58 protein-coding genes, 5 tRNA genes and 1 pseudogene (1 of these 64 only partly in view) are annotated in these 54,741 nt (G+C 63.4%); 22 read left to right on the top strand and 42 right to left on the bottom strand.

All coding sequences use genetic code 11. The annotated features are described in order from the left end of the window. Window positions 1-464 carry the 5' portion of a hydrolase gene (locus HU218_RS10955; protein ID WP_174874975.1) on the bottom strand. It extends 88 nt beyond the left edge of the window, so only the first 464 of its 552 coding nucleotides appear in the window; the start codon lies at window positions 462-464; the stop codon falls past the left edge of the window. Window positions 465-640: 176 nt separating this feature from the next. Here HU218_RS10955 and ptsP point away from each other — a divergent pair, with 176 nt between their 5' ends. The 6 genes from ptsP to HU218_RS10925 all read left to right on the top strand — a co-directional run bounded on the left by ptsP (window position 641) and on the right by HU218_RS10925 (window position 8,471). Further along, window positions 641-2,908 carry a phosphoenolpyruvate--protein phosphotransferase gene (ptsP, locus tag HU218_RS10950; RefSeq protein WP_174874974.1) on the top strand — a complete coding sequence of 756 codons (2,268 nt, stop codon included), beginning with the start codon at window positions 641-643 and terminating at the stop codon, window positions 2,906-2,908. After that, window positions 2,905-3,855, top strand: a complete 951-nt coding sequence (gene pfkB, locus HU218_RS10945; protein ID WP_174874973.1) for a 1-phosphofructokinase — start codon at window positions 2,905-2,907, stop codon at window positions 3,853-3,855. The genes ptsP and pfkB overlap by 4 nt, the downstream gene beginning before the upstream one ends. Window positions 3,856-3,948: 93 nt before the next feature. Then, window positions 3,949-5,688 (top strand): fructose-specific PTS transporter subunit EIIC, encoded by a 1,740-nt coding sequence (locus tag HU218_RS10940; RefSeq protein WP_174874972.1) that lies wholly within the window; start codon window positions 3,949-3,951, stop codon window positions 5,686-5,688. A gap of 158 nt (window positions 5,689-5,846) precedes the next feature. Then, window positions 5,847-6,152, top strand: a complete 306-nt coding sequence (locus HU218_RS10935) for an STAS domain-containing protein (protein ID WP_174874971.1) — start codon at window positions 5,847-5,849, stop codon at window positions 6,150-6,152. A 10-nt stretch (window positions 6,153-6,162) separates the two neighbouring features. Further along, window positions 6,163-7,821, top strand: coding sequence for a SpoIIE family protein phosphatase (locus tag HU218_RS10930; RefSeq protein WP_174874970.1), 1,659 nt, complete (start codon window positions 6,163-6,165; stop codon window positions 7,819-7,821). Between the two features lie 50 nt (window positions 7,822-7,871). Next, entirely contained in the window at window positions 7,872-8,471 is a 600-nt protein-coding gene (locus HU218_RS10925; RefSeq protein ID WP_174874969.1) for an IMPACT family protein, read from the top strand. 124 nt (window positions 8,472-8,595) lie between these two features. Here the strand turns inward: HU218_RS10925 and HU218_RS10920 are convergent, their stop codons facing one another. Together HU218_RS10920 and HU218_RS10915 are read right to left on the bottom strand one after the other, a co-directional pair. Next, window positions 8,596-9,228: a response regulator transcription factor gene (locus HU218_RS10920; protein ID WP_174874968.1), complete on the bottom strand. Its 633-nt coding sequence runs from the start codon at window positions 9,226-9,228 to the stop codon at window positions 8,596-8,598. Further along, window positions 9,225-11,864 (bottom strand): PAS domain-containing sensor histidine kinase, encoded by a 2,640-nt coding sequence (locus HU218_RS10915; RefSeq protein ID WP_174874967.1) that lies wholly within the window; start codon window positions 11,862-11,864, stop codon window positions 9,225-9,227. Before HU218_RS10915 ends, HU218_RS10920 begins: the two co-directional genes overlap by 4 nt. A 217-nt stretch (window positions 11,865-12,081) precedes the next feature. On the opposite strand from HU218_RS10915, the gene HU218_RS10910 reads away from it, so the two are divergent. Next, the gene (locus HU218_RS10910; RefSeq protein ID WP_174874966.1) at window positions 12,082-13,248 is read left to right on the top strand and encodes an ABC transporter substrate-binding protein; all 1,167 of its coding nucleotides are present in this window, start codon (window positions 12,082-12,084) and stop codon (window positions 13,246-13,248) included. Between the two features lie 68 nt (window positions 13,249-13,316). Here the strand turns inward: HU218_RS10910 and HU218_RS10905 are convergent, their stop codons facing one another. The 5 genes from HU218_RS10905 to HU218_RS10885 all read right to left on the bottom strand — a co-directional run bounded on the left by HU218_RS10905 (window position 13,317) and on the right by HU218_RS10885 (window position 14,501). Next, on the bottom strand, window positions 13,317-13,991 hold the full coding sequence (locus HU218_RS10905) for a GntR family transcriptional regulator (RefSeq protein ID WP_174874965.1): 675 nt from the start codon (window positions 13,989-13,991) through the stop codon (window positions 13,317-13,319). 119 nt (window positions 13,992-14,110) lie between these two features. Then, window positions 14,111-14,186 (bottom strand) — tRNA-His (locus HU218_RS10900). Window positions 14,187-14,230: 44 nt separating this feature from the next. Beyond that, a tRNA-His gene (locus HU218_RS10895) sits at window positions 14,231-14,306 on the bottom strand. Window positions 14,307-14,319: 13 nt separating this feature from the next. Further along, window positions 14,320-14,396: transfer RNA gene (locus HU218_RS10890), tRNA-Arg, on the bottom strand. A gap of 28 nt (window positions 14,397-14,424) precedes the next feature. Beyond that, window positions 14,425-14,501, bottom strand: a tRNA-Pro gene (locus tag HU218_RS10885). A gap of 232 nt (window positions 14,502-14,733) precedes the next feature. On the opposite strand from HU218_RS10885, the gene folD reads away from it, so the two are divergent. The 3 genes from folD (at window position 14,734) to HU218_RS10870 (ending at window position 17,101) form a co-directional block, all read left to right on the top strand. Next, window positions 14,734-15,585, top strand: a complete 852-nt coding sequence (folD, locus tag HU218_RS10880; protein ID WP_174874964.1) for a bifunctional methylenetetrahydrofolate dehydrogenase/methenyltetrahydrofolate cyclohydrolase FolD — start codon at window positions 14,734-14,736, stop codon at window positions 15,583-15,585. 98 nt (window positions 15,586-15,683) lie between these two features. Next, window positions 15,684-16,544: a formyltetrahydrofolate deformylase gene (gene purU / locus HU218_RS10875; RefSeq protein WP_174874963.1), complete on the top strand. Its 861-nt coding sequence runs from the start codon at window positions 15,684-15,686 to the stop codon at window positions 16,542-16,544. Beyond that, window positions 16,544-17,101, top strand: coding sequence for a hypothetical protein (locus tag HU218_RS10870; protein WP_174874962.1), 558 nt, complete (start codon window positions 16,544-16,546; stop codon window positions 17,099-17,101). Before purU ends, HU218_RS10870 begins: the two co-directional genes overlap by 1 nt. A gap of 62 nt (window positions 17,102-17,163) precedes the next feature. On the opposite strand, the gene HU218_RS10865 is transcribed toward HU218_RS10870, so the two are convergent. Together HU218_RS10865 and HU218_RS10860 are read right to left on the bottom strand one after the other, a co-directional pair. Continuing rightward, window positions 17,164-17,505, bottom strand: a complete 342-nt coding sequence (locus HU218_RS10865; protein WP_174874961.1) for a thioredoxin family protein — start codon at window positions 17,503-17,505, stop codon at window positions 17,164-17,166. 14 nt (window positions 17,506-17,519) lie between these two features. Continuing rightward, the gene (locus HU218_RS10860; protein ID WP_217450795.1) at window positions 17,520-17,996 is read right to left on the bottom strand and encodes an NUDIX hydrolase; all 477 of its coding nucleotides are present in this window, start codon (window positions 17,994-17,996) and stop codon (window positions 17,520-17,522) included. 305 nt (window positions 17,997-18,301) lie between these two features. Here HU218_RS10860 and HU218_RS10855 point away from each other — a divergent pair, with 305 nt between their 5' ends. Next, window positions 18,302-19,555, top strand: a complete 1,254-nt coding sequence (locus HU218_RS10855) for a TIGR03862 family flavoprotein (RefSeq protein ID WP_174874960.1) — start codon at window positions 18,302-18,304, stop codon at window positions 19,553-19,555. A 7-nt stretch (window positions 19,556-19,562) separates the two neighbouring features. Here the strand turns inward: HU218_RS10855 and HU218_RS10850 are convergent, their stop codons facing one another. The 3 genes from HU218_RS10850 to HU218_RS10840 form a co-directional block, all read right to left on the bottom strand. After that, window positions 19,563-20,315: a substrate-binding periplasmic protein gene (locus HU218_RS10850; protein ID WP_174874959.1), complete on the bottom strand. Its 753-nt coding sequence runs from the start codon at window positions 20,313-20,315 to the stop codon at window positions 19,563-19,565. A 100-nt stretch (window positions 20,316-20,415) separates the two neighbouring features. Beyond that, window positions 20,416-21,108: an aspartate/glutamate racemase family protein gene (locus HU218_RS10845; protein WP_174874958.1), complete on the bottom strand. Its 693-nt coding sequence runs from the start codon at window positions 21,106-21,108 to the stop codon at window positions 20,416-20,418. Beyond that, window positions 21,108-21,716 carry a LysE family translocator gene (locus tag HU218_RS10840; protein ID WP_174874957.1) on the bottom strand — a complete coding sequence of 203 codons (609 nt, stop codon included), beginning with the start codon at window positions 21,714-21,716 and terminating at the stop codon, window positions 21,108-21,110. Before HU218_RS10840 ends, HU218_RS10845 begins: the two co-directional genes overlap by 1 nt. A gap of 151 nt (window positions 21,717-21,867) precedes the next feature. Here HU218_RS10840 and HU218_RS10835 point away from each other — a divergent pair, with 151 nt between their 5' ends. From HU218_RS10835 to HU218_RS10825, 3 genes are all read left to right on the top strand, one after another. Next, window positions 21,868-23,295: an aminotransferase-like domain-containing protein gene (locus HU218_RS10835; RefSeq protein WP_174874956.1), complete on the top strand. Its 1,428-nt coding sequence runs from the start codon at window positions 21,868-21,870 to the stop codon at window positions 23,293-23,295. A 166-nt stretch (window positions 23,296-23,461) separates the two neighbouring features. Further along, window positions 23,462-23,665, top strand: coding sequence for a hypothetical protein (locus HU218_RS10830; RefSeq protein WP_174874955.1), 204 nt, complete (start codon window positions 23,462-23,464; stop codon window positions 23,663-23,665). Window positions 23,666-23,855: 190 nt separating this feature from the next. Then, entirely contained in the window at window positions 23,856-24,398 is a 543-nt protein-coding gene (locus HU218_RS10825; RefSeq protein ID WP_174874954.1) for a cold shock domain-containing protein, read from the top strand. Between the two features lie 113 nt (window positions 24,399-24,511). On the opposite strand, the gene HU218_RS10820 is transcribed toward HU218_RS10825, so the two are convergent. The 14 genes from HU218_RS10820 to cmk all read right to left on the bottom strand — a co-directional run bounded on the left by HU218_RS10820 (window position 24,512) and on the right by cmk (window position 37,055). Beyond that, window positions 24,512-25,996: a carboxypeptidase M32 gene (locus HU218_RS10820; protein ID WP_174874953.1), complete on the bottom strand. Its 1,485-nt coding sequence runs from the start codon at window positions 25,994-25,996 to the stop codon at window positions 24,512-24,514. 86 nt (window positions 25,997-26,082) lie between these two features. After that, complete coding sequence (locus HU218_RS10815) at window positions 26,083-26,769, bottom strand: hypothetical protein (RefSeq protein ID WP_174874952.1); 687 nt, start codon at window positions 26,767-26,769, stop codon at window positions 26,083-26,085. A gap of 58 nt (window positions 26,770-26,827) precedes the next feature. Further along, window positions 26,828-27,958: a bifunctional diaminohydroxyphosphoribosylaminopyrimidine deaminase/5-amino-6-(5-phosphoribosylamino)uracil reductase RibD gene (gene ribD, locus HU218_RS10810; protein WP_174874951.1), complete on the bottom strand. Its 1,131-nt coding sequence runs from the start codon at window positions 27,956-27,958 to the stop codon at window positions 26,828-26,830. Beyond that, window positions 27,955-28,491 carry a GNAT family N-acetyltransferase gene (locus tag HU218_RS10805; RefSeq protein ID WP_174874950.1) on the bottom strand — a complete coding sequence of 179 codons (537 nt, stop codon included), beginning with the start codon at window positions 28,489-28,491 and terminating at the stop codon, window positions 27,955-27,957. The genes ribD and HU218_RS10805 overlap by 4 nt, the downstream gene beginning before the upstream one ends. A 77-nt stretch (window positions 28,492-28,568) precedes the next feature. After that, window positions 28,569-29,024 carry a transcriptional regulator NrdR gene (gene nrdR / locus HU218_RS10800; RefSeq protein WP_174874949.1) on the bottom strand — a complete coding sequence of 152 codons (456 nt, stop codon included), beginning with the start codon at window positions 29,022-29,024 and terminating at the stop codon, window positions 28,569-28,571. 167 nt (window positions 29,025-29,191) lie between these two features. Then, on the bottom strand, window positions 29,192-30,187 hold the full coding sequence (gene rfaD, locus HU218_RS10795) for an ADP-glyceromanno-heptose 6-epimerase (RefSeq protein WP_174874948.1): 996 nt from the start codon (window positions 30,185-30,187) through the stop codon (window positions 29,192-29,194). A 52-nt stretch (window positions 30,188-30,239) separates the two neighbouring features. Beyond that, window positions 30,240-30,818 (bottom strand): DUF924 family protein, encoded by a 579-nt coding sequence (locus HU218_RS10790; RefSeq protein WP_174874947.1) that lies wholly within the window; start codon window positions 30,816-30,818, stop codon window positions 30,240-30,242. 35 nt (window positions 30,819-30,853) lie between these two features. After that, window positions 30,854-31,816, bottom strand: a complete 963-nt coding sequence (gene rfaE1 / locus HU218_RS10785; RefSeq protein WP_174874946.1) for a D-glycero-beta-D-manno-heptose-7-phosphate kinase — start codon at window positions 31,814-31,816, stop codon at window positions 30,854-30,856. A 14-nt stretch (window positions 31,817-31,830) separates the two neighbouring features. Beyond that, window positions 31,831-32,577, bottom strand: a complete 747-nt coding sequence (pyrF, locus tag HU218_RS10780; RefSeq protein WP_174874945.1) for an orotidine-5'-phosphate decarboxylase — start codon at window positions 32,575-32,577, stop codon at window positions 31,831-31,833. A gap of 20 nt (window positions 32,578-32,597) precedes the next feature. Then, window positions 32,598-33,764: a lipopolysaccharide assembly protein LapB gene (gene lapB / locus HU218_RS10775; protein ID WP_174874944.1), complete on the bottom strand. Its 1,167-nt coding sequence runs from the start codon at window positions 33,762-33,764 to the stop codon at window positions 32,598-32,600. A 28-nt stretch (window positions 33,765-33,792) separates the two neighbouring features. After that, window positions 33,793-34,086 (bottom strand): LapA family protein, encoded by a 294-nt coding sequence (locus tag HU218_RS10770; protein WP_174874943.1) that lies wholly within the window; start codon window positions 34,084-34,086, stop codon window positions 33,793-33,795. Between the two features lie 170 nt (window positions 34,087-34,256). Further along, entirely contained in the window at window positions 34,257-34,553 is a 297-nt protein-coding gene (locus HU218_RS10765) for an integration host factor subunit beta (protein ID WP_174874999.1), read from the bottom strand. Between the two features lie 9 nt (window positions 34,554-34,562). Next, entirely contained in the window at window positions 34,563-36,242 is a 1,680-nt protein-coding gene (gene rpsA / locus HU218_RS10760; protein WP_174874998.1) for a 30S ribosomal protein S1, read from the bottom strand. 153 nt (window positions 36,243-36,395) lie between these two features. Beyond that, the gene (gene cmk, locus HU218_RS10755; protein WP_174874942.1) at window positions 36,396-37,055 is read right to left on the bottom strand and encodes a (d)CMP kinase; all 660 of its coding nucleotides are present in this window, start codon (window positions 37,053-37,055) and stop codon (window positions 36,396-36,398) included. A gap of 145 nt (window positions 37,056-37,200) precedes the next feature. On the opposite strand from cmk, the gene aroA reads away from it, so the two are divergent. Both aroA and HU218_RS10745 read left to right on the top strand, forming a co-directional pair. Further along, a complete protein-coding gene (gene aroA / locus HU218_RS10750) occupies window positions 37,201-38,493 on the top strand; it encodes a 3-phosphoshikimate 1-carboxyvinyltransferase (protein WP_174874941.1) in 1,293 nt (430 codons plus the stop codon). 117 nt (window positions 38,494-38,610) lie between these two features. After that, the gene (locus HU218_RS10745; RefSeq protein ID WP_174874940.1) at window positions 38,611-39,030 is read left to right on the top strand and encodes a pyrophosphohydrolase domain-containing protein; all 420 of its coding nucleotides are present in this window, start codon (window positions 38,611-38,613) and stop codon (window positions 39,028-39,030) included. Here HU218_RS10745 and HU218_RS10740 read toward each other — a convergent pair. Beyond that, window positions 39,027-39,482: a YaiI/YqxD family protein gene (locus HU218_RS10740; RefSeq protein WP_088966823.1), complete on the bottom strand. Its 456-nt coding sequence runs from the start codon at window positions 39,480-39,482 to the stop codon at window positions 39,027-39,029. The two genes, HU218_RS10745 and HU218_RS10740, sit on opposite strands and share 4 nt — an antisense overlap. Further along, complete coding sequence (locus tag HU218_RS10735; RefSeq protein WP_174874939.1) at window positions 39,479-40,372, bottom strand: prephenate dehydrogenase; 894 nt, start codon at window positions 40,370-40,372, stop codon at window positions 39,479-39,481. Before HU218_RS10735 ends, HU218_RS10740 begins: the two co-directional genes overlap by 4 nt. 70 nt (window positions 40,373-40,442) lie before the next feature. Between HU218_RS10735 and HU218_RS10730 the strand changes: the two genes are divergently transcribed. Continuing rightward, window positions 40,443-40,715: a DUF4936 family protein gene (locus tag HU218_RS10730; RefSeq protein WP_174874938.1), complete on the top strand. Its 273-nt coding sequence runs from the start codon at window positions 40,443-40,445 to the stop codon at window positions 40,713-40,715. Window positions 40,716-40,725: 10 nt separating this feature from the next. On the opposite strand, the gene pabC is transcribed toward HU218_RS10730, so the two are convergent. The 10 genes from pabC to HU218_RS10680 all read right to left on the bottom strand — a co-directional run bounded on the left by pabC (window position 40,726) and on the right by HU218_RS10680 (window position 49,383). Beyond that, window positions 40,726-41,532 (bottom strand): aminodeoxychorismate lyase, encoded by an 807-nt coding sequence (gene pabC / locus HU218_RS10725; protein WP_174874937.1) that lies wholly within the window; start codon window positions 41,530-41,532, stop codon window positions 40,726-40,728. Then, complete coding sequence (locus HU218_RS10720) at window positions 41,532-42,830, bottom strand: aminodeoxychorismate synthase component I (RefSeq protein ID WP_174874936.1); 1,299 nt, start codon at window positions 42,828-42,830, stop codon at window positions 41,532-41,534. Before HU218_RS10720 ends, pabC begins: the two co-directional genes overlap by 1 nt. Window positions 42,831-42,935: 105 nt before the next feature. Continuing rightward, window positions 42,936-44,177: a beta-ketoacyl-ACP synthase II gene (gene fabF / locus HU218_RS10715; RefSeq protein ID WP_174874935.1), complete on the bottom strand. Its 1,242-nt coding sequence runs from the start codon at window positions 44,175-44,177 to the stop codon at window positions 42,936-42,938. A gap of 166 nt (window positions 44,178-44,343) precedes the next feature. Further along, complete coding sequence (gene acpP, locus HU218_RS10710; RefSeq protein WP_047965576.1) at window positions 44,344-44,583, bottom strand: acyl carrier protein; 240 nt, start codon at window positions 44,581-44,583, stop codon at window positions 44,344-44,346. 151 nt (window positions 44,584-44,734) lie between these two features. Further along, a complete protein-coding gene (gene fabG / locus HU218_RS10705; protein WP_174874934.1) occupies window positions 44,735-45,472 on the bottom strand; it encodes a 3-oxoacyl-ACP reductase FabG in 738 nt (245 codons plus the stop codon). Between the two features lie 42 nt (window positions 45,473-45,514). Further along, entirely contained in the window at window positions 45,515-46,444 is a 930-nt protein-coding gene (fabD, locus tag HU218_RS10700) for an ACP S-malonyltransferase (protein WP_174874933.1), read from the bottom strand. Window positions 46,445-46,605: 161 nt separating this feature from the next. Continuing rightward, a complete protein-coding gene (locus tag HU218_RS10695) occupies window positions 46,606-47,565 on the bottom strand; it encodes a beta-ketoacyl-ACP synthase III (protein WP_174874932.1) in 960 nt (319 codons plus the stop codon). 9 nt (window positions 47,566-47,574) lie between these two features. Beyond that, complete coding sequence (gene plsX, locus HU218_RS10690) at window positions 47,575-48,609, bottom strand: phosphate acyltransferase PlsX (RefSeq protein ID WP_174874931.1); 1,035 nt, start codon at window positions 48,607-48,609, stop codon at window positions 47,575-47,577. A gap of 63 nt (window positions 48,610-48,672) precedes the next feature. Further along, the gene (gene rpmF, locus HU218_RS10685) at window positions 48,673-48,852 is read right to left on the bottom strand and encodes a 50S ribosomal protein L32 (RefSeq protein ID WP_017509929.1); all 180 of its coding nucleotides are present in this window, start codon (window positions 48,850-48,852) and stop codon (window positions 48,673-48,675) included. Window positions 48,853-48,882: 30 nt separating this feature from the next. Further along, window positions 48,883-49,383, bottom strand: coding sequence for a YceD family protein (locus HU218_RS10680; RefSeq protein WP_174874930.1), 501 nt, complete (start codon window positions 49,381-49,383; stop codon window positions 48,883-48,885). Window positions 49,384-49,520: 137 nt separating this feature from the next. Between HU218_RS10680 and HU218_RS10675 the strand changes: the two genes are divergently transcribed. From HU218_RS10675 to HU218_RS10665, 3 genes are read left to right on the top strand one after another with little or no spacing between them, the layout of a single operon-like run. Next, a complete protein-coding gene (locus tag HU218_RS10675; protein WP_174874929.1) occupies window positions 49,521-50,099 on the top strand; it encodes a Maf family protein in 579 nt (192 codons plus the stop codon). Next, window positions 50,099-50,803, top strand: coding sequence for an SAM-dependent methyltransferase (locus tag HU218_RS10670; RefSeq protein ID WP_174874928.1), 705 nt, complete (start codon window positions 50,099-50,101; stop codon window positions 50,801-50,803). Before HU218_RS10675 ends, HU218_RS10670 begins: the two co-directional genes overlap by 1 nt. A gap of 10 nt (window positions 50,804-50,813) precedes the next feature. After that, window positions 50,814-51,140, top strand: a complete 327-nt coding sequence (locus HU218_RS10665) for a hypothetical protein (RefSeq protein WP_174874927.1) — start codon at window positions 50,814-50,816, stop codon at window positions 51,138-51,140. Here HU218_RS10665 and HU218_RS10660 read toward each other — a convergent pair. Next, window positions 51,130-51,996, bottom strand: a complete 867-nt coding sequence (locus tag HU218_RS10660) for a Rossmann-like and DUF2520 domain-containing protein (protein ID WP_174874926.1) — start codon at window positions 51,994-51,996, stop codon at window positions 51,130-51,132. The two genes, HU218_RS10665 and HU218_RS10660, sit on opposite strands and share 11 nt — an antisense overlap. Before the next feature lie 81 nt (window positions 51,997-52,077). Between HU218_RS10660 and HU218_RS10655 the strand changes: the two genes are divergently transcribed. Further along, window positions 52,078-52,647, top strand: coding sequence for a LemA family protein (locus HU218_RS10655; RefSeq protein ID WP_174874925.1), 570 nt, complete (start codon window positions 52,078-52,080; stop codon window positions 52,645-52,647). A 155-nt stretch (window positions 52,648-52,802) separates the two neighbouring features. Here HU218_RS10655 and HU218_RS10650 read toward each other — a convergent pair whose 3' ends face one another. Then, on the bottom strand, window positions 52,803-53,954 hold the full coding sequence (locus HU218_RS10650) for a pyridoxal phosphate-dependent aminotransferase (protein WP_174874924.1): 1,152 nt from the start codon (window positions 53,952-53,954) through the stop codon (window positions 52,803-52,805). Window positions 53,955-54,045: 91 nt separating this feature from the next. On the opposite strand from HU218_RS10650, the gene HU218_RS10645 reads away from it, so the two are divergent. Further along, window positions 54,046-54,135, top strand: a tRNA-Ser gene (locus HU218_RS10645). Window positions 54,136-54,484: 349 nt separating this feature from the next. On the opposite strand, the pseudogene HU218_RS10640 reads toward HU218_RS10645, so the two are convergent. Next, a pseudogene (locus HU218_RS10640) lies at window positions 54,485-54,697 on the bottom strand (IS3 family transposase); the annotation flags it as partial. Window positions 54,698-54,741: the final 44 nt, after the last annotated feature.

Here is a 54,741-nt window from a genome sequence, read left to right as displayed (position 1 = left end):
TCGCGCGTCACCAGCACCGCCCCGGCATCGCGCATGCGTTGCAGCCCGTAATCGCGGTTGGCCGCACCACGGCTGGAGACCGCGTCGGCAACCACGAATACCTGCTTGCCCAGCGCCAGCAGTTCCAGCACCGTCTGCAACACACAGACGTGGGTTTCCATGCCGCACACCACCACCTGGCTGCGTGCCAGCAGCGACTCCGGCAGGCATTCCGCCGCCACGCAGGAAAAGTGCAGCTTTTCCACCACCAGCGCGGCCGGCGCCGCCGCCAGCAGCGCCGGCGCGGTATGCCCAAGGCCATGCGGGTACTGCTCGGAAAACACTACCGGTAGGCCCACATCGTGTGCGGCGGACACCAGCCAGCGGCAGCGCGCCAGCATGCCATCCGCGTCCAGCACTGCCGGCAGCAGCTTCTGTTGCACATCCACCACCAGCAAGGTGGCATCATTTCTGTCGATTAGCATCGCCATCTCCTTTGCACCGCCGGCTTTCGCCGCGGCAAACCTACTCCTGCTATGACCAGCAGCAGCTTACGCAGTTGCCATAAGCAAGGGCAAACCCCAGATGGGCTCGGCAACGGCTTGTGGCACCATGCCCGTTACAGAGAGAACAGGCCCGCCGTGGCCGCCGGAGAGACAACATGCTGCAAGGTGCCTACCGCGAATTCCATCAACGCATTCTGGAAACCATCCCGTCACGCCGGGTATTTAACGACCCGCTGTCGACGCTGGCCTACGGCACCGATGCCTCCTGTTACCGGCTGACACCCAAGATCGTCATCAAGACCGAAAGCGAGGACGAGGTACGCACCATCCTCGCCGAAGCCGCCAGCCTGCAGCTGCCGGTGACCTTCCGCGCCGCCGGCACCTCGCTGTCCGGCCAGGCGGTGAGCGATTCGATTCTGGTGGTGGCCAGCCACGGCTGGAAGAAACTACAGGTGCTGGACGATGGCCGCGCCATCCGCCTGCAACCGGGGGTGATCGGCGCCGAGGCCAACGCCGCGCTGCTGCCGTTCGGCCGCAAGATCGGCCCCGATCCGGCCACCATCAACTGCCCAGATGCCGAGGCGCTGTTGGCCGCATTGCAAGCGGTGATGAGCAACCTGTCCGCTATCGAACAGGAGCAGGCCGACAAGGCCGCCAAACAGCAACAGGCACAGGCTGGCCGTGCACTGTGGCAGCCGGCCGGCAAGCCGCTGGCGCTGGACGGCATCGCCGCCAGCCCGGGGCTGGCCATCGGCCGCCTGCGCGTGATCAAGCCGGCGGTGCTGGAAGTGCCGGATCACCCGGTATTGCTGGGCACCGGCGGTGACCAGCTGGATGCGGCACTGGCCGCTACCCGCCAGCAGTTGCAGGAACTGGCCGCCGCCACCGGCAAGCGCATGGGCGCTACCGAGGCCGGCATTTTCCGTGCCCAGGCCGAACTGCTGAACGACACCGATCTGATTACCCTTACCTGCCAGCTGATGGTGGAAGGCCACGGTGTGGCCTGGGCCTGGCATCAGGCGGTCAGCCGTCTGGCCGAACGCCTGGCCGCGCTGGGCAACCCGCTGCTGGCCGCCCGCGCCGCCGACCTGCGCGATGTGGGCCTGCGCGTGCTGGATCAACTGGCACCGGAACTGGGCGCGCGCCGCAAGCCGCTGGACGAAGGCGACAACCTGATCATCGCCGCGGCCGACCTGACCCCGTCCGACACCGCCGCGCTGGATCCGCAGCGCATCATCGGCCTGTGTACCGCGCAGGGCGGCCCGTCGTCGCACACCGCCATCATCGCCCGCACCCTGGGCATGCCGGCGCTGGTGGCACTGGGCGCCTCGCTGCTGGACCTGCCGGATGACAGCACCGCCATCATCGACGGCGACAGCGGCCGCCTGTACCTGAACGCGGACGACGCAGACCTCGCCAGCGCCCGCCAGTGGATTGCCCGCCAGCAGGAAGCCGCCAAGAAAGCTGCTGCCGCGGCGATGGCACCGGCCACCACTCAGGACGGCAAACGCATCGAGGTGGCGGCCAACGCCAACCATCCGGAGCAGGCCGCCGCCGCCGTCAAGGCCGGCGCCGAGGGCGTGGGCCTGATGCGCACCGAGTTCCTGTTCCTGGAGCGCGACAGCGCACCGAGCGAGGAAGAGCAATACCAGACTTATCGCGGCATGCTGGACGCGCTGCAGGGCAAACCGCTGATCATCCGCACCCTGGACATCGGCGGCGACAAGCAGGTGCCGTACCTGAACCTGCCGCACGAGGAAAACCCGTTCCTCGGCGTGCGCGGTGTACGCCTGCTGCTGCGCCGTCCGGACCTGCTGGAGCCGCAGCTGCGCGCCATTTACCGCGCCGCCAGCCACGGTCCGCTGTCGATCATGTTCCCGATGATCACCAGCCTGGAAGAAGTCAAGGCACTGCGCGCGGTATGCGAGCGCATCCGCCTGGAGTTGGCCGCACCGGCAGTGCCGCTGGGCATCATGGTGGAAGTGCCGGCCGCAGTGGCGATGGCCGACCAGCTGGCCGAGCACGTCGACTTCTTCTCCATCGGCACCAATGACCTGACGCAGTACGTGCTGGCCATCGACCGCCAGCACCCGGAGCTGGCGCGCGAAGCCGATGCACTGCATCCGGCGGTACTACGCATGATCCGCCAGACAGTGGAAGGCGCCAGCCGCCACAACCGCTGGGTGGGCGTGTGCGGCGGCATCGCCGGCGACCCGCTAGGCGCCGCCATCCTGGCCGGCCTCGGCGTGCAGGAGCTGTCGATGAGCCAGCGCGATATCGCCAACGTGAAAGCCATGCTGCGCCGCTGCAGCAGCGGCCACCTGGCCCGCCTGGCCGCCGATGCACTGCGTTGCCCGGACGTGGGCGCGGTGCGTGCGCTGGCCGCTCGCCTGGAGCAGGTAGCGGAAGAGGTGGAGGCATGAGCCGCCAGGTGCTGACCATTACGCTGAACCCGGCGCTGGATCACACCATCAGCCTGCCCAGCCTCAACGTTGGCCGCGTCAACGTGGCACTGGAGGCGGCACAGACCCCGGGCGGCAAGGGCGTCAATGTCGCCAGCTGCCTGGCCGACTGGGGCGTGCCGGTGATGGCCAGCGGCCTCTTGGGCCGCGACAACGCCGGCCCGTTTGTCAGCCTGTTCGAGCACAAGGGCATCGCCGACCGCTTTCTGCGCCTGCCCGGCAACACCCGCACCAATATCAAGCTGGTGGCGCAGGACACGCTGGACACCACCGACATCAACCTGCCGGGCGTGGAGATGGCGGACAGCGCACTGCCGCAGCTGATCGAGCAGCTGCAGCATCTGGTGGAAGACGGCCAGATCGTGGTGCTGGCCGGCAGCCTGCCGCCGGCACTGCAGCAAGACGGCTACCTGCCGCTGCTGCGCGAGCTGGCAACGCTCGGCGCCGAGGTAGTGCTGGACACCAGCGGCGAGGCACTGGCGCAGGTACTGGCCCAGCACGAAGTGCTGCCGGTGATGATCAAGCCCAACCGCCACGAACTGGAAGACTGGGTTGGCCGCGCGCTGCCGACGCTGGCCGATGTCGCCACCGAGGCGCGCGCGCTCAACCAGCGCGGCATCGCCACCGTGGTGGTATCGCTGGGCGGCGATGGCGCGCTGCTGTCCACCCGCCAGGATGGCTGCTGGCTGGCCAGCCCGCTCGCCATCACCCCGGTCAGCACCGTCGGTGCCGGCGATGCGCTGGTGGCCGGCCTGGTAGCGGCACGCCACGCCGGACAGAGTTGGCCGCAGGCACTGAAGCTGGGCACCGCCTTTGCCGCCGCCAAGCTGCAGCGGCTGGGACCGCACCTGCCGCCGCGGGCGGAAGTGAAGGCCTTGCTGGAACAGGTCCAGCTGCAAGCCCTGTAAGCCATTGCATCAAGAGATTCATCCGGCCCGCACCGCCCCCTACAACAGCAGGACGGGCCGGATACTTCAGCAGCACAACGAGAGGAGACATACATGTCAACACTGCTGGCCGTACTCACCTGCCCCGATCGCAGCACCCAGAGCCTGCTGGCCGCGGAAGCCCTGCGCAAGGCTGCCAAACAGCTCGGGCAGGCCATCCGCATTGAAACCCATACCGCGCAAGGCGTGCAGGACCCGCTAAGCGAGGCGGAAGTCTCCGCCGCGCAGCAGGTAATCCGCGTCGGCGCCAACGGCGATGACAATCGCTTTAGCGGCAAGCGCGAACATCGCGCCGCACTGGATGCGGTGCTGGCCGATCCGGCCGCAGTACTGACTGCGGCGTTGAGCACCGCTACCGGTGCCGCCCCGGTGGCTGCCGCCGCCAGCCAGACGCTGTCCATCGTCGCCATTACCTCCTGCCCGACCGGCATCGCCCACACCTTCATGGCCGCCGAAGGCCTGACCGGCGCCGCCGAGGCGCTGGGCCACCGCATCAAGGTGGAAACCCAGGGGTCGGTCGGTTCGCAAAACACCTTGTCCGCGGCCGACATCGCGGCCGCCGATCTGGTAATCATCGCCGCCGACACCCAGGTGGACACCGGCCGTTTTGCCGGCAAGCGCGTGTTCATGAGCGGCACCAAGGCGGCGATCAACGACGGCAAGGCGCTGATCAATAACGCCAGCGCCAATGCCAAACTGCAGGCCGCCGCGGCTGGTGGTCAGGCCGGCGGCACGGCTGCCGCGGCCACCGCCAGCAGCAGCAAGGAACGCAGCAGCGCCTACAAACACCTGATGACCGGCGTCTCGTTCATGCTGCCGTTCGTGGTGACCGGCGGCCTGCTGATTGCGCTGGGCTTCGCGCTGGGCGGCATCTATGTGTTCGACGATGCGCACAAGGGCACGCTGGGCTGGACGCTGTTCAATATCGGCGCCAAGGCTTCATTCGCGCTGATGGTGCCGATCCTGGCCGGCTATATCGCCTACTCCATCGCCGACCGTCCGGGTATCGCCCCAGGTATGGCCGGTGGCATGATCGCCGGCGCCATCGGCTCCGGCTTCCTTGGCGGCATCGTCGCCGGTTTCATTGCCGGTTACTCGGTGAAGTACCTCAACGAGAAGATCCAGCTGGGCCGCAATTTCGACGGTCTCAAGCCGGTGCTGATCCTGCCGCTGCTGGGTACCACCATCGTCGGCCTGCTGATGTACTACGTGCTGGGGCAGCCGGTGGCCGCGGCGCTGGGCGCGGTAACCGAATGGCTGAAAGGCCTGCAGGGCAGCAGCGCACTGGCCATGGGCATGATTCTGGGCGCGATGATGGCCTTCGACATGGGCGGCCCGATCAACAAGGCGGCCTACACCTTCGCCACCGGCCTGATCGCCAGCCAGGTGTACGCCCCGATGGCGGCAGTGATGGCTGCCGGCATGACCCCGCCGCTGGGCATCGCGCTGGCCGCAGTGCTGTTCAAGAACCGCTTTACTGCCGACGAGCGCGAAGGCGCCAAGGCTGCCGGCGTGCTGGGCATCTCCTTCATTACCGAAGGCGCCATCCCGTTTGCCGCCAAGGACCCGCTGCGCGTGATCCCGTCGCTGATGGCCGGCTCGGCCCTGGCCGGTGCCATCTCGATGGCTTCCGGTTGCGAGCTGCGCGTGCCGCACGGTGGCGTATTCGTGCTGCCGATTCCGAATGCGGTAAGCAATCTCGGCATGTACATCGTGGCCTTGCTGGCCGGCACCGCGCTGACCGCCGTGCTGCTGGGCGTGCTGAAGAAAACCCCGGATGCGGCCAACGCTTAAGTTTCTCTCCCTCCTGCACTCGCAGGTCCGGCCCGAGCACCTTATGGTGCCGGGCCATTTTTTTGTCCGGTAATTCCGCGTATGCGGATGACCATAGAACCTCAATTTCATACAATGTACTGGTCTAACACCAATAACTCGCCCCGAAGGAGCAATTTATGCCACTGAGCTACCAGATCCGCGACAAGGAAGCCAGTATCAACATCAGTGGCCATTTCAATTTCTCGCTGCACAGCGACTTCCGTGCCGCCTGCCAGGCCGTCATCGCCGACCCGGAAGTGAAATCCGTAGACATCAATCTGCAAGACACCGAATATCTGGACAGCTCGGCGCTGGGCATGCTGCTGGTATTGCGCGAACAGCTCGCCCCGCGCGACATCAAGCTGATGATTACCAACAGCAGAGCCAGCATCCGCCAGATCCTGACCATTGCCCGCTTCGAAAAATTCTTCCAGATTGACTGAGAGCCTGCCCATGCGTCAGCTGAACGTGCTGGTTGTCGATGACAGCAAAGTCAACCGCCTGGTCATCTCCCGTGTGATCAGCCAGCACGGCCATCACGTCACCGAGGCGGCCAACGGCGTTGAAGCGCTGCAGTGCTGCAACCAGCTGCTACCGGACCTGATCCTGATGGACGTGATCATGCCGGAGATGGATGGTCTCACCACGACCAAGCTGCTGCGCGAACGCTACGACAAGCAGTGGATTCCGATCATCTTCCTGACCGGCAAATCCGAGCAGGAAGACGTGCTGGCCGGTCTTGCCGCCGGCGGCGACGACTACCTGACCAAGCCGGTGGACACCAAGCTGCTGACCGCCAAGATCCGCGTGATGGTGCGCATTGCCGAAATGCAGCAGCGCATCACCCAGGATGCCAAGCGGCTGGAAGCCTATTACCACGCCAACCAGGTGGAACAGCAGCTGGCCGAACACGTGCTGAACAACCTGTACGGCGACCAGCAAGACACCGGCATCGAGCAGTGGATCAAACCGACGGTACAGTTCAGCGGCGACATCATCACCGCCGCCAAATCGCCCACCGACACCCTGCACATCATGCTGGCCGACAGTACCGGCCACGGGCTGGCCGCCGCCATTGCCTGCCTGCCGGCGGCAACGGTGTTCTATGCCATGACGCAGAAGGGTTTCGGCATTCCTGCCATCGCGCGGGAAATCAACAAGAAACTCAAGCAGCAGCTGCCGGTTGGCCGCTTCGTCGCCGCCACCCTGGTCGCCATCTCGCCACAGGAACGCACCGTCACGGTGTGGAATGGCGGCATTCCGTTTGCTGCCTTCATCAGTGAACAGGGCGAGCTGGACAAACGCTTTGTCTCCGCCCATCCGCCACTGGGCATCATGCCGAATGCGGACTTCGATCCCTCGGTTGAAGTCTATCGCTGGCACCAGCCTGGCCGGCTGCTAATCTGCTCCGATGGCCTGACCGAAGCACGCAGCGCCGATGGCCGCCTGCTGGAGCCGGAGCAGCTCATCGCCCAGCTGGCCACGCCGCTGCCGGCGCCGGTCATGCCGCAGCTGTCGCAAACCATCAACCAGCACCTGGGCGCCGACGAAAATGTCGACGACATTTCGCTGGTGGTGGCCGCCTGCAGCAACGATTACGTCAGCCCGCCGCAACCGAAACAGCAGCACGGCTTTACCCAGCTGGACAACTGGGAGATCCGCCTGGGCTTTGGCCCCAAGGAGCTGCGCGAGGATCTGGGCATGCCCACCCTGCTGGGCTGGCTCAACCAGATCGGCCTCAACGAGAACCAGTTCAGCGACATGCTGCTGATCGTCACCGAGCTGTTCAGCAACGCGCTGGAGCACGGCGTGCTGATGCTGGACTCCAACGACAAGAATTCCAGCGACGGCTTTGTCCACTACCTGTCCCAGCGGCAACAGCGGCTGGCGGCACTGGAAGCGGGCCGCATCGATATCGGCATGCGCCGTGACCACAACCAGCTGCACCTGACGGTACAGGATAGCGGCATCGGCTTCGATGCCGACCGGTTGCCGGCAGACTGCGACGACCAGGCCACTCACGGCCGCGGCATCGCGCTGGTACGCCGCCTGTGCCAGCAGGTGACGTTTAGCAACGGCGGCCGCAGCGTGGAAGTGATCTACCCGCTGTAACTGCCGCCTTTCGCCACCGTTTCCGCCGGGCATGCCCGGCAGGCGCCATCATGTCATTTACCCTGCAACATGCCGGCCACGCCGAGCTGGATATCAAGAAAAGCCGCTTTCTCGCCTGTGTCGAACCGGTGGCCGACCGCAGCGCGGCACTGCAGCGGGTAGCGGAACTGAAAGCCGCCCACCCCGCCGCCGCCCACGTGTGCTGGGCGCTGCTGGCCGGCGGCCACAGTGCGGCCAACGATGATGGCGAGCCATCCGGTACCGCCGGCCGGCCGATGCTGGAAGTGTTGCGCCATCAGGCGCTGGAAGGGGTGCTGGCCACCGTGGTGCGCTACTACGGCGGCGTCAAGCTGGGCGCCGGCGGCCTGGTACGCGCCTATACCGACAGCGTGGCGCGCGCGCTGGATGGCATACCGCGCACCGAGCTGCAACGCCTGCAGACCCTGCGCTGCCAGTTGCCGTATGCGCTGGAAGGCCACGCCCGCCGGCTGCTGCAGAAACATGCGGCCAACCTGGAACAGGTGGCGCACGATGCGCAGGTGACCCTGCTATTCAGCCTTCCCGAGCGCGAAGCCGCGGCGCTATGCCTGGCACTGGAAGAAAGCAGCCACGGCCAGTTGCAGTGGCTGGCAGTGCCAACGGAGGATTGAGTGCAGTAACACGTTGGCCGCCGGCGGTGCGCCCGTCACGGCGCCGGCGAAGCTTGGCCAGCCGGCCGGCCAGGGGTTGCGGCCAACCCTGCCACGGGTAAGCCGTCCGCACCCGCCAGCGCGGTTACGCCAGCCGCCCTTTCTGCTGGCGGTAGGCCACCACGGTCTGCACCAGATCGGCAATCGAGCGGGCGCCCATCTTGTCCATCATCTTGCCGCGGTGCGCTTCTACCGTCTTGATGCTGATGCCGAGGTCGTCGGCAATCACCTTGTTCATCTTGCCTTCGATCACCCGTTCCAGCACCTCGCGTTCGCGTGCGGTCAGCGTCGCCAGCCGTGCCTCGCAGGCCTGCACCCCGCTCTCGCTCTGGCGCACGCTTTCCACTGCCGCCAGCGCGCTGTCCACCGCGGCCAGCAGCGCTTCCTGATTGAACGGTTTTTCCAGGAAATCATGCGCGCCGCGCTTCACCGCCTGCACCGCCATCGGCACATCGCCATGCCCGGTAATGAAGATTACCGGCCACTGGTTGCCGCGCGCCTGCAGCTCCTCGTACAGCTGCAAACCGCTCATGCCGGGCATGCGGATGTCGAGAATCAGGCAGCCGCTGCCCTGCCCCGGCCGGTACGCCGCCAGAAAGCCCTCGGCACTATCGTGGCAGACCACCTGGTAGTCGTGGCTTTCCAGCAGCCACTGCAGCGAGTCGCGGAACGCTTCGTCATCGTCGACGATATGAATGCGGATGGTTGTGCTTGTCATGATTCGTACACCGGCAGGGTGAAGCGGAAAATGGTACCACCCAGCGGATGATCTTCCACTGAGAGTTGACCCTGATGGAACTCCACGATCGAGCGGCAGATATTCAACCCCATGCCCATGCCGTCGCTCTTGGTAGTGAAGAAGGCATCGAACAGCTGCGCCTTGATGTCATCCGGCACGCCGTGGCCACGGTCGACGATCGCCAGTTCGATACGCTTGCTGTTGTGGCGCTGTACCGATAGTTCCAGCTGGCGTTCGGCCGGCGGCAGCTGCTGCATCGCCTCCATGCCGTTCTTGATCAGATTGAGCAGCACCTGCTCGATCAGGATCGGATCGACATGCACCAGCGGCAAGTCACTGGCCATATGCACGTTGATGCTGCTGGCCAGCCGCCGCGCCTCGATCTCGGCAATCGCCAGCGCCGCCTCGATGATGTCGCCAATGGCCACCGGCTTGCGCACCGGCTCGCTCTGTTTCACGAACTCGCGCACCCGGCGCACGATCTTGCCGGCGCGCTCGGCCTGGGCAGTGATCTTTTCCATCACCGGAATCAGCGTCTCGGCGGTGGCCTTGCCCTGGCGCAGCCGCTCCACGCAGCCGGCCTGGTAGTTGGCGATGGCCGATAGCGGCTGGTTGAGTTCGTGCGCCAGCGTGGAAGCCATCTCGCCCATGGTGATCAGCCGCGAAGTGGCCTGCAACTTGAGCATCTGTTCCTCGTAGCGCTGCTCGGCGGCGCGCTGCTCGGTGATGTCGGTGAGAATCAGCATCTGTGCCGGCTCGCCATCCACCCAGCGCAGCGGCCGGGTGCGCAACAGGCACCAGCGCGCCGGCTCGTCCAGCCAGATCTCCTGCTCGCTGCTGGCATGGCGCAGCAGATGGTATAGCCGCAGGTCGCAGTACTCGGTATCGCTGTCGTCACCGGCGGCGGCCAACCATTCGCGGTAGCGGTGATTGCAGAACAGCAGCTGCTGGCTACTTGGGCGCACCACCGCCACCGCCGCATCCAGCCCCTCGATCACCGCGATGAAGCGCTCGTTGGCCGCCTCCAGCTGCTGCTGGGCCTCGCGTTTTTCCGTCATGTCGGTCAGCGCCGCCATCCAGCCGGTCTGCTGTCCCTCGGCATCGATCAGCGGCGACACCAGCAACTGGCCGTAGAAGCGTTCGCCATTCTTGCGCTGCATCACCGATTCGAACAGCTGCTGGGTATGCTCGCCGGACAGTGTCTGTCGCAGTACCTCGTCGTTGTAGGGCGCGATATCCGGCGCCCAGTACGGATACGGCGGCCGCAACCCGATCAGCTCGGCCTCGCTAAAGCCGGTGATGCGGCAGAATGCCGGGTTCACATAGCTGATGGTGCCTTCCAGGTCGATGGCGCGGATACCCACCACCAGCGAATCCTCCATTGCCTTGCGGAACATGTATTCGTGGCGCAAGGCCAGCTCGGCCTGCTTCTGCGCGGTGATGTCGCGGCCGGAAAGATAGATCACCCCGCTGTCCGGCAACGGGCTCAGTGCCCAGGCCAGCAGCAGGGAGTCGCCGCCACGGTTGATGACACGGGTTTCCAGATAGTGATCGACACTGCCGGCCTCCAGCAGCCGGCGCAGCATCTCGCGGACCGGCTCGCGCTGGGCCGGCTGCAAGTAGCTGAGCAACGAGGTGCCGATCAGCTGCTCCGCCGGGTACCCCAGGCCGGCGACGAAGGCCGGGTTGACCTGCAGCAGGGTGCTGTCCTCGCGCATCACCCCTAGCCACTCGCGCGACAGGGTGTAGACGCGGTCGCGCTCGCGCTCGGCCGCCACCCGGCGGCGGATGTGCCGCGACAGGCTCAGCAGACTCAGCAGCGTCAGCACCGACAGGCCGGCAATCAGCCCCAGCTGGATCAAGCGGTTCTTGTCTACGCTGCTGCGCACCGGCCGCGCCAGCAGTTGCAGCGGTGTGCCGCCGAGGCGGATGCTCTGCACCACGCGGCTGGTGGTGGTATTGTGGGCATTGCTGGCCAGGATGTCCTGCCCGCTGCCCAGCTGCAGGAAATATTTCTCGGCGAACCAGGATGGCGGCACCCGCCGCACGAAGGCATTGGCCTGATAGATGCCGATCACCATGCCGCGGAACTGGGTATCGCGGAACACCGGCACCATCAGGTCGAAACGCCATTCGCCGTTTTCCAGCTGGTACGGGCGGCTGAACAGCGGATGGCCCTCCTGCTGCGCCTGCAGGTAGGCCGAGGCGCTGGCGCCGGACAGCCCGGAGCCGGCGGCCAGGTCGGACTCTTCGTACGGGGCGATCCAGCGCAGGGTGTAGCTGGCATCGGCCCACACCACCGCCACCATTTCCGGGGTGTTGGCCAGAAACTGCGATGCCTGCACCAGAAAGCTGTCCTCATCCAGCTCTTCGCGGCCGATGTCACGCGCCATCTGCGCCAGTTCGCTCTGCTCGCCATCCAGCCGCAGACGCATGGTCTGCTCCGCCCACAGCGTGTCCTTGGCCAGATCGGTGCGCTGCTGCTCGTTCTCGCGCGCGTCCAGCGTCCACAGCATCACCGCCATGGTGAGAAAGAACAGCAGGATGGTGCTGTTGGGCATCAGCCGGTAGAACGGGCTGCGTTTAAGCGAGGTATAAAAACGGGGGCTGCGCATGCGCTTTGGAAACCTATTGTCGATCTGCTACTCGTCATCGCTGCCGCGGTAAAAACGGCGGCGGCATGCCCGCTTACTGCGCTTCGGGTCACCGTCGCCGTGTCCGTTGTGAACCGGGGGGGCGCGCGATCACGCAAACACAAGCAGGGTTGGCCGCAGGGGAAGCCGGAATGCGATAATAGGCACACCTTGCCCACTCCGCCATCAGGAACAGCCCGTGCCACGCCTTGCCTGTCTTGCCCTGTTGCTTTGTTCCGCGCTTGCCGCGGCCGCCACGCCGATCCGCATCGGCGTCTCCGGTCCGTTCAGCGGCGGCTCTTCGCCGATGGGGTTGAGCATGCGCGATGGCATCCGGCTGGCGGCAGAGGATATCAACAGCCAGGGCGGCGTGCTGGGACGGCCGATCCAGCTGGTGGAGCGCGATGATCGCGGCCGCCCGGATTACGCCGTGCGCGTGGCGGCGGAGCTGATCGACAAGCAGCAGGTGGTGGCAACCGTCGGTTTTGTGAACAGCGGCGTGGCGCTGGCCTCGCAGTACCGCTACCAGCAGGCGCAGATTCCGGCCATCACCGCCGTTGCCACCGCGCATGTGATCACCCAGCAGTTCCTGCCGCCCAAGTATGCGGCCAACTATGTATTCCGCGTGGCGGCATCCGATGCGCTGCAGGCGCCACTGATCGTGCGCGAGGCGGTGCGGCGCGGCTTTCGCCGTGTGGCGGTGCTGAGCGACAACAGCAACTACGGCCGACTGGGGCAGCAGGATCTGTTGAAGGCGCTGGCTGACAGCAATATCAAGGCAGTCAGCGTGCAGCAGTTCCGCAATGGCGAGCTGGACATGAGCGGCGTGCTGCAACAGGCGCGGGCAGAAGGCGCGCAGTGCATTCTTACCTACACCATCGGCCCGGAGCTTGCGCAGATCGCCAACACGCTGGCACAGATGGAATGGCGCATCCCGCTGATCGGCAGCTGGACGCTGTCGATGTCGAACTTCATCGACAACGCCGGCCCCAATGCCGAAGGCGCGCGCATGGTGCAAACCTTCATCGAGGACGGCAACACGCCGCTGCGCAGCCACTTCATCCAGCGCTACCGCCAGCGCTATCCGGGAGAACGCATTCCCTCGCCGCCGTCGGCGGCTCAGGGTTACGACAGCCTGCTGCTGCTGGCGGCCGCCATGCGCCAGGCCGGCAGTAGCGATGGCCCCAAAGTGCGCGTCGCACTGGAAAACCTGCGCACACCGGTACACGGCCTGATCACCACCTACCGGCAACCGTTCTCGGCCAGCAATCACGAAGCCATCGGGCTGGATATTCCGGTTATCGGCGAAGTACGCCGGCGCATGGTGGTGTACGCCTATCCGCAAGATCGCCAGCGCCATCCGTAAACGGCGCCGGCAGCATGCAAAAAAGCACCGCGCGGCGGTGCTTTTTTAGTGCGGCCAACCCTTGCGGTTTAGCGGCGCTGCTCTTTTTCCTTCAGGTGCGCTTCCAGCGCATGGCCGGCTGACAGGATATGGAAGCGCAGGAAATCGGCAGCCTCGTCCGCCTCGCCCCGGCGACACATATCCAGCAATTTGGTGTGCTCTTGGTGCGCCCGCTCCATGGTCTGGGTCAGCAGAATCTGCATGCGGGTATAGCGGTCGGTCTTGTTGTGCAGTTGTTCCAGCAACGCCAGGGTATTCGGGCGCTTGGCCGCGCGATACAGCGCCAGGTGGAAACGCGAGTTCAACTCGCCCCAGTGGCGGATATCGTTGGTCGTCAGCGCCTGCTCGAATTCTTGCAGGGTTTCTTCCGCCGCCAGGTGATCCGCAGCTTCCTGACGGGGAATGGCCGCGCGCAGCAGTTCGCTTTCCAGCATGGCGCGGATTTCCAGCAGCTCCAGCACATCGTCCAGCGACAGCTTGGATACCAGCGCGCCCTTGTGATCGATGATCTGGATCAGCCCTTCCGCTTCCAGCTGGCGCAGCGCCTCGCGTACCGGCACGCGGCTGACGCCGTACTCGTTGGACAAGGCTTCCTGGCGCAATTGCTGCCCATCGGCAAACTCACCCGACAAAATGCGTTGGCGCAGGGATTCGGTTACGGCACTGGTCAGGGTCTGGCGCTTGATGGGCTGCAGGGTGGTCATGACGTCGCTCTGGCTATCGGATACATGCAAATGTATTCGATTATACGGTGAAATTCACTACCAGTGACGCAGAAAACAGGAAATACAACGAAAAAACCCGGCCGAGGCCGGGTTTAATCTGGGGTGAATGATGGGGATCGAACCCACGACAACCGGAATCACAATCCGGGGCTCTACCAACTGAGCTACATCCACCGCTGAGCGGTATGTCTGCCAGCTGACGCTGACAAACCAAATTGTGGGGTGAATGATGGGGATCGAACCCACGACAACCGGAATCACAATCCGGGGCTCTACCAACTGAGCTACATCCACCACCGGTAAAACTTGGCGCGCCCGACAGGAATCGAACCTGTAACCCCCGACTTAGAAGGTCGGTGCTCTATCCAGTTGAGCTACGGGCACTCACATCGGGCAAACTAATTAGGGCTGTTGGTCGGGGCGGTGGGATTCGAACTCACGACCCTCTGCTCCCAAAGCAGATGCGCTACCAGGCTGCGCTACGCCCCGACAACAGGCTGCGAACTATACCCATCGACCTTTTGGCTGTCAACACTTGGTGCAGAATATTTGCAATTACCGTGCGATCCAACTGCCATAGCGCGGGCAAAGCGCGACACCCGTCAATAATTATTTCTGCGCCGATGGCACGGCAAGCCCTTGAAGCGATTGAGTAGAACGACCAAAAAATGCGAAAATCCGGCCTTTCCTTCCAACCAGACTGAATTAGGTGGATAGCAGCATGGCAGCACAACTTATCGACGGCAAGGCCGTCGCCGAAACCCTGATCAACCGCGTACGCGAAGGCGTGGAGGCCCGTGTGGCCGCCGGCAAGCGCGCTCCGGCGCTGGCAGTGATTCTGGTGGGCGACGATCCGGCCTCCGGTATCTACGTCAAGAACAAGAAACGTTCCTGCGAGAAAGCCGGCATCCGTTCGGTAGCCTACGACCTGCCGGGTAGCACCAGCCAGGAAGAGCTGCTGGCCATCATCGACAAGCTGAACGCCGACGACGGCGTGGACGGCATCCTGGTGCAGCTGCCGCTGCCCAAGCAGATCGATCCGCAGCAGGTGATCGAGCGCATCAACCCGAAGAAAGACGTCGACGGCTTCCACCCGTACAACGTTGGCCGCCTGGCCACCAAGATGCCGCTGCTGCGCCCATGCACCCCGCGCGGCGTGATGACGCTGCTGGAAGAATACGGCATCGACCCGAAAGGCAAGAATGTGGTGATCGTCGGCGCCTCCAACATCGTTGGCCGCCCGCAGGCACTGGAAATGCTGCTGGCCCGCGCCACTGTCACCGTGTGCCATAGCGCCACCGCCGATCTGGCCGCCGAAGTTGGCCGCGCCGACATCGTGGTAGCCGGCGTCGGCATCCCGAAATTCGTGAAAGGCGAATGGCTGAAGCCGGGCGCGGTGGTGATCGACGTGGGCATCAACCGCCTGGCCGATGGCAGCATCTGCGGCGACGTGGACTTTGCCGTGGCACGCGAAGTGGCCGGCTTCATCACCCCGGTACCGGGCGGCGTCGGCCCGATGACCGTGGCCACCCTGTTGCAAAACACGCTGGATGCGGCCAACCTCAACGCCTGATCGCAGACGTCATGCATTTCCGACGCCACCGTCTGCCCCGTGCCGGCGGTGGCGTTTGCATTTCCCCCAAGCCCGAATAAAAGACAAAGAGCCATACCATGAGCAACAAACACTCGGCCACGTTGCTGATCAGCTGCCCGGACAGCCAGGGGCTGGTCGCCGCCATTGCAAACTTCCTGCTGACCTACAACGCCAACATCCTGCATGCCGACCAGCACCAGGACCCGGTAGAAGGCCTGTTCCTGATGCGCGTGCAGTGGGATCTGCAGGGCTTTTCCCTGCCGATGGAGAACTTCGCCGCCGCCTTCGCCCCGATCGCCGAAAAGTACCAGATGCAGTGGGAAGTCTCGCTGTCGGTACGCAAGCCGCGCATGGCGATCTTCGTCTCCAAGTACGAACACTGCCTGGTAGACCTGCTGCACCGCTGGCGCATCGGCGAGCTGGACTGCGATATCCCGCTGATCATCTCCAACCATGACGATTGCCGCCGCCTGGCCGAATACCACGGCATTCCCTACCACGTGATCAACGTCACCAAGGACAACAAGGAACAGGCGGAAGCCGAACAGTGGGCGCTGCTGGAGGCCGCGGAAGTCGATCTGATCGTGCTGGCGCGCTATATGCAGGTGCTGTCGCACAAGTTTGTGGAACGTTATCCGCACCGCGTGATCAACATCCACCACAGCTTCCTGCCGGCGTTCGACGGTGCCAAGCCCTACCACCGCGCCTTTGCCCGCGGCGTAAAGCTGATCGGCGCCACCAGCCACTACGTGACCGAAATCCTCGACGATGGCCCGATCATCGAGCAGGAAGTCACCCGCATCTCGCACCGCGACGACGTGGAAGACCTGATCCAGAAAGGCCGCGACCTGGAACGCGTGGTACTGTCGCGCGCCGTGCGCTGGCACCTGGAAAACCGTATCCTCGCCTACAACAACAAAACCGTGATTTTTGACTGATGAGCCTGCCACTGCTGCATGACGCCGTTGACCTGATTCGCCTGCGCGTCGCCCCGCTGGAACACTACCGCTATCCGCCGCTACATCTGGTACTGGCCCTGTTGCTGCTGGGCACGTTGGCCGCAGCCGGTGCCATCAGTGCCGGCGCCGGCGGTGATCCGGCGGCATTGATCGCCCTGTTTACCGCGTATGTGACGCTGGAAACACTGGGCTTCAGCCTGTTCATGCGCTGGTGGCTGAACCGTGGCGGCGCGCAGATCCAGCAATCGCTGTTCGGGCTGATTATTGCCGCCAGCGGTTTGCAGGTGCTGGATCCGCTCAGCTACTGGTTGCCGGACGATGTGGCACAGGGCATTTCACTGGTGCTGGGGGTGGGCAATATCCTGATTCTGGTGACCGCACTGTCGCGTTGCAGCGGTGCCAGCCGTGCGCGCGTGCTGCTGGGCACGCTGCTGTTTGCCCCGATGGCGCTGGCGCTGTTGCTGGGGCTGCTGGGTATCGGCAGCGATCTTGGTCTGGCCAATATTCCGGAACTGGCCGTCACCGGCGGACAGTAAACCGCCACCGGCAAGCAAAAAGCCCGCAACTGCGGGCTTTTTTGATATCAAGACATCGGCTGTCAGGGTTCCTCTTGCGCCGGCGCCGCCAGCGCGATCGCCAACGTGCGGCCAACCTCACCGCGACTGAAGGCACTGCGCCACAGGCAGTGGAAAACACCGTCGCGGTACAGCGCAAAGGCCGGCAGATGAAACAGCTCGAAGCGGCGCGCCAGCGCGGTAGCCACCGCCACATCGACATAAAACAGCGTGAAGTCCGCTGCCAGCCAGTGCGGCAACTGCGCGTGCCAGCCGCGACAGGCGCCGCAATGCGGCTGCCCGAACATCACCAGACTCACGCCCGCTTGCCGCGCCAGCGCGGAATCGAAGCCGAACTCGTCGAGCGGCTGCCAGCGGTCCGACACAGCCGTTACCCCGCTCATTCCACCTTGGCGATATAGCGCGCCAACTGCAGCATGGCGCGCACTGCCTCGCTCTTCGGCCCCTGCTCGCCACGCACCTTGGCATAACGGCGCAGGATGGCGCGCGACTCGACATGCACATCGGTATCAGTATCCGGCGAGGTAATCAGCGTCATGCGGCTACCGGCTTCCTGCAGCCGCGGCGCGCCCTGGGCAATCGCCAGATACACCTTGTGCGCATTGTGCTGGGTGATGTGATCGAACAGATACAGCATGGTATTGATGCGCAGCCCGGTCTGCTCGCGGATATGGCGCAGCAGCGCCTGCGAACGCAGCTCGCCACGTTGCGACGGCCCGCCCGGCAGGCCAAAACGGCCGCTATGACTGGCCGTCATCAGCACCCCGTCCGGCAATTCGATAATGGCGGTGGCAAGCCGCGGCAGGGTGGGACACAGCCTGGATTCGTAACCATTTTTTTCCGAAACAAATGACATATTTCTCTTTTCAATTCGCTACAAAACACAACAATTCAATTAAAAATCAACTATTTCGCCAACAATTCGACAACCCGCAATTTTAAACAGTCATTTGCGGCCACCGCAAACTCAGTACGCATGAAATCGCTTCGCACAGGAAAATACATCGCCCCAAAAGCGCTGCGGCACAGCCCCTCCCCCAGGGCCTATCACGCCGGCTCAATACCGTACCTTCATCAGTACCCCCTGATGGCTTCAAGCTGCCGCCGATCCGGTACAATCGCCCCCTCGCCCGTTGCGGCCAACCTTGCCAGGCTTTTTGCATGACTCACGCTACTTCCACCCCCAACCGCGCCATCGTCATCGGTGGCGGTCCTGCCGGCCTGATGGCTGCCGAGGTGCTGCTGCAGCACGGCATGGCGGTGGAGCTGTTTGATGCCATGCCTTCGGTTGGCCGCAAGTTCCTGCTGGCCGGCGTCGGCGGCATGAACATTACCCACAGCGAACCGCGCGCGCCGTTTCTGGCGCGCTATGGCTTGCGAGAAGCCGAGCTGACACCCGCCATCGACGCTTTCGACGCCGACGCGCTACGCAGCTGGGTGCACGGTCTGGGCATCGACACCTTTGTCGGCAGCTCCGGCAAGGTGTTTCCCACCGCGATGAAGGCAGCACCGCTGCTGCGCGCCTGGCTGGCGCGGCTGCGTGATGCCGGGCTGCAATTGCATGTGCGCCACCGTTGGCTGGGCTGGGACGATGCCGGCCGCCTGCGCTTTGCCACCCCGGATGGCGAGGTGCTGCGCGATGCGGCCCCCACCGTGCTGGCGCTGGGCGGCGGCAGCTGGGCCAAACTGGGATCGGATGGCAAGTGGTTGCCGCTGCTGGCGGCACGCGGCGTGGCGCTGGCGCCCCTGCAGGCGGCCAACTGCGGCTTTGTCTGTGGCTGGAGCGAGCACTTCGCCGCCAAGTTTGCCGGCAGCCCGCTGAAGAACGTGGCGCTGAATTTCGAGGATGTGCATGGCCAGCCGCTGCGCCGGCGTGGCGAGATGGTGCTGACCCACGATGGCATCGAGGGCAATCTGGTATACGGATTTGCCGCCGCCATCCGCGAACGCATCAACCGCGACGGCAGCGCTACCATCCAGCTGGATCTGGCGCCGGACCGCGATCTGGCCCGGCTTACCGCCGAACTGCAGCGCGGCCGTGGCGCGGCCTCGCTGGCCAACCACCTGCGCAAGCAGTGCGGCATCGACGGCGCGCGCGCCGGTCTGCTGCGCGAATTGCTGGACAAGGACAGTTTCAATGACATGACCCGGTTGGCCGCGGCCATCAAGGCGCTGCCGCTCACGCTACGCGCCACGCGGCCGATTGATGAAGCCATCAGCACCGCCGGCGGCGTACGTTTTGAAGCGCTGGATAAGCGGCAGATGCTGACGGCCCTGCCCGGGGTGTTCTGTGCCGGCGAGATGCTGGACTGGGAGGCACCGACCGGCGGCTATCTGCTCACCGCCTGTCTGGCCACCGGTCAGGCGGCGGCACAGGGCCTGCTGGCGTGGCGGGCCGCGCAGGCTGGCGCCTAGTCATGGCTCAGTGCGGCACCGCCTGCACCTGCTCCCAGCTGGCCTGAAAGTATTTGCGGTAAAACGCGTCCAGCTCGCCGTTGGCCGCCATGTGCGCCGCTTCGCTGTCCAGTGCATCACGCAGCCAGGCCAGCCCCGGGCGCAGGCTGAAGTCTTCCTGATGGCTGCCGACCAGGCCATCCAGCCGCTTAACCCGCCCGCCGACCTGGCGGGACACGTCCACGGTGGCCTGGACGTCATCAAACACCACATCCACCCGTCCGCCAGCCAGCATGGTGAGCGAGGCATAGGAGTCTTGCGCTTCTACCCGCGTCCAGTTGCTGTGGCGGCTCATCTGCTCCGGATAATCGTAATTCGACACCCACGCCACGCGCATGCCGGTGAACTGCTGCAGCCCCTGGTAGCGCTGCGCGCCGTCATCGCGCCGCACCCAGGCATACAGCGGCCAGTACACCATCGGCTTGCGCGTCAGTAGCCAGCCGGCAGGGCTTTCCTCGGCGGTAGCAAATGCCACGATGTCGGCACCACCACTGGCGGCCTGCCGGTAGCAACCGCTGATGGCCAGAAACTGGTAACGCACCGATACCCCGCGGCTAGCGGCCGCGCGGTTCAGCGCATCGACGGCCAGACCACGCACCACACCGCCGCTATCACGGGAGATAAACGGCAGCCAGCGTTCGGCACACACCGTCAGTGTCTGCGCCTGCGCGGCCCCGGCCAGCAATAACGCCAGCAATACGCCCCACTTTGCCTTGCCCACAGCCGTCCCCTTGTCTTGTTATCAGGGTGGATACTGCATTATCGCTAGCGGCAAAAGTATTTCCCAATATATTCCGGCTCCGAGTTGCGCTGACCGCGTGTCATCCCCCCTGCAGCCAGGTAACGGCGGCGGCGGCATGCAGCGCGGTGGTATCGAACAGCGGCAGCGGGCTGTGCTCCGGCTGCAACAGCATGCCGATCTCGGTGCAGCCCAGGATCACCGCCTCGGCCCCTGCCGCCTGCAGCCGCCCGATGATGGCCCGATAACGCTCGCGCGATGCTGCCAGCACCTGGCCCAGACACAGTTCGTCGAAAATGACCCGATGCACCTCGCTACGGTCGGCGGCATCCGGCAGCAGCACCGCCAGCCCGGCGGCGGCCAACCTCTGGCGATAGAAATCCTGCTCCATGGTGAAGCCGGTCGCCAGCAACCCGACGCGGCGGACACCCGCCGCCTGCAGCGCGGTAATGGTAGGGTCGGCGATATGCAGCAAGGGCACGTCCACTGCCGCTTCGATCTGTGGCGCCACCTTGTGCATGGTATTGGTACACAGCAGCAGGCCGCGGGCACCGGCCTGCACCAGCCCCTGCGCCGCGCACGCGAGCTGCGCACCCAGCGCCTGCCACTCGCCACGCTGCTGCAGGTCGGCGACCGGTGCAAAATCCACGCTGTGCAACAATAGCGGCGCCGAGTGCAGCCCGCCAAGGCGTTCGCGCACGCCTTCGTTAATCTGCTGGTAGTAGTGCAGTGTCGACTCCCAGCTCATGCCGCCCAGCAAACCCAGATAACGCATTACCACACTCCCGAAATCAGCAATTCATCCCACAGCAGATAGCCGGCGGTGCTCGCCATCGCCAGTGCCATCACCGCGTTGAAAGCACTGCGCACACTATCGCGCGACAGATGGTGGCGCAGTGCATCGCCCATACCAACCCACACCGCTATGCAGGGCAGGTTGATCATGGCGCAGATGCCGGCCAGCAGCAGCGAATGTCCGGCGGTGGCATCGTGCGGCAGGAACAGCACGCTGGTATTGACCACCATCACCCAGGCCTTGGGGTTTACCCACTGGAACGCCGCCGCGCCGATGAAACCCAGCGGTCTGGCGCTCTGGCGGCTCTGCGGCGCACCGGCGCGCCACACCTGCCACGACAGCCAGAACAGGTAGCCGCAGCCGGCCAGCGCCAGCCACAGCCGGCCATGCTCCAGCAGCGCCAGCACCCAGCCCAGCAGCAGCGACACCAGCAATATCTGCAGGCCGTGACCGCCGGAAATACCCAGCATATGCGGCACGGTGCGGCGCCAGCCGAAGTTGACCCCGGATGCGGCCAACATCAGGTTGTTGGGACCGGGGGTGATCGACATTAGCGCAACATAACTCATCAGCGGCCAGCTCAGCATGGCAGTCTCCTTGAACAGGTGGGGATGGAGCCATGCTAGCGTTCGCAGCACGCTGGTTACAGCCGCACGGATTTGTTATTGTCACGGTGACAGTTAGCACCAAGCGGCAACTGTCACCACCGTTTTATCACCCCGCTGTCACGAGATGCCGATGACTACTGCCACGCTGTACCAGCAACTTGCCGACGACCTGTCTTCTGCCATCAACCTGGGCACGCTGCCGCCCGGCTCGCGCCTGCCATCGGTGCGCAAGACCGCCAGCAGCCGGCAGTTGTCGCTCAACACCGTGGTGGCCGCCTACCGCGTGCTGGAAGACCGCGGCCTGATCGAGGCGCGGCCGCAAAGCGGCTACTACGTGCGCTCGCGCTTGCCGTCGCCGGCGCGCGGCGCCAGCCACCGCCCAGGACCGGCACGCGGTACCGATGGCGCGGTGCTGGACCTGATCGGCGCGGCACTGAAGGCGCAGCAGACACCGGGCTACATCGACATGGCGCTGGCCTGCCCGCGCGGCGGCGACTTCTACCCGTCGGCCAAGCTGGCGCGGCTGATGGGCCAGGTGCTGCGCAAGCAGCCGGGGCTGGTGGGCAATTACGCGCTGCCGCCGGGCTCGGAACGGCTGCGCACCCAGATCGCCCGCCGCGGGCTGGAGCTGGGCATGGCGCTGCAGGCCGACAACATCATCCTCACCCACGGCGCGATGGAAGCGCTGCAGCTGGCGCTGCGCGCCATTACCCGCCCTGGCGACACCGTGGGTATCGAATCGCCCACCTATTTCAACCTGCTGCCGCTGTTCACCAGCCTGGGGCTGAAGGCGGTGGAAATCCCCACCGATCCGCAACACGGCCTGGCGCTGGACGCGCTGGAGCTGCTGCTGCAGGAACAACGCCTCAACGCCATCATCGCCATGCCCAATGTGCACAACCCGCTGGGTTGCAGCATGAGCACCGACAACAAGAAAAGGTTGGCCGCACTGGTCAATCGCCACCGCGTGCCGCTGATCGAGGACGCGCTGTATGCCGAGCTGCAGTTCGGCGACGCGCTGCAGCCGGCGGTGAAGGCCTTCGACCAGGACGGCTGGGTGCTGGTCTGCGCCAGCTACACCAAGACGCTGGCGCCGGATTTCCGCGTCGGCTGGCTGGAAGGTGGTCGCTTCGGCGAGGAGATCAAGAAGCTGAAGTTCGCCAGCTCCATCGCCGAACCGCTGGTGCTGTGCGAAACCCTGGGCGCGTTTCTGGAGTCCGGCGGCTACGACCACCATCTGCGCGCGCTCAAGCGCCGTTACGCGCTGCACGTGGACAAGGTGCGCGCCTTGATCGCCGAGTACTTCCCGCCCGGCACCCACGCAACCAATCCCAGCGGCGGCTTTTTGATCTGGGTGGAGTTGCCGGAAAACTACGACACCGTGGCGCTGTTCCACGCCGCCATCGCCGAGCGCATCAGCATCTCGCCCGGCCCGTTGTACTCGCCGGGCGGCCGCTATCGCAATGCGCTGCGGCTGTCCTGCTGCCAGCCGCTGGACGAGCGCTATGTCGGCGCGCTGCAGCGGCTGGGCGAGCTGGCACGCAGCGTCGCCAGCTGACGCTATCCGCCGTGATGGTGCATCGGACTTTGCGCTACGCAGCGGTTAGCGCAGCAAGAAAACCCGGCACGACACACCAGGCACCAGGCTTGCCCTGCACGCGATCCGCAGCAAGGAACAACATGACAGTCAACACCTCTTTCCGCCGGCGACAGGAGCCACGCCCATGAACGCGGCTTTACTGCTCTGGGGCGTCGTCGTCAGCTCCGTCGGCTTCGGCTATTTCATCTACGGCAAAAAGCAGCGCGCGCTGGTGCCGCTGCTGTGCGGCATCGCACTGATGGTGGTGCCCTACCTCATTGCCAGCAGCTGGCAACTGGTCGCGGCCGGCGTGGCCATCGCGGCGGTGCCGTACTTTGTGAGGCTGTAAGTTCCGCGCGGCAAGCGGCATACCTCTTCTGCGCCCCCGCATGGCGTGCCGTTACTCGGGTAAGACACAATTGGAAAAACTGGCAGCCAAGCGCGATGGCGCAGCCATGTTGTACCAGACTAGCAACTAGCCAGAAATTCTTTCGGGATAAAAGCCGCTACAATGCCGACTCCATAATCAGGGCAAGAATATGGCTTACTACGGCACCATCACCCGCTGGTTAGATGACAAGGGTTACGGTTTCATTCAGCGCCAAGACACCAAGGGAGAAGTCTTCTTTCACATCAGTGACTGCCCGGCCACCGGCGTCCGCCCGCAGCTGGGCTGGCTGGTTTCCTTCGAGCTGAAACAGGGACGGGACGGCAAAGCGGCAGCCTGCCAGATACAGGGCAAAGGTTTCGCTGCATCCCGCTCCGTGCGCCCTGCCCGCCAGCCCGTGCGCCCCAAAACCAGCTTCAGCCACATATTGCTTGCTACCGCAGTAGTCGCCGGTCTTGGCTATTTCGGCTATCAGCGCTACCAGGCACACGCCACGATAGCGGCAGCAGACGCCATCTTGTCACAGCAGACCAGTCCGCTAGAACCTGCCAGTCAGCATCAGTTCAGTTGCGATGGTCGCCAGCATTGCTCACAGATGCGCTCCAAGGAAGAGGCGCTTTATTTCCTGCAACACTGCCCGGACACAAAAATGGACGGCGATCACGATGGCGACCCGTGTGAACAGCAGTTCTAGATACTAAAAGCGCGAATCAGCCCGAAGGATTTGGCCACATGCTCTTTGGCCTATAAACATTAACGGCGGCTCATTATGAGCCGCCGTTATTCCATCTACGGTCCAGTGCTGTCTTACAGATAACGCGCTTCCAGATGGGCTCGGAAGTGTGCCGGGTTCAGCGCCTCGCCGGTGGCGCGCTGTACCAGCTCGGCGGTTTCCCAGCGGCTGGCCTGCGACCAGATGTTGGCGTCCAACCAGTCGAAGACCGGCGCCAGCTCGCCGGCGGCGATGCGCGCATCCAGGTCTGGCACGCTGCGGCGGATGGTAGCGAAATACTGCGCCGCGTACATCGCGCCCAGGGTGTAGCTGGGGAAGTAGCCGAAGCTGCCATCGGTCCAATGGATGTCCTGCAGGCAGCCGTCGCGGTAATTGCCACGGGTGTCGATGCCGAGATAGGCCTGCATTTTTTCGTCCCACAGCGCCGGGATGTCCTCGGCCTCGATATCGCCTTCGATCAGCGCACGTTCGATCTCGTAGCGCAGGATCACGTGCGCCGGATAGGTCAGCTCGTCGGCATCGACGCGGATATAGCCGGGACGGACGCGGGTATACATGCGCGCCAGGTTGGCCGCAGCGAAAGCGTCCTGCTCGCCGAGATGTTTTTTCACCAGCGGTGCGATCAGCTGCAGGAAGGCGGGGCTGCGCCCCAGCTGCATCTCGAATGACAGGCTCTGGCTTTCGTGAATGCCCATCGAGCGCGCCTGCCCCAGCGGCAGATGCACCAGCTCACGCGGCAGGCATTGCTCGTAACGGGCGTGGCCGGTTTCGTGCACGATGCCCATCATGCTTTGCATGAAGTCGTCGTCGCGGTAGCGGGTGGTAATGCGCACGTCTTCGGCCACGCCGCCGCAGAACGGGTGCACCGACACGTCCAGCCGGCCGGCATCGAAATCGAAGCCGAGCAGCCCCATGATTTCCACCCCCAGCGCGCGCTGGCTGTCCACCGCAAACGGGCCCTGTGCCGCCAGCAGCGTCTCGCCCGCCTGCTTGGCCATGGCCTGCTGGATCAGGCCGGGCAGCCAGGTTTTCACGTCGCCGAAGATGCGCTCCACCTCGGCGCTGCTCATGCCCGGCTCGAACTTGTCCATCAGCGCATCGTACGGGCGCTTGCCGGTGGCTTCGGCCAGCAGCTGCGCTTCCTGCCGCGACAGTTGCACCACCTCGCGGAAGTTGCCGAGAAAGCCCTGCCAGTCGCCCGCCTTGCGCTGTTCGCGCCAGGCATGTTCGCAACGGCTGCCGGCCAGCGCCTTGGCTTCCACCAGCGATGCCGGCAGCAGGTTGGCATGCTGCCAGCTGCGGCGCATTTCGCGCAGCGAGGCGCGGCGGGTGTCGTCCAGCGGCTCCTGCTCGGCGGCAGCCAGCAGCGGCTGTAACGCCGGCTCGGTCAGCGTGGCGTGCATCAGTACCTGCAGCTCGGCCATGGCGGCACCACGGGCATCATTGCCCTTGGGCGGCATCATGGCGGCCTGATCCCAGCCGGCAATGGCGGCCAGATGCTGGTAGCGGTACAGACGGGTAAATACGGATTCCAGCTGGGAATAGGCGGAAGCGGTCATGCAGAACTCCAGATCAAGACGAGGTTGGCCGCATGATGCCAGTGGCAAAAATGGCGCTCAATTGGCCGGCAGAACAGTCCGCGCGCTCAGACCGGCTGTGGCACGCCAAATTGTTCGCGGACATCGGCGTCGGGAAACGACAGCCAGTAGTAGAAGAATTCGCGGGCGATGGTGAGAAAGGTTTCGCTGGCACAGCTGTCGGACAGGTGCAGCAGCATGGCATCCACCGCCATGCGGTAGCTGTCCGGGTGGTGCGGCTGGTCGTGCAGCAGGAACAGCAGCGGCTTGAGCAGTTCGCCGCGCTCGCCCAACACGTCTTCCTCCGAGCCGAGCTCGTACAGCTGCCCAAGGTACAGTTCCAGCGACGGCGGGTAGGTGTCGAAACCGGCATCGCTCATGCGCTGCTGCAGGTCATCGAACGACGCCAGTACCGGCAGGCGCACGGGGCTGGTGGTGAAGCCGGACTTGGCATTCAGCTCGGTAACTTTTTTGACGTCGCCGATCCAGAAATAGTAGTACTCGCGCGCCGCGGTCATGGCGCCCGGGCGGTCTTCCGGCGCGCACAACGACAACAGCGCGTCCACTGCGGAACGGAACATGGTGGTGGTGCGCGGTTGGCCGCGCACGATCATGTTCAGCCGTGACAGCACCCGGCGGCGCAACGCCAGCACCTCGCTATTCGCCCCCTTGCTTTCCAACAGTCGCAGGTAGGCATCCAGCGCATCCTGGGCATCACCGGTACCGGCTTTTCCGTTCTTTTCCGCACTACTCATCCGGGCTTTCTCCTGATTGCCATGATCCTGCGCGGTGTGCAGCATAGCGGTTCGCATCTTATCCGACAATTCGACCGTCGCCGGCCGCGACTGGTTGCAGGCGCAGCCGCAAGTCGTGGCCAACCATGCGCATCTCCTGTACCGTCAGCCCCAGCTTGTCGTCCAGTGAGGTCAACGCCGGCCAGGCAAACAGGCCGCGGGCGGCATCGCCGGCCAGATAGGGCGCCAGATACAGCACCATCTCGTCCACCAGATCAGCTTGCAGCAGCGCGCCGTTCAGCCCGGCCCCCGCCTCCACCATCAGCTCATTGATGCCGGCAGCCGCCAGCGCGTGCAGCAACGCCGGCAGATCGACATGGCCATCCGCCGCCGGCAACAGCAACACCGTGACGCCGCGGGCGCGGTATGGCTGCCAGCGCGCCTCGTCGGCTACCGCGGTTGCCAGCCATACCGGTGCCACGCTGGCATCGTAGATACGGGCGCTGGCAGCGGTGGCCAGCTGGCTGTCCACCACCACCCGCGCCGGCTGGCGCTGGCACGGCACATCGCGCACCGTCAGCTGCGGGTCGTCGGCCAGCACGGTACCGCTGCCGGTCAGGATTGCGCAGTTGGCCGCACGCAAGGCATGCACGTCGCGGCGCGCATCGGCGGCGGTAATCCACTGGCTGACGCCGTTGAGCAAGGCGGTCTTGCCGTCCAGCGTCGCCGCCGCCTTGAGGGTGACAAACGGCCGCTGCCGCGTCACCCGCGACAGGAAGCCGCGATGCACCCGCTGCGCCTCGGCCGCCAGCAGCCCGGACTCGGCACGAATGCCGGCGGCCTGCAGCATGGCAATGCCGCGGCCGGCGACCTGGTGATAGGGATCGACCATCGCCGCCACCACGCGGCCAAGCTGTTCGTGGATCAGGCGCTCGGCACACGGCGGCGTGCGGCCGTGGTGGCTGCACGGCTCCAGCGTGACATAGGCGGTCGCGCCGGCAGGCGTCAGACCGCGGGCGTAACAATCCTTGATCGCCTGGATCTCGGCATGATCGCCGCCCACCTGCAGCGTCGCGCCCTCGCCGATGATCTCGCCATCGCGCACCAGCACGCAGCCGACACCCGGATTGGGCGCCGCGCGGCGGGTGGCGGCGGCCGCCAGCCGCAACGCCTGCTGCATGTAGCGGTGATCGTCGGCAGTAAAGCTCATGGCGTTACATCCCACTCGCTCGCCAGCTGACTGTAGATGCGGGCATCCCAATGGCGTCCGCGGATATACAGGTAGCCACGCAGCACCCCTTCCTGCTGGAAGCCCATGCGCTCGGCCACCGCACAGCTGCGCAGGTTGGCCGCCGCGGTGATGATTTCGGTACGGTGCAGCCCCAGCTCGCGGTAGGCAATGGTCAAAAGTTGCTGTAGTGCCTGCGGCAGAATGCCGCGGCCAACGTAGGTATCGGCCAGCCAGTAGCCGATGGCGGCGCGGCGGTCCTGATGACTGATACCGTGCAAATCGCACACGCCGGCAATCTGGCCATCCACGTCGATCAGACAGGTACGCGAGGCGCCCAGACGTCGCTCGCAAACCCGCAGCTGCAGAAACTCGCGCACCTGTTCTTCGGTCTGCGAGTTCTCTACCCACGGCAGCCACTGCCCCAGTACATCGCGGCTGCCATTGATCAGCGCAAACAGTTGCGCCGCATGCTGTTCTTCGGCATCACGCAGGGTGATATGAGAAGTTGTCATCTGCTACCTCCTTGCCCGCCGCATGCGGGGCGGCCCGCCGGCAGGAAGCAGCCGCGCAAGCTCGCCGCCGGCCGGCATCAGGGCTTCTTCTGGATTTCCTTGATGGCATCGCTGAATTCGGCGATGTCCTGGAAGCTCTTGTAGACCGAGGCAAACCGCACGTACGCCACCTTGTCCAGCTTGGCCAGTTCGTTCATCACCATCTCGCCGATCTGGCGGCTGGATACCTCGCGCTCGCCCAGTTGCAGCAGGCGCTGGCAGATGCGGTCGATGGCGTCGTCCACCAGCGGTGTGGACACCGGCCGCTTGTGCAGCGCGCGCAAGAAGCTGGTGCGCACCTTTTCCACATCGAACTCGGTGCGGTGGCCGCCGGTTTTCACCACCTGCGGCATGCGGACGTCGGCAGTCTCGAATGTGGTAAAGCGTTTTTCACAGCCCAGACAGCGGCGGCGACGGCGGATGGTGCTGCCATCATCGCTGACGCGGGAATCCACCACCTGGGTATCGATACCGCCGCAGAAGGGACATTTCATTGCTTTACGTCTCGGTGAGTTGCCATTGACAGATGTTATCAGCAAACCCATCGTCAATTTAAGCCCTGACTTGAAAGTTGTCCGCCACGCGGGCTGTGTTGCCGCCATGAAAGCAAAACGGGCCGCCCCCAGGCAGCCCGTCAGCAACGCAATGCCGTCATCACGACTTAGCGCGTCATCAGCCAGTCCACGTAACGGTCCACCCCCTGCTCCACGGTCAGCATCGCGTCGCTGTAACCCGCCTCGCGCAGTTTGCCGATATCGGCCTGGGTAAAGCTCTGGTACTTGCCCTTCAGCGCCTCCGGGAAGTCGATGTATTCCAGGATGCCCTGCGCTACCAGCTCCGCCAGGCTCAGCGCCGGCTTGCCTTCATGCCGGCGGCAGGCGTTGACGGTAGCCACCGCCACGTCGTTGAACGGCTGCGCACGACCGGAGCCGAGGTTGAAGATGCCGTGCTTGTCCGGGTTGTCCAGGAAGTACAGGTTGACCTTCACCACGTCTTCCACCGACACGAAGTCACGGCTCTGGGTGCCGTCGGCGTAGCCATCGTAGCCGCCGAACAGCTTCACCTTGCCGGTTTCACGGTACTGGTTGAAGTTGTGGAACGCCACCGAGGCCATGCGGCCCTTGTGCTGCTCCTGCGGACCGTAGACGTTGAAGTAGCGGAAGCCGGCCACTTGCGCGGTGAGGCCTTCCTTCATGCGGCGACGCAGCACCTGGTCGAACAGGAACTTGGAGTAGCCGTAGACATTGAGCGGGCCTTCGTACTGGCGGTCTTCCTTGAACACACTGCCCTTGCCATAGGTGGCGGCACTGGAAGCGTACAGCAGCGGGATTTCCTCGGCCTGGCAGAATTCGAACAGCTCCAGCGTGTACTGGTAGTTGTTCTCCATCATGTACTTGCCGTCGTGGTTCATGGTGTCCGAGCAGGCACCCTGATGCAGGATGGCACGGATCTCGCCATCAAAATCGCCACTGCCGATCAGGTTGATGAAATCCTGCTTGTCCAGATAGTCGCTGATTTCGCAATCCACCAGGTTGACGAACTTGTCGCCCTTGGTGAGGTTGTCTACCGCCAGGATGTCGGTTTCGCCGCGTGCATTCAGCGCCTTGACGATGTTGGAGCCGATAAAACCGGCGGCGCCGGTAACGACGATGGTCATGTGTGTTCCCTTTCAGGCGAGCCGGCCTGCGGCCAACCCGGTATCGATTCGGTTAAAAGCTGCTGCCCGGCTGCTGCAGGAAGGCCAGCTCTTCGGCACTACTATTGCGCGCCAGTGCGGCGTTACGGTGTGGAAACCGGCCGAAGCGGGCAATGATGTCGCGGTGACGAGCGGCGTAATCCAGCACGGAAGCATAGCCCGGGCTGTCCGGCGGCAACGCGGTAAAACGGCGCACGCATTCATGCTGGTCCGCCAGTTGCTCGCTGTGCTCCAGCGGCAGATAACAGAACCAGCGCGCCACCGGCGGCAGCTGCTGGTCCAGCCTGGCGGCCAACATATCACGCGCCACCTGCTGTGCCAGCGCATCGCTGGCAAACGCTCGCGCCTCGCCACGGAACAGGTTGCGCGGAAACTGGTCGGCCACGATCAACCAGGCTAAGGCCTGACGGGCATCATCCAGCACCGGCGCCAGTCTGCCGGCCTGCAGCGCAGTGACCAGCTCCAGAAATCGCTCGCGGATAATGCTGTCGTAGACCGCATCTTTCTTGAACCAGGCATCGCGCGGGATGGACAGCATCTCGTCGCTGCTGCCACCAAACCAGAACTGCAGGACTTCATCGTGCCACAACATGCGCGCCTCGCTTTCCTGCTACTGACGGCTACCGTTTACAGCGCAAACAGCTCGTGCTGATGGCACACGGCGGTACCCAGTTTCGCCACCACGATGCCAGCGGCGGCATTGGCCAGACTCATGGCCAGCGGCATTTCCAGCCCGGCGGCCAGCATCAGCCCCAACGTACCGATCACGGTATCGCCGGCACCGGACACGTCGTAAACCTCTTTTGCCAGCGTCGGCTCATGCACCGCACCATCGGCGCGGAACAGGGTCATGCCCTCTTCGCTGCGCGTCACCAGCAGCGCATCCAGCTTCAGCTCGCTGCGCAATGCCTCGGCCTTGGCGGTAAGCTGCTCCTCGCTCTGCCAGCTGCCCGCCACCTGGCGGAACTCGCTGCGGTTCGGGGTCAGCAGGGTGGCACCGGCGTATTTGCTGTAGTCGTCGCCCTTGGGGTCGATCAGCACCGGTTTGCCGGCGGCACGCGCCAGCGCGATCATGCGCGCCACGTGCGTCAGGCCGCCCTTGCCGTAATCGGACAGGATTACCACATCATGCGCGGCGACAATGGCGGCGTACTCGTCCAGCTTGTCGGCCAGAATTTCGTGGCTGGGGGCGTCCTCGAAATCGAGGCGGATCAGTTGCTGCTGCCGGGCCACCACGCGCAGTTTCACGGTAGTGGAGATGTCCGGATCGCGCTTGAGCGAGGCCTGGATGCCATCGGCAGCCAGCAGTCGCGACAGCGCAGTGGCGGCTTCGTCATCGCCAACCACCGACAAGATGGTGGCGTGGCCGCCGAGGCCGGCAATATTGCGCGCCACGTTGGCCGCACCGCCGGCGCGTTCTTCCATGCGGTTGATGCGTGCCACCGGCACCGGTGCTTCCGGCGAAATACGGCTGACGTCGCCAAACCAGTAACGGTCCAGCATCACGTCTCCCACCACCAACACACGACTGGCCGCCAGCTTGGTTCGCAATGCTTCGGGCGCCAGACCCAGTTGCTGCAACAGGCTCATGCTCGTCCCTCCGTTCAAGCCCGGCCTTGCTGCCAGGCGCGGATATCGGCATTGATGCCGGTCAGTACCGCCAGCGGGTCTACCGCCTTGGTGATCGGACGACCGATCACCAGGTAGTCAGCCCCGGCCTGCAAGGCGGCAACCGGCGTCATCACGCGGCGCTGGTCATCAGCGACGCTATCGGCCAGACGGATGCCCGGCGTCACCAGCTTGAAGTCCTGGCCGATCTCGGCCTTGAGCAGCGGCGCTTCCTGCGCCGAGCACACCACGCCATCAAAGCCGCTGTCGCGGGTCAGGCGCGCCAGACGCAGTACGTGTTCCTGTGGCGGCACGCTGATGCCGATTTCGGCCAGATCGGCGGCTTCCATGCTGGTGAGCACGGTGACGGCGATCAGCAGCGGCCGCTGGCTGTAGTTGGCCAGTGCCTCGACGGCGGCCGTCATCATGCGGCGGCCACCGGAGGCGTGCACGTTGACCATCCACACGCCGATGTCGGCCGCCATCTTGCAGGCGTGGGCCACGGTATTGGGGATGTCGTGGAATTTCAGGTCCAGGAATACCTGGAAACCGCGTGCAGCCAACTGTTCCACCAGTTGCGGACCGGCGGCGGTAAACAGCTCCTTGCCGACTTTCAGGCGGCACTGGCTCGGGTCGAGACGGGCGGCAAAGGCCAGCGCCGCATCGGCGGTGGAAAAGTCCAGTGCCACCAGCACCGGCGAGGCCACGTTTGCCGCGGCATTTTCAAGGATCAATGGATTCATGCTTGGTCGTATCGGTGAATTCAGTTGGTTTCCGAACGGTTGGGGGTAAAGCTCTCCCACTCGCCGCAGGCCGGGCAGTGCCAGAAGAATGCCCGCGAGCGGAAATTGCAGCGCTTGCAGCGATGCACGGTCAGTTTCTGCGCATGTTTCATCACCAGTGCGCGCGCCACTTCGGCATCCATGCGCCCTTCCGGACTCAGTTCGTCCATCTGCGCTTCGATCAGGCGGTAAACACCCAGCAGATTCGGCCGGGCATGCACCGCCTCGCGCGCGGCCTCCAGCGCTTTGGCTTCGCCTTCGTAGGTGGCCACTTTCTGGTACAGCAGGTCGGTCAATTCCAGCTGCGAGAAGGTCCGCTGGTAGCCGCGCAGCAAGGCGATGCCTTCCTGCTGCTTGCCCAGCGCTTCGTAAGCATCGAACAGCCGCTCGGCCACCATGGCCAGGTATTCATAATTCTGCTTCTCGATGGCCTGCCAGGCGGCGATCGCGGCCTCAAGTTTGCCTTCGGCCACTTCGATATCGCCCAGCAGGATGCTGGCGCGCACACACTTGCGGTTGGCGGCAAACGCCTCTTGTACGTAGTGGCGAGCCTTGTCGTAATCGGACTGGTACAGCGCGGCCTGTGCCAGCTCGCAGAAGAACTGCGCCACTTCATGCTGGAAAGAATGAGCATCGTTGCGCAGTTCGCGAGCGGTCGCGATGGCTTTCTCCCAGTCGCGATCCTGCTGGTAAATGCTCAGCAGCTGCTCGCGGGCCGGCTTGCCCATAGTGTGGCTCTTGAGCAGCGTCAGCAGCAGCTCTTCGGCACGATCCACCAGCCCGGCCTTGTGGAAGTCCTGGGCCAACTCGAAACGCACCAAGGACTTCTGCTCTGCAGTGAGATCCGGCAATTCCAGCAATTTCTGGTGCAGACGGATGGCGTGATCATTCTCGCCGCGTCGGCGATAGAGTTTGCCCAGGCTCAGCTGTACATCCAGCGAGTCCGGGTGGGCGCGTGCCACCTCGGCCAGCGAACGTGCTGCTGCGTCGGTGCGATCATCCACCAGCGCATCCAGCCCCTTGTAAAAGGCAGCCGGTACTTCCTTGGCCTGTTTCAAAACAGCGCGCAAATCTACGCGCGCGGCAAGCCACCCCAGCCCGAAAAACGCCGGGAACAGCAACAGCCACCACAGATCTAGATCCAACATTCAACCTCGGATACGGAAAACCGCCGGCTCAATCGGCCAGGGCATCACTCGGGTCAGCTACCACTTTGCTGGCAGCCTGACGGGAACGCAGTTCCTTCTTGAGCTGCGATAGCTCGCGACGGACACGCAGGGAATAGGCAAAGGTTGCCAGCAAGCCAATGACCGCGCCGGCGACGAAGAACAGCAGCAGCAGCAGGATCAGCGGTACTTGCCAGCTGTGCCCGAAGAACAGCTTGAATTCGACCACAGTGCTGTTCTGCACGGTAACCGCAACCAGCAACACGAGCAGCAGCAGCTCAAACAGGCGGAACAGGTAACGCATGGGACTCTCACTCGGTTCGCAACACTCGGGGTGCCGATGACATCATGCTGACGGCACCGCCATCAGCCCTGCAAGTTTAAACGAAAGCGTGAAGCCCCCCAAGCGCGCAGGGCATAAAAAAACGCTGCGACCGGTGGTCGCAGCGTTTTGCTAGACAGACAACAAGCAACTTATTGGTCAGCGCCGTCCTCGAGATCAACTCGCTCGCGCAATTCCTTGCCTGCCTTGAAGTGAGGCACGTATTTCTCAGGAACGACAACGCTGCTGCCGGACTTGGGGTTGCGGCCAACCCGCGGCGGACGGTAGTTCAGATCGAAGCTACCGAAGCCGCGAATCTCGATTCGCTGCCCTTTTGCCAGGCTGCCGGCCATCGCATCCAGAATGGTTTTGACGGCCAGCTCAGCATCTTTGGCGACCAACTGAGGATAACGCTCGGCAAGCCTCGCAATAAGCTCAGATTTGGTCATGTCCATAAATTACTCGTTGCCGCCGGACAGTTTGGCTTTCAGCAGCGCGCCCAGGCTGGTGGTACCAGCAGACACGTTGGCATCGGAGGATACGGCTGCCATGGCAGCTTTCTCTTCCTGCATGTCCTTGGCCTTGATGGACAGGCTGATGGAGCGGGACTTGCGATCAACAGCGATGATCACGGTTTCAACTTCGTCACCCTCTTTAACATGGGTGCGGATGTCTTCAACGCGGTCACGCGACACTTCGGAAGCGCGCAGGTAGCCTTCAACGTCGGCTTCCAGCTGGATTACAGCGCCCTTGGCATCAGCGGACTTAACGATGCCCTTAACCAGGGAGCCCTTGTCGTTCATGGCAACGAAGTTGTTGAACGGATCACCTTCCATCTGCTTGATGCCCAGGGAGATGCGCTCTTTTTCCACGTCGATGGACAGAACCAGCGCTTCAACCTCGTCACCCTTCTTGAACTTGCGCACGGCTTCTTCGCCAGCTTCGGTCCAGGACAGGTCGGACAGGTGTACCAGACCGTCGATGCCGCCCGGCAGGCCAACGAACACGCCGAAGTCGGTAATGGACTTGATCGCGCCCTTCAGCTTGTCGCCTTTCTTGAAGTTGTCGGCGAATTCGTTCCACGGGTTAGCCTGGCACTGTTTCATGCCCAGGCTGATACGACGACGCTCTTCGTCGATCTCGAGGATCATCACTTCAACTTCGTCACCTACCTGAACTACCTTGGACGGGTGTACGTTCTTGTTGGTCCAGTCCATTTCGGACACGTGTACCAGACCTTCGATGCCCTGCTCGATTTCCACGAACGCACCGTAGTCGGTCAGGTTGGTTACCTTGCCGAACAGACGGGTGCCGGACGGGTAACGACGGGACAGGCCCACCCACGGATCTTCGCCCAGTTGCTTCAGACCCAGGGATACACGGTTCTTCTCTTGGTCGAACTTCAGTACCTTGGCTTCTACTTCGTCGCCAACTGCCAGCACTTCGGACGGGTGCTTCACACGACGCCATGCCAGGTCGGTGATGTGCAGCAGGCCGTCGATACCACCCAGGTCAACGAATGCACCGTAGTCGGTGATGTTCTTGACGATACCCTTGATCACTGCGCCCTCTTTCAGGGTTTCCAGCAGTGCCTTGCGCTCTTCGCCCAGGGTCTCTTCCAGAACGGCGCGACGGGAAACAACCACGTTGTTGCGCTTGCGATCCAGCTTGATAACCTTGAACTCGACTTCCTTGCCTTCGTACGGAGTGGTGTCTTTCACCGGACGCACGTCAACCAGGGAACCCGGCAGGAAGGCGCGGATGCCGTTAACCATAACGGTCAGACCACCCTTAACCTTGCCGCTGATAACGCCGGACAGGATCTTGCCAGCTTCCAGCGCTTCTTCCAGGTCAACCCAGGCAGCCAGACGCTTGGCTTTTTCACGGGACAGCTTGGTTTCGCCGAAGCCGTTTTCCAGGGAGTCAATCGCTACGGTCACGAAGTCGCCGATTTGCACTTCCAGCTGACCGTTGTCGCTCTTGAATTCTTCAACCGGGATCAGGGATTCGGACTTCAGACCGGCGTTAACGGTCACGAAGTTGGAATCAACGCCAACCACTTCAGCGGTGATCACTTCACCAGCGCGCATTTCCTGCAGGGAGAGGCTTTCCTCAAACAGCGCGGCAAAGCTTTCCATTTCGAAGGTAGTCATTCGTATACTCACATAAGCGTGCCTTGCGTCACGCGGGTCAAGTTGAAATACGCCGCCAGCGCAAGGAGTTACAGGCGGCGTTTACAAAAAACGAATAGCCGGTCTACGGGCTTGCGGCTATCGCCAGCCATCCGAGAATCAGACAGCGGCGAACCACGCCAGCACCTGATCGACCGCCTGGTCGATAGTCAGGGCCGAGGTGTCCAGCAAGCGGGCATCCGGCTCTTGTCGCAGCGGGGCAACCGGACGAGCCGCGTCACGCGCGTCACGCTCGGAAATATCCAGCTGAATCTGAACGAGATTAGCAGATTCTCCTTTTGCGATCAACTGCTTATAACGTCTTTCGGCGCGAACTTCCGCGCTGGCGGTGAGAAAAACTTTCAGTTCGGCGCGCGGAAACACCACCGAACCCATGTCGCGGCCATCCGCCACCAGCCCCGGTGGCACCAGGAAAGCACGCTGGCGCTCCAGCAGCGCGGCGCGCACCTCCGGCAGCGCAGCGACTTTCGAGGCCCCCATGCCGATATCTTCGGCACGGATGGCGGCACTGACATCGTGTCCATCCAGCCACACCTTGCCGTCGCGAAAAGCTGCCGGCAGCTGTGCGGCCAACCTGGCCACGCCCTGTGCGTCTTCCCAGCTCACGCCCTCGCGCAGCGCGTACAGCGCGGTCAAGCGGTACAGCGCGCCGGAATCCAGGTAATGCAAGCCCAGCTTGTCCGCCACCAGCGCAGCCACGGTGCCTTTGCCGGACGCGGACGGGCCATCGATGGTAATTACAGGTTTCAACGTAGGCATGTCACATCGCCTTGAATCAAAACCAAACATTGTAACGCAGCTATCCGCGCTGCTACAGGTTTGCCTCGCACTGCACAAAAACGGTACAGTCGCTGCACGAGATCACACCGCGCGGCCAACCGCGCAGGCAACCAAAAGAAAGACCATGGAACAACTGACGCTGCACCCGATTCCCCGCCTCGCCGGCACGGTAAAGCTGCCCGGCTCGAAGAGCATCTCCAACCGCACCCTGCTGCTGGCCGCGCTGGCCGACGGCCCGACCCTGGTGCGCGAGCTGCTGGATTCCGACGATATCCGCCGCATGCTGGAAGCCCTCGCCACGCTGGGCGTGAAAGTGGAACAGCAAGGCGACAGCCGTGATTTTCTGGTGCATGGCACCGGCGGCGCCTTTGCGGTGAAGGATGCCGACCTGTTCCTCGGCAACGCCGGCACCGCCTTCCGCCCGCTCACCGCTGCGCTGGCGCTGATGCAGGGTAATTATCACCTGCACGGCGTAGCGCGCATGCATGAGCGCCCGATCGGCGATCTGGTGGATGCGCTACGCGTCGCCGGCGCCGATATCGCCTACCTCGGCAACGACGGCTTCCCGCCGCTACAGATCAAGCCCGCCAGCATCCGTGCCGGCAAGGTGATTCCGGTGAAAGGCAACGTCTCCAGCCAGTTCCTCACCGCGCTGTTGATGGCGCTGCCGCTGACCGGCGAGAGCGTCACCATCGAGGTAGTCGGCGAGCTGATTTCCAAGCCGTATATCGAGATCACCCTCAACCTGATGGCGCGCTTCGGCGTGACCGTGCAGCGTGACGGCTGGCAGCGCTTCAGCATCGCCGGTGGCCAACGTTACCAGTCGCCGGGCGAGATCCACGTCGAAGGCGATGCCTCCAGCGCATCCTACTTCCTGGCAGCCGGCGCGCTGGCTGGCGGACCGGTCCGAGTGGAAGGCGTTGGCCGCAGCAGCATCCAGGGTGATGTGAAGTTTGCCGACGCGCTGGCGCTGATGGGCGCCGAGATCAGCATGGGCGACAACTGGATCGAAGCGCGCGCGCCTGCCGGCGGCCTCAAGGCCATCGACGTCGACCTCAACCACATCCCGGACGCGGCGATGACCATCGCGGTGGCCGCGCTGGCCGCCGACGGCACCACCACCATCCGCAACGTGGAAAGCTGGCGGGTGAAGGAAACCGATCGCCTGGCGGCAATGGCCACCGAGCTGCGCAAGGTCGGCGCCACGGTGGTGGAAACCCAGGACAGCATCAGCGTCACCCCGCCGGCGACGCTGACCGCCAATGCCGAGATCGACACCTATGACGACCACCGCATGGCGATGTGCTTCTCGCTAGTGGCGCTGCTGGGCACGCCGGTGATCATCAACGACCCGAAATGCGTGACCAAGACCTTCCCGGACTACTTTGAGGTGTTGGGCAAGCTGGCCGCCGGTTAAGCACTGCCCTGCCGCCAAAAGCCGCTGCCTCTGCAGCGGCTTTTTTCATGCCTTGCTCTTGTCATGACAAACTTTAAAACACAAAATATTGCGCCAGTAATACTCGAGTCACACAAGATGAGCAATCCATTTACCTTGCGCCGCGATTTCATGCAGCGCTTCGACATGGCTTTACCCGCCCAGCCCCATTACCACGCCGAGGCGCTGACCATGTGGCACACCATGCTGCAGGAGGAGTGGCAGGAATTCATGACCGCGCTGCAGGACTACCAAGGCCTGCCGCAGGCCGACGCGGCCGGGCAGACCCGGCTGCGCGCCGAGCTGGCGGCCGAGGGAGTGGATGTGCTGAACGTGCTGATCGGACTGCTGCTGTCGCAGGGCCTGCCGCTGGAAGACATGTTTGCCGCCATCCATGCGGCCAACCTCGCCAAATGCGTGGACGGCAAGGTGGTACGCCGCGCCGATGGCAAGATCCTGAAACCGGCCGGCTGGCAGCCGGCGGACAAGGAGGGCGTGATTCGCGCCAGCGGCGGCTAGCGCTTTGCGGCCAACTTGTGCAGCAGCTTGTCCAGCTGTGCGGCGAAGTTGGCGCGGTCGCGCTGGCTGAACGCCGCCGGGCCTCCGGTCTGCACCCCGCTGTCGCGCAGCTCGGTCATGAAATTGCGCAGCGCCAGCGCCTCACGGATGGTGGCGTCACTGTACAGCTCGCCGCGCGGATTGAGCGCCAGCGCGCCCTTGGCCACCACCTGCGCCGCCAGCGGAATGTCAGCCGTCACCACGATGTCGCCCGGCTGCGCCTGCTGCGCGATGTGGTTGTCGGCCACGTCGAAACCCGCCGGCACCTGCAGCGCGCGGATGTGTGGCGATGGCGGCACCCGCAGCAGCTGGTTGGCCACCAGCACGGTAGCCACGCCGGTACGCTCGGCGGCGCGGAACAGGATGTCCTTGATTACACCGGGACAGGCATCGGCATCTACCCAGATCGTCATGCGTTGCCCCGATTGAATTTCTGCTGCCAGTTGTGGCGGGCGGCGCGGGCGCGCTCAAAGCGCTGCATCATCGCCTCGGCATCGCCGGCCTGCAGCTCGGCACGCAGTGCATCCAGCGTGCGCTGAAACGTCTCCAGCTCCACCAATAAAGCATCACGATTGGCCAGCGCGATATCGCGCCACATTTCCGGATGGCTGCCGGCGATACGGGTGAAATCGCGAAAACCGGTCGCGGCAAAGTCGAAGCAGCGCTCGGCATCGGCCTTGCCGACGATGGCATCCACATAGGCGAACGCCAGCAGGTGCGGCAAATGGCTGACGGTGGCGAACACCGCATCGTGTTCGCCGGCGCTCATCTGGTAGACGCGCGCACCGCAGGCCTGCCACAGTTCGCGCACCAGCTCGGCAGCGGCGGGCGCGGTTTCCGGCAGCGGGGTCACCACGATGCGGCGGTTATCGTACAGGCCATACTGCGCAGCTGCCGCACCGGACAGGTCGGAACCGGCAATCGGGTGTGCCGGCACACACTGCGCCAGATGGGCCGGCAAATGCTCCCGCATCAGCGCCACTACATCGCTCTTGGTACTTCCGCCGTCGGTCACCACACAGCGGGCCGGCAAGTGTGGTGCGATCTCGGCAAATACCCGCCCCATCTGCCCCACCGGCGTGGCTACCAGCACGATATCGGCGTCACGCACCGCCTCGGCAGCACTGTGGCTGGCGACGTCGATCACGCCCAGCTCGACCGCGCGCTGCAGGTTGACCGCAGAACGGCCGACGCCAATCACCCGCGCCACCTTGCCGGCACGCTTCAGTGCCAAGGCAAACGAACCGCCGATCAGGCCGACGCCGATCACCACCAGGGTCAAACCGCCCTCACCCACCTGCATGCTGCTGTCCCGTGCCATCAAAGAAGAGCGGCTATCATAACCTTATTTTTGCAGCGCAAAAGGAACACCCATGCCCGCCTCGCTGTATGTGTATTACCGCGTCAGTGACAATTTTCTGCCAACCAAGCAACTAATAAGCGAACTAACGGCAGAAATAATAGAAAAAACAGGAATTCAAGGCAGATTATTGCAACGTCGTGATGATGCGCACACCTGGATGGAAATCTACGAAGCCATCAGCGACGTGGATGGCTTCAGCCTGGCATTGCATGACGCCATTAGCGCGCGGCCAACGTTGGCCGCTCTGCAACGCCACGAAGAGTGGTTTGTCGCGCTGGCGTAACGCCGCCGCGTCAGTTGCCGTCCTGCAGCGCCAGTTGCAGGTGGCGGGTTAATGGCCAGTCCTGCCACTGCCGAGAACCCAGTTGGCGCAGCGGCCAGATGCCGGCCAGACTGTTGCAGACGAAAACCTCGTCCGCAGCCAGCACCTCGTCCGGCAGCAGCCGCGCCTCTCCTGCCGTGATGCCAAGGTTGGCCGCCGCGTCCAGCACACTGGCGCGCATGGCACCAGACACGCCGCAACGATCCAGCGGTGGGGTCAGCAGTTCACCGCCGCGCACGATGAACAGATTACTCATGGTGCCTTCCACCACCGTGCCACTCATGTCCAGCATCAGCCCTTCGGCGACGGCAGGGTCCTGCCACTCGCTGCGGGCAAACACGTTTTCCAGCCGGTTGAGATGCTTCACCCCCGCCAGCAAGGGCTGCACGGCAAGGCGGGTATCGCACCAGCGCGCCACGATGCCCTGCTGCGCCCGCTCCGGCGGATACCCTCCCCAGGCACTGGCGCTGACGATGCGCGTCGGACTGCAGCTGTCGGGCATGGCATAGCCGCGCTGACCCACACCGCGGGTCAGCACGATCTTGACCACCGCGCGCGGCAGCATGGCGGCGACTTGCGCGATTTCGGCCAGCAGCAGCGCCTCTTCAGGGCACGGCAGCCGCAGCTGTGCGCAGTCTGCGGCCAACCTTTGCCACTGCCAGTGCCACAACAGCGGCGTGCCATGGCTGGCTTCCAGCGTGCGGTACAGCCCGTCGCCGTAGGCGAGGCCGCGGTCGCTGGCGCTGATGCAGTCGCCGGGCAGGCCGTTGATCAGCATCAGGCTTGTTCCACGCCCAGTGCGCGCAGCAGGCCGCGTGCCTTGTGGCGGGTTTCCTGCAGTTCGCGCTGTGGGTCGGAATCGGCGACGATGCCGCCGCCGGCACGGAAGCGCAGCTGCTGCCCCTGCTGCATGAAAGTGCGGATCAGAATATTCACGTCCAGCGTGCCATCGCGGTTCAGGTAACCAAGACTGCCGGTATAGGCGCGGCGCGCGCTGTTTTCCAGTTCGCGGATGATCTGCATGGTGCGCACCTTGGGGCAGCCGGTGATGGTGCCGCCCGGGAACAACGCGCGGAACACGTCCACGGTATCGACCCCCGGACGGATACGCCCGCGGACATTGGATTCGATGTGGTGCACGTAGGCGTAACTGGCCACCGCCATCAGCTCGTTCACTTCCACCGTGCCTGGCTGGCAGATGCGCCCCAGATCGTTGCGCTCCAGGTCGATCAGCATCACGTGCTCGGCGCGCTCCTTGATGCTGCTGATCAGCCGCTGCTTCAAGGCCGCATCCTCGGCAGCATCCACCGAACGTGGATGGGTACCGGCGATGGGGCGGGTATCCACCCAGCCGTCGTGCACGCGCACCAGCCGCTCCGGCGAGGAGCTGACGATATGCGCATCACCAAAGTCTGCCAGCGCCGAGAACGGTGCGGGATTGGCACGACGCAGTGCGGCATACAGGTCCATCGGTCGCACGTCTTCACCCAGCGTGGCGCGCCAGCCACGCGAGATGTTGACCTGGAACACGTCGCCTTCGTAGATGTAGTCCTTCAGCTTCACCACCGCATCGGTGTACCAGTGCGGCGGATCTTCCTCCAGGCCCTGCAGCGTCACCGGTCGTGGACTGAACGCCGCCACCGCCTGCAACGCGGCCTTGAGTTCGGCCAACTGCGCGGCGCTTTCCGCCAGCAGCCAGCTTTGCTTGCCGGCACGATCATGCAGGATGGCGGCCGGAACACGCGTCAATGCGGCCAACGGGAAGCTGTCGCTGATTGCCTGCGGCACCGAAGGCTCGAACTCGGACAGCAGGTCGTAACCCAGGTACACGAACCAGCCACCGGTAAACGGCAGGCCATGCGGGTTGACCACCGGCTGCGGTGCCGGCAAGGCCCGCACATCGGCCAGAAACGCCGCGCCGTCACCTTCGTGATAGACACGCGCCTCTGCCGGCAACGCCATCAGGATGTCCCAGCCGATGTCGCCTGACGACTGCAACAGATAGGGGAAACGCGCGCGGTCGGCAGCGTGCAGCGCCAGCAAATCGGGAGAGTGATTCAGCAGTTCGTAATGCATGGGTTCGGCTCCAACGCGCAAAACGTTGGCCGCAAAAGAAAAAGACCGCGCGAGTTTATCGCAGCGGCCTTGGCTGTCAATGTCGCCTGAGCGACCGGACATGGCTTATACGCGCTTGAACACCAGGGTACCGTTGGTACCGCCGAAGCCGAACGAGTTGGAGATCGCTACATCGATCTTCATGTCGCGGGCGGTGTTGGCACAGTAGTCCAGATCACAACCCCCTTCGATATCCTGCTCGTGCAGGTTGATGGTCGGTGGCGATACTTGGTTGTGCACGGCCAGAATCGAGTAGATCGCTTCCACACCGCCGGCACCGCCCAGCAAGTGACCGGTCATCGACTTGGTGGAGTTGACTACCAGTTTCTTGGCGTGATCACCAAACGCGATCTTCAGCGCGTTGGTTTCATTGGCATCGCCCAGCGGGGTGGAGGTGCCGTGTGCGTTCACATACTGCACGTCGCCCGGATTCAGCTTGGCGTCGCGCAGCGCATTCAGCACGCCGCGAGCCGGGCCTTCGGCGCTCGGTGCGGTGATGTGATGTGCGTCGGAGCTCATGCCGAAGCCAACCAGCTCGGCGTAGATCTTGGCGCCACGCTTCACCGCGTGCTCGTACTCTTCCAGCACCAGCACACCGGCACCCTCGCCCATCACGAAGCCGTCACGACCCTTGTCCCACGGACGGGAGGCGGTGGCCGGATCATCGTTGCGGGTGGACAGCGCCTTCATCGCGGCAAAACCGCCAACCGCCAGGCTGGAGATGGTGCCTTCGGCGCCACCGGCTACCATCACGTCGGCGTCGCCGTACTGGATCACGCGGGCGGCATCACCAATGCAGTGCGCACCGGTGGTGCAGGCGGACACGATGCCATAGCTCGGACCCTGATAGCCCTTGAGAATGGACACGTGACCGGCAACCATATTGATCAGCGAACCCGGAATGAAGAACGGACCGATCTTGCGGATACCGCCTTCGTGGCGAGCCACGCCGGTTTCCTCGATCAGCGGCAGGCCGCCGATACCGGAACCGATGTTCACACCGACACGGGTCTTGTCCAGACCCGGCACGTCGTCGAGGCCAGAATCGGCCACGGCCTGCAGCGCAGCCGCGATGCCGTAATGGATGAATACATCCATCCGACGTGCATCTTTCGCCGAAATATACTGACTAATGTCGAAGCCTTTGACCTCGCCCGCAACCTGGCAGGCGATATCGCTGGCGTCAAAACGGGTAATCGTGGTGATACCACTCTTGCCAGCCAGGAGATTGGCCCAGCCGCTGGCGACATCGTTACCGACCGGGGACACATGTCCGAGGCCGGTCACTACTACTCTGCGTTTAGACACAGGGTATCTCCGTGAAATGTGGGAGCCAGGCTCCCGTTAGTCCCGACGCGGGAATCAATACCTTGCAGCATGAAATCAAACACGCGTTTCAGAACTGCTACAGCAAAAAACCTCTGCAGGCGCGTGTAGCCACACCGGCAGAGGTCCTGGTAAATCCGAAAAGGAATTACTTGTTCAGGTGAGCGGTAACGTAGTCTACAGCTTGCTGAACGGTAGTGATTTTCTCGGCTTCTTCATCCGGAATCTCGCACTCGAACTCTTCTTCCAGTGCCATAACCAGCTCAACGGTATCCAGGGAGTCAGCGCCCAGATCGTCAACGAAGGAAGAGTCGATCTTCACTTCGGCTTCATTCACGCCCAGTTGCTCGGCAACGATCTTCTTTACGCGCGCTTCGATGTTTTCCATTTGTTTAAACCCTTTACCTTTCTGTGCTCGGGATAACAAAACCCCGCCATTCTACAAAAAAAAACCAGAGTAGCCTACCTAGAACATCTTTCAATGCAGAAATGATGTCAGCCAGGTGGCTGTTTGTTGACAAGCTGTTGCGGCCAACGCCTTACGGCATCAGCATGCCACCGTTGACATGCAAGGTCTGACCGGTGATGTAGGCAGCCTTGTCGGACGCCAGGAACAGCACCGCATCGGCGATATCCTGCGCATCGCCCAGTCGTCCCAGCGCAATCTGGCCAACCAGCATCTCGCGCTGCGCTTCCGGCAGCGCACGGGTCATATCGGTATCGATAAAGCCCGGCGCCACGCAGTTAACGGTAATGCCACGGCTACCGACTTCGCGCGCCATCGACTTGGTAAAGCCGATGATGCCGGCCTTGGCGGCTGCGTAGTTGGTCTGCCCGGCGTTACCCATCACCCCCACCACCGAAGCGATGTTGATGATGCGGCCAACGCGGGCCTTCATCATGCTGCGCAGCACCGCCTTGGACGCCTTGAATACCGACTTCAGGTTGGTATCCATGATGGCATCCCAGTCTTCGTCTTTCATGCGCATCAACAGGCCGTCACGGGTGATACCAGCGTTGTTGACCAGAATGGCCACGTCGCCGTGCTCCTTGCCGATGGTGTCGATCAGCGCATCGATAGCACCTTCTTCACCCACGTTCAGCACCATGCCGACACCGCCCCATTGCGCCAGGCGCTCGCCGATGGCTGCAGCACCGGATTCGGAGGTAGCAGTACCGATTACCTTGGCGCCGGCGGCAGCCAGCGTATCGGCAATGGCAGCACCGATACCGCGCGATGCGCCGGTGACCAGTGCAACTTTACCTTGCAAGCTCATTTCGTTCTCCAAGGTTGGCCGCATGCGGCCAACCTGTATTCGTTATGCCAGTTCGGCGCGGGCCGCTTCCAGCTTGGCGGCATCGGTCAGCGCGTGGCAATTGACATTGCCGTCGATACGCTTGGCCAGACCTGCCAGCACCTTGCCCGGACCGCATTCCGCCATCAGCACGATGCCATCGGCAGCCAGCTGCTGGATGGTTTCGGTCCAGCGCACCGGGCAGTACAGCTGACGGGTCAGCGCATCGCGAATCTGCGCCGGATCGCTGTAGGCCGCCACATCGGCGTTATGCAGTACCGGCAGCTGCGGCGCCTTGATTTCAACGTTGGCCAGTGCCGCAGCCAGACGCGCCGCAGCCGGCTTCATCAGCGTGCAGTGCGACGGCACCGACACCGGCAGCGGCAGTGCACGCTTGGCCCCCTTGGCCTTGCACAGCTCCATGGCGCGCTCGACAGCAGCCTTGCTACCGGCAATCACCACCTGACCCGGCGAGTTGAAGTTCACAGGCTCCACCACCTCGCCTTGTGCCGCTTCGGCACAGGCGGCGCGGATATCGTCATCCGACAGGTTGAGAATGGCGGCCATAGCGCCCTCACCTGCCGGTACGGCCTCCTGCATTGCCTGCGCACGCAGACGCACCAGTTTCACCGCATCGGCAAAATCCAGGCTACCAGCCGCCACCAGCGCAGAGTATTCACCCAGGCTGTGACCAGCAACGGCAGCAGGCACGGCACCACCCTGTGCCAGCCAGGCGCGGTAGGTGGCCACACCGGCAGCCAGCATCAGCGGCTGGGTATTGACGGTGGCGTTGATCGCATCGGCCGTTTCGGCCTGCAGCATGGCCCACAGGTCTTCGCCCAGTGCGGCAGAAGCTTCATCGAAAGTCTGTTTTACAACCGGCAGGTCGGCAAAGCCGTCCATCATTTTCAGGCTCTGCGAACCCTGGCCGGGAAAGAGAAAGGCAAACGCCATAGCGGGCCTCCAGTTTGAAACGGGGTGAATGATGACGAGTTGGCCGCATTAATGCAAAAAAACGATCAAACACCCGTATGAAAAGGAGTTTGTCGTCATTGGCCGACATTCACGTCAATTAGGCAGCAAACAGGCGCAGCAATGCCGCGCCTGTCCAGGCATCAGTAACGCAACAGCAGCGCGCCCCAGGCAAAACCGCCGCCGATACCTTCCATCAGCACCGTCTGCCCACGCTGAATCTGGCCGTTACGTACGGCATGGTCGAACGCCAGCGGAATGGAGGCGGCCGAGGTATTGCCCTGCTCCGGCAAGGTAACGATCACCTTGTCCATTGACAGCTGCAGGTGCTTGGCCGTCGCCTCGATGATGCGGATATTGGCCTGATGCGGCACCAGCCAGTCCACGTTGTCCTGCGCCACACCGGCCTCGGCCAGTGTTTTCTCGGCGATATCGGACAGCGCCTTGACCGCAAACTTGAATACCGCCGGACCATCCATGTACAGATAGGGGGTACCGTCCACCTCGCCATCGGCGATCTGCGCCTCGGTCTTGAGAATGTCACGGTAGCGGCCATCGGCCGCCAATTTGGCATGCAGGATGCCCGGTTCGTCGGAGGCCCCCACCACCACGGCGCCGGCACCATCGCCGAACAGCACGCAGGTACGGCGATCATCCCAGTCCAGCAGCCGGCTCATGACTTCTGCACCGACCACCAGTACGTTCTTCGCCATACCGCTCTTGATGTAGCCGTTGGCGGTGGCCAGCGCGTAGACGAAACCGGCACACACCGCCTGCACATCGAAAGCCGGCACCCCGGGAATGCCCAGCTTTTCCTGCAGGATACTGGCCGTACTCGGGAACACCATGTCAGGGGTGGTGGTTGCCAGGATAATCAGATCGATATCCTTGGCCTGCAAGCCGGCACTTTCCAGTGCACGCAGCGACGCCAGATAGGCCAGATCGCTGGTTTTCTGGTCTTCGGCGGCAATGTGGCGCGCACGAATACCAGTTCGCGACACAATCCACTCGTCACTGGTTTCGATACGCTCGGCCAACATGGCATTGGTCATGATGGTATCCGGCAGATAGCTGCCGGTACCGAGAATGCGGGAGTAGGTCATGAGCTAACTTTAAGCTTCAGACTCGGGGCGCTTGAGATTTTGTAATTGGGAAGCGACCCGGTCCGTGATGTGACCAATCACATTGGCGCGGACTTCCTCGCAAGCCTGCTCCAGTGCGATACGGAATCCCAGCGCATCAGTGCCGCCGTGGCTTTTCACCACGATCCCGCGCAGGCCCAGGAAGCTGGCGCCATTGTAGCGACGGGGATCGACGCGGGCCTTGAAGTGCTTGAGCACCGGCATGGCGGCCAGTGCGCACAGCTTGGTCCACCACGTGCGGGCAAACTCTTCGCGCAGGAAGGTTGCAATCATGTGCGCCAGCCCCTCGGAGGCTTTCAGCGCCACGTTGCCGGTAAAACCGTCGCAGACTACCACATCTACCGTTGCCTTGAAGATGTCATTACCTTCGACGTTACCGTAGAAATTCAGGCCGGAATCGCGCAGCAACTCGGCCGCGCGCTTGATGTTCTCGGTACCCTTGATGTCTTCGGAACCGATATTCAGCAGCCCCACGGTTGGGTTCTGCTTGTGTTGCAAGCTGGCAGCCAGCTCGGCACCCATGATGCCGAATTGCAGCAGCTGCTCTGGCGAGCAATCTACGTTGGCACCCAAGTCCAGCACACAGGTTTCGCCACCGGTACCCGGCATCATCTTGGCGATGGCAGGACGGTCGATCCCCGGAATGGTCTTGAGCACGAATTTGGCGGTTGCCATCAGCGCACCGGTATTACCGGCGGAGACAGCAGCTTGCGCCTGGCCATCCTTGACCAGGTTGATCGCCACCCGCATCGACGAATCTTTCTTGTTCTTCAGCGCCAGCTGTGGCGCCTCGTCCATGCCGACCACTTGCGTGGCATGCTGCACGGCAATACGCGCGCGCACGGACGCCGGTTGTGCGGCCAGCTCGGCTTCAATGCCGGCACTGTCGCCTACCAGGATCAGATTAACGTCGGGGGTGTACTGAAGGAATTTTACAGATGCCGGGACGGTGACCTTGAGGCCAACGTCACCGCCCATGGCATCGATCGCTACGGTGATGGTCATTAACGTGGAACGGCAGGAAGTCTGCCAATAGTTAAGAAAATAGGTAGCGATGTAGAGACGAAATTACTCGCCCTTGGCTTTAACAACCTGACGACCACGGTAGAAGCCGTTCGGGCTGATGTGGTGACGCAGGTGGGTTTCACCGGTGGTCGGCTCTTTAGCCAGGGACGGAGCGGTCAGAAAATCGTGTGCACGATGCATGCCGCGCTTGGACGGGGACTTTTTGTTCTGTTGAACAGCCATGGTCGACTCCTAAGAAATTCAAGTAAAAGTTCAGGACCCGGATTTCTTAAGCGTCGCCAGTACCGCAAACGGGTTAGGCTTATCAGCCTTGGCGCGCTCCAGATGCTCCGAACCGCAGTCGTCGTGTTTCGCCGACAGCGGCAAGCCCATAATGATTTCGTCTTCGATCAGTGCCAGCACATCGAACTCGTCTTCGGCCATGATGGCGTCGAGTTCTTCGTCCTGCGCTACCGCGTCATCCAGTTTCGATTCGTTAACGAACAGTGTAATAACACCCTCGCTCTCGACCTCGAATGGCATGACACCCAGACAGCGCTGACAACTCAGCTCGACGTTGGCCGTCAATGCATAACGCAGCGAAGGACGACGCAGCCGGTCGGAAAAACCGGACAGCGACAACTTCACCGCGCCGGCAGTCGACGCCAGCACCTCGTGCACCCGTTCGTCCAGGTCGGCAATGGCCAGTTCTTTATCGAACTGACCGCCGTCGCGGGCGAAAGCGAGCGGATCAATCAAAATCGGGTTAGACATAAACCTTGGATGATATAATCGCGGCAGGTAATTTGTCAAAACAATCAGGGATTAGGCTGCATTTAGCGGCCGCCGGCGTGGCAAACACCATGAAACGCCGCCGGCAAGGCACGCAGCTTACCGCAAACGGAATTTTCATGCAGATCGTCCTCGCCTCCACTTCACGCTACCGCCGCGAAATTGTCGAACGCCTCGGTCTGCCCGTCACCGCCATGGCGCCAGTCTGCGACGAAACCCCGCTAGCCGGCGAAACCGCGCTGGATACTGCGGTGCGCCTGGCCCGCACCAAGGCCATGTCGCTGGCCGAACGCTTTCCGGATGCCCTGATCATCGGCGGCGATCAGGTGGCCCTGCTGGACGGCCAGCAGATCGGCAAGCCGGCCGATTTTGAAGCCGGTGTAGCAATGCTCAAATGGATGAGTGGCCGCACCGTAGTGTTCCACTCCGCCCTTGCTCTTTATAACAGCAACAGCGGCCATATCCAGGAAGACGTCGGCATCACCCGGGTTACCCTGCGCCAGCTGACCGAACAGCAAATCCGCAACTACCTGACGCGCGAGCCGGACGCACTGCACTGTGCCGGCAGCGCCAAGAGCGAAACCCTGGGCGGCGCGCTGCTACAGAAAGTGGAAGCGGACGACCCCAACGCGCTGATCGGGGTACCGCTGTTCGCGCTGGTCACCATGTTGCAGAACGAAGGCGTGGAGATCCTGTGATGGCCGGCACCCTGTATCTGATCCCCACTCCGCTGGGCGAAGGCGACACTCCGTGGCTGCCGGAAGGCGAACGTACCCGCGTTACTCATATCACCCACTTTGTGGTGGAAGCGGAAAAGACCGCGCGCAAGCACCTGAAACAGCTGGGCGTCAGCACGCCAATCCGCGAACTGGTGATGAACACCCTCAATGAGCACACCAAGCCCGCCGACGTAGCCGCGCTACTGGCACCGTTGGCCGCCGGACTGGACGTGGGACTGGTATCGGAAGCCGGCTGCCCGGCCGTGGCCGACCCCGGCGCGCAACTGGTGGCGCTGGCGCACGAGAAAGGTTACCGCGTGGAGCCGCTGATCGGCCCGTCGTCGATCCTGCTGGCGATGATGGCCAGCGGCGCCAACGGCCAGTGCTTCGCCTTTCATGGCTACCTGCCGGTAGACGCCGCCGAACGCGCCAAGGCGATCAAGGCGCTGGAATTGCGCTCGAAACAGAACAACGAAACCCAGCTGTTCATCGAAACGCCGTACCGCAACAACGCGCTGCTGCAACAGCTGCGCGAAACGCTGGCACCGGCCACCCGGCTGTGCGTGGCCGCCGACCTCACCGCACCGACACAGACCATCGTCAGCCGGCTGGTGAAGGATTGGCCGAAACAGGCGCCGGACTTCCACAAGCGGCCGGCGATTTTCGTGATTCACGCCGCCTAGTACCACCAGCATGCCAGCGCCTAGCACCCTGATTTTTTATCACCCCACCCTGCCAGAACGCCGCCTCATCGGTGGCTTCAACTGGCTGGCCTGCATCACACCCACATTGTGGGCGCTGAGCGAGGGGCTGATCTGGCACGGCCGCTGGCTACTGGTTTCCGAGTTCGCGTTTGCCGGCTTGCTGGCCGCCCGACCGGCGGAAGGAATCTTGTTGGTAGGGCTTCCCTACCTGCTACGCAACCTCTGGGTTGCAACACAGGGTAGCCACTGGCTGATCGCCAGCCTATTACAGCAGGGCTACCGCCAGGCACCTGCCAATCCGTTCACTACGCCTTGAGTGCCGGCTGCAGCACCCGCTGCAATCCGGCTTGCACCGAGGCGTCGAGCCGCGTTGCGGCCAACCTTGCCGTCGCCTGCCCCAGTGCGCAGTACAGCGCATCGTCTTGTGTCGACAACACGGCGCGATGCTTGGCTACGGTACCGGCATCGCCGCGAGCGATCGGGCCGGTCAGCGCCAGCTGCGGCCCCAGTGTGAGCGTGTTTTCCAGTGTCTGCCGCATCAGCCCACCCAGCACCGCAGCAGCCACCTCATCGGTCATGCCGGCCTGTGCCGCGACCCGTGACGCCAGATCGTGCAGGGTCACCAGGTAGTTGGAAGCTATCGACAGTGCCGCGTGGTAGGCGGCCTTGCCACCCGGTGCCAGCGCAAACGGCACACCACCAATGGCGTTGGCAAAGTCCTGCAGCGAGGGAAAGGCCGCCGCATCGCCCTCCAGCGCGCAGCGGGTACCGGCAAAGCCCTGCACCGCCCGCGCCGGCTCGGCAAAAGAGAACGCCGGATGCAGGCTAGCGCACAGCACCCCTTGTGCGGCCAACGGTGCCAGCAGTGCCGCCTCGCCCACGCCACTGGCGTGAAACGCCACGCTTCCCGCCGCTAGCCCGCCACTGGCAGCCAGCTCGGCAGCCACGCTGGCGATGGCGCCATCCGGCACCGCCAACAGGGTAAGGTTGGCCGCAGGCAGCGCCTGCAGGCTGTCACACGGCTCGCCGCCGCCGATAAAAGCGCAGGCCTGCTGCGCCGCAGTCAGACTGCGGCACAACACCGCGCCAATGCGGTAGCGGCCGCTCTGCTGCGCCAGCTTCGCCAGCGTCTTGCCCAGACGCCCGGCGCCAATGATATTGATGGTAAGCATGCACTGTTCCTATCTACGTTGCCGGCTTGACAGCGCGCCGGCGGCGCAACGACGATGGCGCCTCATTTTGCGGAGACCTCCATGCCCTTGCTCCTGTTGCTGGCGGCGTTTGCCGTGCTGTTTTTCTACGGTGTAGCCCTGTACAACGGCCTGGTGCGCTTGCGGCACATGGTCGCAAGATGCTGGACCGATATCGATGCCTTGCTGAAGCAGCGCCACGAAGAACTGGCCAAACTGGTGGAAGCCTGTCGCAGCTACAGCCAGTTCGACCCCAGTCTGCTCGGCCAGGTCATGGAGACGCGCGCCATGCTGTCGGAAGCGGCGCGCGCGGCCAACGTTGGCCGCATCGGCGAGCTGGAGAGCGAGCTGCGCAGCCTCACTGCCCAGATTTTCTCCCAGGCCACCAGCAGCGGAGAGTTGCTGGCAGACCGGCAGCTACAGCACCGGCTGGTACGCATCAGCGAGCAGGAAGAAGCCATCGCCGCGCACCGTGAACGCTACAACGAAGCCGTCAGCAACAACAATGTGCGCATCGAGCAGCTTCCGGATCTGCTGGTCGCCCATCTTTGCGGCTTCCGTGCTGCCCAGCCACTGCAGTTTGCCGAGGCCGAAAAGCGCAATCTCGACGGCCACGAGCTGTTTACCCGCTGAGCTTACGCCATCCGGCGCCACAACTCTTGGCACCAAGCGCAACCGCGTATACCACTGCCAGCAATTGCATCACGCCAACGAAAATGGCGGGCAAACACCCGCCAAACCGAGACGGCCATGCTGCGGCTAACGTTGGCCGCAACCGTGTCCGCTAATTAACGCACTGCGCGCATGCGGGCAATCGCCTCCGCCAGCCGCTCGATGCCGGTGGTGTAGGCCACGCGCACGTACTGGCCGGCTCGGTAGCTGCCGAAATCCGCTCCCGGTGTGATGGCGACCTTGACCTCGTCCAGCATGCGCTGGCAGTAGGCAAAGCTGTCATCGGTTACCGCCGACACGTCGGCATAAATGTAGAACGCGCCATCCGGCACCGAGTCGATTTTCCAGCCCAGCTCCGGCAGTGCCTGCAACAAGTAATCGCGGCGGCGGCCAAACTCGGCTCGACGTTCCTCCAGTTGCGCCATCACCGCCGGCTGGAAGGCCGCCAATGCCGCATGCTGCGCCGCCGCCGGCGGGCACAGAAACAGGTTCTGCGCCAGCCGCAGCGCCGGCTCCACATAATCCTGCGGCACCACCAGCCAGCCCAGCCGCCAGCCGGTCATCTGGAAATACTTGGAAAAGCTGTTGATCACGAACACATCGTCCGCCAGCGACAGCGCGCTGAACGAATCCGCGCCGTAAGTCAGCCCCTGGTAGATCTCGTCCACGATCAGCGCGCCCCCCTTGTCGCGGCACAGCTCGGCCAGATCGCGCACTTCGACACGGCTCAGCACCGTGCCGGTAGGATTGGCCGGCGTGGCCACCATGGTCGCCACGGTATTGGCCTGCCAGTTGGCCGCCGCCGCGTCCGCCAGCAACTGGTAACGGGTAGTGGCATCCACCGCCACCGTCTGTGGCACGCCGCCCAGCAGACTGACAAAGTGGCGGTTACACGGATAGGTCGGGTCCGGCATCAACACCCCGTCGCCCTGATCCACCAGCAGCGACAGCGCAATCTGCAATGCACCGGAAGCCCCGGGGGTGACGATGATGCGTTCCGGCGCCACCGTCACATCAAAACGGCTGCGATAAAAATCGCTGATCGCCTGCCGTAGCTGCGGCAGGCCCTGCGCCGCAGTATAGAAAGTATGCCCGGCCGCCAGCGCCGCGCGCCCGGCCTCCACGATTGCTTCCGGCGTGGCGAAATCCGGCTCGCCGACCTCCAGATGGATCACGTCATGCCCATCTGCCTGCAACGCGCGCGCCTTTTCCAGAATCGCCATCACCTGAAACGGCGCGATCGCGGCCAACCTGTTAGATAGTTTCACTGCATTCCTTTCAGCGCGCCGTGTGCGGGGCTAGCAGTATGCCAGCAGTTGACATCGACAAGGGTCGAATCTATACTGCGCAGCCTGTCGCGGAGAGGTGGCAGAGTGGTCGAATGTACCTGACTCGAAATCAGGCGTACGTGCGAGCGTACCGAGGGTTCGAATCCCTCCCTCTCCGCCAGACCACGCAACTAAGCCCTTGAGAAATCAAGGGCTTTTTTGTTTTCCCCGCCCCAGGAAACGCCGGTTTCCATCCCTGACTCCCTTCTAATATTTCTGCAAGTCTTCTAATAAATCCGTCCACTGCGCATTACAACACTATGATTTTCATGAAATTTTCTCCTGAAAATCAATCAGGTACATTCCTGCAGGGACTACCCCCCACAGCCCCCATCTATCTTATCACCCCACCTGACAATCCAAATGCATAATGAAGAACCAACTAAGTTTCTATCCGGATACCACCAGTTCGTTTGTTCACTGACTAGTGCTCATTGGACTGTCCCGGGTGCAGCAGACAAACTCCTGCCTCACGCCGAGGCCCGCTCAAAGGCCTCGGGACTGATGCCACCCAGGTGACTGTGGCGGCGGGTGCGATTGTAAAAAGCTTCGATGTAATCGAATACATCTGACTTGGCCAAGTCGCGGGTTTTATAAATCCGCTTGCGGATACGCTCCTTCTTCAGGCTGCTGAAGAAGGACTCTGCCATAGCATTATCCCAGCAATTGCCACGGCGACTCATGCCGTGGCAATTGCTGGGATAATGCTATGGCAGAGTCCTTCTTC

It is taken from the genome of Vogesella oryzae, from assembly GCF_902829295.1.
GTDB classification, from domain to species: Bacteria; Pseudomonadota; Gammaproteobacteria; order Burkholderiales; family Chromobacteriaceae; genus Vogesella; species Vogesella oryzae.
Note: the sequence above shows the minus strand (reverse complement) of the source record. Positions and strands in the feature narration are given on the sequence as shown.

Excerpts from the sequence above, each read along its gene's own strand:
- HU218_RS10815 (WP_174874952.1), bottom strand. The coding sequence starts at position 26,769 with ATGAGTAGTGCGGAAAAGAACGGAAAAGCCGGTACCGGTGATGCCCAG.
- HU218_RS10870 (WP_174874962.1), top strand. The coding sequence starts at position 16,544 with ATGAGCCTGCCACTGCTGCATGACGCCGTTGACCTGATTCGCCTGCGC.
- HU218_RS10830 (WP_174874955.1), top strand. The coding sequence starts at position 23,462 with ATGAACGCGGCTTTACTGCTCTGGGGCGTCGTCGTCAGCTCCGTCGGC.
- HU218_RS10915 (WP_174874967.1), bottom strand. The coding sequence starts at position 11,864 with ATGCGCAGCCCCCGTTTTTATACCTCGCTTAAACGCAGCCCGTTCTAC.
- HU218_RS10745 (WP_174874940.1), top strand. The coding sequence starts at position 38,611 with ATGAGCAATCCATTTACCTTGCGCCGCGATTTCATGCAGCGCTTCGAC.
- HU218_RS10790 (WP_174874947.1), bottom strand. The coding sequence starts at position 30,818 with ATGTTGTGGCACGATGAAGTCCTGCAGTTCTGGTTTGGTGGCAGCAGC.
- fabD (WP_174874933.1), bottom strand. The coding sequence starts at position 46,444 with ATGGCGTTTGCCTTTCTCTTTCCCGGCCAGGGTTCGCAGAGCCTGAAA.
- HU218_RS10825 (WP_174874954.1), top strand. The coding sequence starts at position 23,856 with ATGGCTTACTACGGCACCATCACCCGCTGGTTAGATGACAAGGGTTAC.
- HU218_RS10935 (WP_174874971.1), top strand. The coding sequence starts at position 5,847 with ATGCCACTGAGCTACCAGATCCGCGACAAGGAAGCCAGTATCAACATC.
- nrdR (WP_174874949.1), bottom strand. The coding sequence starts at position 29,024 with ATGAAATGTCCCTTCTGCGGCGGTATCGATACCCAGGTGGTGGATTCC.
- pyrF (WP_174874945.1), bottom strand. The coding sequence starts at position 32,577 with ATGAATCCATTGATCCTTGAAAATGCCGCGGCAAACGTGGCCTCGCCG.
- HU218_RS10765 (WP_174874999.1), bottom strand. The coding sequence starts at position 34,553 with ATGACCAAATCTGAGCTTATTGCGAGGCTTGCCGAGCGTTATCCTCAG.
- plsX (WP_174874931.1), bottom strand. The coding sequence starts at position 48,609 with ATGACCATCACCGTAGCGATCGATGCCATGGGCGGTGACGTTGGCCTC.
- HU218_RS10670 (WP_174874928.1), top strand. The coding sequence starts at position 50,099 with ATGGCCGGCACCCTGTATCTGATCCCCACTCCGCTGGGCGAAGGCGAC.
- HU218_RS10940 (WP_174874972.1), top strand. The coding sequence starts at position 3,949 with ATGTCAACACTGCTGGCCGTACTCACCTGCCCCGATCGCAGCACCCAG.
- HU218_RS10920 (WP_174874968.1), bottom strand. The coding sequence starts at position 9,228 with ATGACAAGCACAACCATCCGCATTCATATCGTCGACGATGACGAAGCG.
- HU218_RS10740 (WP_088966823.1), bottom strand. The coding sequence starts at position 39,482 with ATGACGATCTGGGTAGATGCCGATGCCTGTCCCGGTGTAATCAAGGAC.
- HU218_RS10930 (WP_174874970.1), top strand. The coding sequence starts at position 6,163 with ATGCGTCAGCTGAACGTGCTGGTTGTCGATGACAGCAAAGTCAACCGC.
- rfaD (WP_174874948.1), bottom strand. The coding sequence starts at position 30,187 with ATGACCATCGTCGTTACCGGCGCCGCCGGTTTTATCGGCTCCAACATC.
- pfkB (WP_174874973.1), top strand. The coding sequence starts at position 2,905 with ATGAGCCGCCAGGTGCTGACCATTACGCTGAACCCGGCGCTGGATCAC.
- HU218_RS10770 (WP_174874943.1), bottom strand. The coding sequence starts at position 34,086 with ATGCGTTACCTGTTCCGCCTGTTTGAGCTGCTGCTGCTCGTGTTGCTG.
- HU218_RS10860 (WP_217450795.1), bottom strand. The coding sequence starts at position 17,996 with ATGTCATTTGTTTCGGAAAAAAATGGTTACGAATCCAGGCTGTGTCCC.
- HU218_RS10855 (WP_174874960.1), top strand. The coding sequence starts at position 18,302 with ATGACTCACGCTACTTCCACCCCCAACCGCGCCATCGTCATCGGTGGC.
- ribD (WP_174874951.1), bottom strand. The coding sequence starts at position 27,958 with ATGAGCTTTACTGCCGACGATCACCGCTACATGCAGCAGGCGTTGCGG.
- HU218_RS10680 (WP_174874930.1), bottom strand. The coding sequence starts at position 49,383 with ATGTCTAACCCGATTTTGATTGATCCGCTCGCTTTCGCCCGCGACGGC.
- HU218_RS10845 (WP_174874958.1), bottom strand. The coding sequence starts at position 21,108 with ATGCGTTATCTGGGTTTGCTGGGCGGCATGAGCTGGGAGTCGACACTG.
- ptsP (WP_174874974.1), top strand. The coding sequence starts at position 641 with ATGCTGCAAGGTGCCTACCGCGAATTCCATCAACGCATTCTGGAAACC.
- HU218_RS10835 (WP_174874956.1), top strand. The coding sequence starts at position 21,868 with ATGACTACTGCCACGCTGTACCAGCAACTTGCCGACGACCTGTCTTCT.
- HU218_RS10735 (WP_174874939.1), bottom strand. The coding sequence starts at position 40,372 with ATGCAGGTGGGTGAGGGCGGTTTGACCCTGGTGGTGATCGGCGTCGGC.
- HU218_RS10925 (WP_174874969.1), top strand. The coding sequence starts at position 7,872 with ATGTCATTTACCCTGCAACATGCCGGCCACGCCGAGCTGGATATCAAG.
- rfaE1 (WP_174874946.1), bottom strand. The coding sequence starts at position 31,816 with ATGAGCCTGTTGCAGCAACTGGGTCTGGCGCCCGAAGCATTGCGAACC.
- lapB (WP_174874944.1), bottom strand. The coding sequence starts at position 33,764 with ATGTTGGATCTAGATCTGTGGTGGCTGTTGCTGTTCCCGGCGTTTTTC.
- HU218_RS10695 (WP_174874932.1), bottom strand. The coding sequence starts at position 47,565 with ATGACCTACTCCCGCATTCTCGGTACCGGCAGCTATCTGCCGGATACC.
- HU218_RS10660 (WP_174874926.1), bottom strand. The coding sequence starts at position 51,996 with ATGCTTACCATCAATATCATTGGCGCCGGGCGTCTGGGCAAGACGCTG.
- HU218_RS10840 (WP_174874957.1), bottom strand. The coding sequence starts at position 21,716 with ATGCTGAGCTGGCCGCTGATGAGTTATGTTGCGCTAATGTCGATCACC.
- HU218_RS10730 (WP_174874938.1), top strand. The coding sequence starts at position 40,443 with ATGCCCGCCTCGCTGTATGTGTATTACCGCGTCAGTGACAATTTTCTG.
- HU218_RS10655 (WP_174874925.1), top strand. The coding sequence starts at position 52,078 with ATGCCCTTGCTCCTGTTGCTGGCGGCGTTTGCCGTGCTGTTTTTCTAC.
- pabC (WP_174874937.1), bottom strand. The coding sequence starts at position 41,532 with ATGCTGATCAACGGCCTGCCCGGCGACTGCATCAGCGCCAGCGACCGC.
- HU218_RS10720 (WP_174874936.1), bottom strand. The coding sequence starts at position 42,830 with ATGCATTACGAACTGCTGAATCACTCTCCCGATTTGCTGGCGCTGCAC.
- purU (WP_174874963.1), top strand. The coding sequence starts at position 15,684 with ATGAGCAACAAACACTCGGCCACGTTGCTGATCAGCTGCCCGGACAGC.
- fabG (WP_174874934.1), bottom strand. The coding sequence starts at position 45,472 with ATGAGCTTGCAAGGTAAAGTTGCACTGGTCACCGGCGCATCGCGCGGT.
- acpP (WP_047965576.1), bottom strand. The coding sequence starts at position 44,583 with ATGGAAAACATCGAAGCGCGCGTAAAGAAGATCGTTGCCGAGCAACTG.
- HU218_RS10675 (WP_174874929.1), top strand. The coding sequence starts at position 49,521 with ATGCAGATCGTCCTCGCCTCCACTTCACGCTACCGCCGCGAAATTGTC.
- HU218_RS10805 (WP_174874950.1), bottom strand. The coding sequence starts at position 28,491 with ATGACAACTTCTCATATCACCCTGCGTGATGCCGAAGAACAGCATGCG.
- folD (WP_174874964.1), top strand. The coding sequence starts at position 14,734 with ATGGCAGCACAACTTATCGACGGCAAGGCCGTCGCCGAAACCCTGATC.
- HU218_RS10905 (WP_174874965.1), bottom strand. The coding sequence starts at position 13,991 with ATGACCACCCTGCAGCCCATCAAGCGCCAGACCCTGACCAGTGCCGTA.
- HU218_RS10665 (WP_174874927.1), top strand. The coding sequence starts at position 50,814 with ATGCCAGCGCCTAGCACCCTGATTTTTTATCACCCCACCCTGCCAGAA.
- rpmF (WP_017509929.1), bottom strand. The coding sequence starts at position 48,852 with ATGGCTGTTCAACAGAACAAAAAGTCCCCGTCCAAGCGCGGCATGCAT.
- HU218_RS10820 (WP_174874953.1), bottom strand. The coding sequence starts at position 25,996 with ATGACCGCTTCCGCCTATTCCCAGCTGGAATCCGTATTTACCCGTCTG.
- aroA (WP_174874941.1), top strand. The coding sequence starts at position 37,201 with ATGGAACAACTGACGCTGCACCCGATTCCCCGCCTCGCCGGCACGGTA.
- rpsA (WP_174874998.1), bottom strand. The coding sequence starts at position 36,242 with ATGGAAAGCTTTGCCGCGCTGTTTGAGGAAAGCCTCTCCCTGCAGGAA.
- cmk (WP_174874942.1), bottom strand. The coding sequence starts at position 37,055 with ATGCCTACGTTGAAACCTGTAATTACCATCGATGGCCCGTCCGCGTCC.